Origin of the sequence: Hoylesella pleuritidis (assembly GCF_963541955.1) — a bacterium.
In the GTDB taxonomy this organism is placed as follows: Bacteria; Bacteroidota; Bacteroidia; order Bacteroidales; family Bacteroidaceae; genus Prevotella; species Prevotella pleuritidis.
In genome coordinates this window covers 1-48,936 of sequence record NZ_CAUTUT010000020.1, presented here as the reverse complement: position 1 = coordinate 48,936, position 48,936 = coordinate 1, and the positions used below count along the sequence as shown (strand labels likewise).

Below are 48,936 nucleotides of genomic sequence, written 5' to 3'. Positions count from 1 at the left end.
GCTGTCCTAGGAAAGTGTGTTCCTCCACTTGGGTTTCAAGATAAGCTATCGTGGCTTTCACCTGATCAAGTATAGTTCCTTCAAAAGTTACGTCCTTAATTACATTCATCTCTGCACCCACTCGCTCCTCTGTACCTTTATAGCGGATGAAACGAGTGCGTCCACGAGGAAAGAACTTTTGAGGATATTTACCAAACAACAGAATACAAGCCACACTAACTTGCTCCTCTCCCTTTGCATTGGTAGTTATGAAGCCATTATTCTCATGTAGATATTGCTTTGCCGATTTGGTATAACCAATCAATTCTGTATATCTTTCGACAGCAGCCATATCAATATCATCTACCGTAGCACCATACACAGCCGTATCTTCATAGTAGCGTTCTCCCTTATCGTACATCAACTGTATGCGCTCTTCAAAAGACAGCTTTCTGCTTTTATCCCCAACACGCATATAGGCCTCGTCTGCCTGATTAGCATGTAGTTCAGAACTTGCAGGAATGTGCATCAATAAAATATGATTTTCAATTCTGTCTTTATCCGTACATGGTAACAACTCGCTGGTAATAGGCACAGAAGGATTACAGAAGTCTAAAGGCACACGCAACAATTCATTCAGCTTCTCAGTATGTTGATCTACACCCTCTATCTTCCGATTCTTGTCAGACACGCCAATGGCTATCGTTCCACCATCGGCATTGGCAAATGCCACGATGGTAATAGCTAATGCCTTCGAATCAATTTGAATGCTTTTGCAGTCAAAGGTCTGATCTTCCTTGCGAGATATTATTTCTTGTATTATCATATTTTTTTCGATTATTAAAAACCCTAAGAAATAATCTTAGCATATTGTGTGAAACGGAAAATAAAAATGTAATAAAGCCCTATTATATTTATAGTACTTTCATAAATTATTTATTGTTCAGAATTAGTTAGTTCCATATCTTTAAATTTTTGTAGTTCTTTCTTGTCTTGCATTATATTTAACAAGATAGCATCTCTATTTATCTTTGTTTTTCCACACATATCTTTCCTAATCAGCAGCATAACATCCAAAAAACTATCCAATTGTTTATAGGTACTTGCATCGGTAAGGGAACTTAAATAATTGTTCAATGCGAAAACAACTTCATCTGTCCCATACATGATTAATTCTTTCTTTGCATCAAGAAGCTTATTACGCATATCTTTGTTGTTAACATTCCTGTCATCTTTCGTATTTTTAAACATTTCATAGAAGAAATCATAAAGTTTCGCATAGGCAGAGTATCTTTTTTCAGATAGTTGCCCTTCCATAATTTTTATCCTTTCAGTTTTGCGATGAAGCAAAGCACCTAAGTAAGCGCACATTAAAGTTACTACTATACTTATAAACCCTAATATTACATTCAGATCCATTTCGATACTTTTATTTTACTCCAATTGTTTTCTATATACTGAATCCAAAGTATTTCCATCTTTATCCTTCCAAACAAGCCAGCCATTATTGCTGCTCCCAATACAGAAATCAGCAGCAGTGCTCGGACTATTGAATGTTGTATCCGAGTTCAATTCTAATCTCCCATTAGAAGAGTGTGTATATTCGCTCAACAGCTTCTCACGCTTGCCTTCCCACTTGAAAGACGGAACTGAAGAACTTGTAATCGTGCTGCCTTTTAATACTGTAAATCCTTTGCTATGATAAAATCCTCTCGCATCGCAACCACGACCCCTTGTAAAGAAAATATGCTCCTCTTGAAATTTGACGACATCAAATATACTGCAACCGATGAATGAAGTTAGAAACTTTACATCCTCAAAAAACTCATCCATATCATCCTTTCTATATTCGGGAAGATTTGGAGCTTTAGGTGTTTGCTTATTCTCATTTAAGACAAAAGAATTTGACACCTTTGCTTCTGTTATTGCCTTATGCTCCAAATATTGTACATCAGCTTTGGTCATTGCTGCATCTTTAGAAATAAAAAGCAAGGCTTTTTGCCAAAACGCTTTCTTACTATCATGATCTCTCACTCGGTCTCGAAAGTTTTCCGTCTCACCAATATATGCCTTGGGCTTAGTTGCTTCATCTTCACCTAATAAGATGTAAAATGCGGGGGACTGCAATTCCCGCCGTTCATTCAGAATAGAGAGATTTGAGCGAGGAATCACATACATCTGACAAATCTTATTACTGATAAACACATACTGCGTTCCTTTCGGATCAGCATCTATTAAATATGTTGTTACTGTCTTACCCATAGCTTATATAAGATTGGATTGTAATTCATTTATTGTTATATCTGTAAAGGTTCTCCAAATTTTTAATTCAATGAGTTGATATTCCTTGTATAATTGCTTTACAAATTCTATCTCAAATACTAACCTGAAATCACTAGGGTTGTTATCAGGTTGCCCTTCCTTGCGAGTTCCCACACGAGCTATTTTAATAAGGTATAAGTCGCGTATGCCCTTATGCTTAATATAAGGCATGAAGTAGTAGAGCTTATTCAATGCTACGGTTGAAGGAAACCTCTTACCTGTATAGTATATCTTGGCTGATTGTTTGAGAAATAATTTCTCATTATCAGGCTTAACATTACATATTAGAACGTTCTTTTCAGGTTTAACATTATATCCATAGTGTTCACAATCTGAATTATACTCAACAAAGTCTTCACGCACAACATTATTCTCAACAATATTATCTGGATAACGCTGTAAAACATCGAAAAAATCAAGTTGTTGATAAAGTGTCACTACTCTCTTGGATGGCGCAGCCGGTTCTATGCGTGCTGTTCCCAGAGCATTCGATCCAGCCTTAATCTGCACAGTTTTCTTATCATAATTGTAAAAATCGAAGTTGCCCCCCCCATGCCATCCGACGACTTCAGATATGCCACTACTTTCCCCTCCAATCACCTTATTCATACGATTGACAACTAACTCAGACATTTGGTTGCCAATTTCAATGCCGACATAATGACGGTTCAGTTTGTGAGCAGCAGCTATTGTTGTACCTGAACCGGCAAAGCAATCAAGAACATAATCACCTTCGTTGCTTGCAATCTCTATGATACGCTTCAGTAATTCTTCTGGCTTTGGTGTCTCAAAAATGTTTTCCTTATCAGGAAACAAGATCATCAACTGTTTTTTTGCACTATCAGATGTTCCCACTTCGTCAGCCTGCCAAATTGTTTCTGGTGTAAGACCAATCTTTGCATCACATAAGAATTTCTTAACCCGGGGAGTATTGCTTCCGTTTTTTCCAAACCAAATGTTTCCTTCGGCAATTTCACGCTTCATACGTTCCTCATTGTATATCCAACAACGACCTTTAGGAGGGTCGTGTCTTACACCTGTGGGAGAAACAATTGTATAAAACTGACTTGGAACAGCATGACCCGATTGTACGTTTGCTGTCACAGATTGCCAGGGACCTCGTGGGTCATTGTCTGGATTCTTGTATTTGCTATTGATAAAATCCTTATCAACGGGAAGAAGATTTCTCTTTTTCTTAAACTCTTTTAGATCTTTTGCATAGACCAATATATACTCATGATTACAAGAAAACACTGCACGATTCTCGCGTGATTTCCGTTGTTCCCATATAATAGTACCAGCAAAGTTTTCTCTGCCGAAGATTCTATCGACTTCTACCCTCAAATATGCCATTTCACTGTCGTCAATGGATATCCAGATACTACCATCTTTTGACAAAAGCGGTTTTAAGAGATTTAGCACCCGTCGCATGTCTCTCAGCCAATCTCCTTGAGTGTTATTGTCATCGTAATAATGATAAGTTTCTCCATTGTTATATGGAGGGTCTATGTATATGCACCTGATTCTGTTTGCAAATTCAGGCCACAGTTCAGGCAGGACATCCTTATTATTTCCATGAATCAGGATGTTTTGACTTTCTTCTTTGCCTGTTGAATAGGTGGCATTGAATGTAAATTTTATATTATCTTGTATCTGCATATTATCTATTTGAACAAGCTATCAGTATTTCTGCCTCGTCTGATGATTCCAAGAAATGCTCTATCGAATTGAGCTTGTTATGGGTAAAATGTCCAGCAGAAACCACTTCTACATTGTCGAAATAATCACTTGCCCATGACATCAGTTGGCTAATAGTTACTACTCTTGGATGAGATCCTTTGGTCGCATCGTATGGGGAGTATGACAGCAGCAAATTTCTGTTAGATGCTGATATTACCTTAAACATTTCTTCAAAAGCCTTTGGTGCCTTACTCTTAATACAAAAAGGCGACTGGTGACGGTCTTTGCGATAGATACCATTGCTAACGTGCGTACTTCCGTGCACTTTAACGGTTGAGATTTCTGGTACATCGTCAAGTGCCATAGTCTCAAGCACATGGTAAAAACGACTATAATGATCACGAGTATATGGAGGGTCGGCATAGACGGTTTTAACATTATTTGGTAACATCCTTAAACACTCCATAAAATCGCCTTGAAGGACAATGTTATGGTGATGTCCTTTGGGCAGGGAAATATATTTATTTAACCAATCTTCAAAAAGTACAACAACGTCTATGATTTTATCTTTTATAGCTTTATTATAAACCAGTTTTTTGATGTTTCCTTTCGAGTCTCGGGCTTTTATTGGTTGTGCAAAATGTTTTCCTACTGTACATGCAATATCGCTAGCAGTACTGAGAAGTGCTGCCAAAAGCACATTCTTGTTTATACCATCAGGATGATGCCTAATTGCATCCATAATAACATCTATCTGAACAGCTTGACGATAAGAGAAATACACACCGCCATAGTAACGAGAAATTAGCGATTCTTTACCCCAAAGACCTTTTCCTTTCAACTTTTCGTTGAGTTTACTCTGGACTGTTGATATTATCGATTCTGTTTTTCCCTGATTAAAAACCTCTATAGAACCATGTTCAAAAATGCTTGTCAATAATTCAAGATTTTTATTCCTTATCGCATCCTCCTCCAAATCAATTAAAGGGGTAAAAGCCTCTAATAACAAAGACTTGCCGCCCTTTATTTCTGACATGAAAGTTTCTACTGATTCTTTCGTAAGTGTATTAGGCTGTAACAACGCATCACATATAACTCTTGAATAATGCTGAATATCACATGCGACAACAGGATATAGTCGTGAGAGTTTATATGAAACGCAACCAGAGCCAGCAAACAAATCGCAGACAGCTTCGCCATCCGGATTCACTTTGCGAACATTCTCTTCAATGAAATCAAGGAGCCTCAGTTTGCTGCCAAGGTAGTTAAGCGTCCTAAAATCGTATGCCATATTCACTAAACAATTAATTCTGGGTACAAAGCATGAATTACCTCTACATCAGCAATGTATCGTCTCATCAGATCTTTCCTACCCTTTTGTCCCTTTGTTTCCATATACAGATAGTCCTTTATCTTTTTATAGATATTATCAGAAGGCATTAAAACTTGATACATATAGTTTTGTGTATCTTCTTTTATGAATAGACCAATGGGACGGTCATCCCCAGATGGATATGGCTGATTGGTTTCATCACAACGCAACTCAAATCTGTAATTCTTACTTTTCACCGTAACAGATTGACTTTCCACTACTTCACCCAACGTACCGTCCTTTTTGATGTTGGTAAGTTTAACCTTGTAAGAGTTATCACCTTTCTTGGCTCCAAAGAAATTCTCAAAAACATTCTGACTAAAATTCGCCTGTTTCCATCTACTACCAGCCTTAGGAATTTCAGCAATCAAAACCGCATTGCCAATTTTAACGGATTTCTCAACTTCTTTTGTCGTGTCCATTATGGTTTCAACACGCTTAACTTTTACAAGTCTCTTCGGACGAAATCCTTCAGGGAATTTTTGAATGGTAGTATTTCTGAAAGTAATGGCTTTTCCATTTGTTTTTTTCTTTTTATCAGCTCCATCATCGTATCTTTTGGAACGTAAATCTTCTGAAGTAATAACTTTGTCTCTAAATAAATCGTCAATTAACTTTTGCGTAACAGGGTATAGATGCGTTTCCGTTCCCTCTAACATACCTTTCCAATATCTATAAAAGTCATCATGAATGGAAGAAGGGTCTATGGTGTCTTTTATCAACAGAGAACACTCAATATTTTGTACGAGACCTGGAACTGTGAGATTATTTGAGCCCACAATCAACGTAAAAATATCTCTATTCTCAAATAAATACACTTTAGGATGAAAAATATTATTTGAGTTGGTATGGTATATACGAGCATCTACATTCCATGTCAACACCTCTTCTAATGCTTCTTTAGAAGTGGCTTTCTGGTCAACACCAAGTATTACCTTGATTTTCATTCCTCTTACTTTACCTTCATTAATAAATCTGGTTAGTGCGGAGACACCACCATAGCTTGCAAACGCTACAAGGCATGTAAAGTTGTCATATATTTTTGATTCGAATAGTTTTATCAATTCCTTTCCAACAGAGGAATCCTCTTCGATGTTATAACCTTGTCCAATGATGATAGTTTCCATTATTATTTCTTTTTATTTTCAACTTCTTCCGCTTATTTATTACACAACTATTTACGATTTTATTAAATACTCATTCTGCGCTACCAAATAGCAAGCATAGCGAGTAATTATAACTTCGTCCATTTCACGATGGGTATCGTTTACCAATTTTGTCATTTTATTTAAAAAAGATAGTCCTTTCATTATACTATATTACCATTTGTATCAAAATTAACTTCCAGCAAATCTTTGATATCAACCTGAAGCAGACGAGCGATTTCCACGAATTGAGCCATGGAGGGCTGTATCTTGTTGGTTTTCCAACGTGAGACGGTCATATCGGTGACCCCCATCCGGTCAGCAAGCCACCGATTAGTAATTTGCTTATCAGCTAATACCACTCTGATTCTATTTTGGCAATTTTTCTTTGTCATCTGTTCCATTTGTTTATTGATGGTATGTGCAAAGATAAACATAACTTGTTAAATAGCACCATATTTTGCAACTATAATTTCAATTCTGGAAGACTATTGATTGCATTTTCCTTCAACTTATCCACTGCACGAGTGTATTTCTCGGTATGCTTCAATCCGCTATGCCCTAACAAACTGGCTACCGTTTTAATATTTGCACCATTATTGAGAATGTTTACAGCAAAACTGTGGCGAGCACAATGCCAACTGATATGTTTGTTGATGCCCGCACGTTTTACCCACCGTTTCACAGATTTACAGCAACTCTCATACGAGGGAAGATTAAATATGGAAGAATTCAAATCGTCAGGTGCTTCACCTATCAATGAAAGCAATCCGTTGTTCAGAGGAATAACTACACCACTATTTGCAGAGTGTCCTTTGGTCTTGTTCTGTTCAAATTTTAGGAGGTGATTGGTATAGTCGATGTTTTTATAAGTTAGGTCTTTCACATCGCAGAAGCGCAAACCGCAATACAGACAGAGGATAAATGCTCGTCTGACATTTGGATTTTCATTATCATAATGGCATTGAATTAGTGATTGGATTTCGTCCATTGACAACACATCTTTGCGTAAAATCTGTTCATCCACCTTGCACACAACACCTTTGCAGGGATCTTTCAACATCACTTCATGATCTATGGCATAGCGTACAACCTTCTTGAAACGTTGGTAGATACTCTTTGCCCCTTCACCCACACTTCGTGATTGCAGGTACTCAACAAACCGTTCCATCATGTCCTTGGTTATCAAGTCAGGTTTAATACTAAACTCATAGAGAGGGTATTGCTCTTTCAGAAAATCCTTAAAACGATTCAAGGCTATCTTTATCATTCGCAGGTCTTTCTTCGTATAACTGTCTATGTACGCCTGATAATAGTCTAAGAAGTTGACATTTCTGTCTTTCTTCAGGCGATAACCAAGCATACTCTCCTTAAACTGTTGTTCACGCTCTGCACGAATCTTGGCAGCCAGTTCAAGCGTTTCCTTGTTCTGTTGTCGTTCCGCTGGAGTACGAGGCTTGGCTATCAAATACAATTGCAAATTCTCTTTTCGTCTGTTGTGTTTAATGTGTACTTTGGGCTTGCCCATCATTTTACCTGTTTCATAAAAAACCGGATTGCCGTTTTCGTCCAACACAGGCGTTTCTTCTCTACCAAGATAATACTCAAGATAAAGACTTATCCGACCATCAGAAAGCGTATTTTGCTCTAATTTCGGGTTTTCTTTCGTTTTATTTTCTAATTTTGCCATAGTTGATAGTTATGTACCTAAACGCGTATCAAACCGAGTAAAATCATTAACTCGTTTATTTTCAGATGTTTTCTTATTTTGCAAAGATACTAAAAAGTTTGGAATATCAAAGTGTACTAAAAGTGTACTACCTAACGAAAAATAGGCAAGAAAGGGCAAAATCGACAAATATAAGAAAATCACAAAGTATTGATAATCAATTATATACATCCTCTTTATTTCTCTTGTTATACCCACTTTGTACCGGGTCTGGGTACAGTAAATCGGTTGTTAATCTAACAATTAACAACCGATTTTTATTTGTGGAGACTCGTTTGTATAAGATATTGGATTGATTTTGTGAAATAACGAGAAACGAAGATGAAAAATAGATGCTACAACAATTAGTGATAAAACTTGGAAATAACTTTAAATTTACGTGATTTTACATTTGAAAATTATGTCAATCGACTGATGCGCGAGAAAGATCAATGAACAATTTAAATCCAAATGTAAAGGTGTGAGAACAAAACCGGGGCTGTTTTTCAAGAAGTTAACGAAAAATCAACCTCGATCCATAGCTTAATACTGAAGATTGTAAAGTAAATATAAAATGAAGATATAATATGGTCAGAGATTAAAAACTGACGGATTTATTTGCACTTTTCAAAAAAAATATTGTACATTTGTCGCGATTAGACCAACCTATCGTATCAACTCTATTAACAAGATATTTCATATTTATTAAAAACTGCTATGAAAGTAACTAAAAATCAACGGAATTATCCGCGACAAGTCAGGGTATATGTGGCGGCGACCCTTGCCTTCGGCTTCTTTAGTTTTATGCCTTTCGACAGCATTCTTGCTGCAAATGCCAACGGCGTAATGAGTGTTCAACAACAGCGACAGACTGTAACGGGAACCGTGAAAGATGCCAACGGAGAGCCGATTGTGGGTGCATCGATCACGATCAAAGGCTCGACAACAGGCGCCATTACCAACATCGACGGCCGATTCAGCATCGTTGCAGCTCCGGGAGCAGTGTTGCAAATAAGCTATGTGAGCTATAAGCCGCAGACAATTGCGGTGAGAGACGGCGTAACTCACTACAACATTACGCTGGAAGAAGATCGCCAATCGCTCAACGAGGTGGTGGTGGTGGGCTACGGAACGCAAAAGAAGGTCAATCTTTCGGGTTCTGTGGCGCAGCTCGACGGCAAAACATTAGAAAACCGACCGATAACCAACGTGTCATCCGGTCTTCAAGGTTTGATGCCCGGCATCACGGTGACAGGTGCCGACGGTGCTCCGGGTATGGACGGAGGTACGATTCACGTGCGCGGTGTGGGCACATTGAACACTGCCACGCCGTATATCCTAATCGACGGAGTGGAAACCGGTACACTCAACTCACTCGATCCGGATGATATCGCCAGTGTTTCGGTACTGAAAGATGCTTCTTCTGCCGCCATTTACGGCTCCAAGGCATCTAACGGTGTGATTTTGATTACTACGAAACGGGGCCAAAATGGGGCACCGAAAGTATCTTATTCAGGTTACTTCGGCGTGCAGAACGCTACGGCGCTGATGGACAGAATGAACTCGGCCGATGCCGCTTATTATTATAATCAAGCGTTGGCACGCAGCGGAAAGAAAGCCCGTTTCACAGACGAAGATATTCAGAAATTCCGCGACGGTAGCGATCCCTACGGTCATCCGAATACCGATTGGTATGGGCTGGCTTACAAAACTGGTGTTCAGAATCGGCATAACGTGAGCGTGAACGGCGGTAATGAATACGCGAAATACTTAGCTTCCGTGGGTTATCTGCACCAAACAGGAATTCTTCCCAATGCCGGACGCGAGCAGTTCAATGCCCGTACGAACCTGGATATGAGTATTTCAAAACGTATCACGGCTCATTTGAACCTTGCTTTCATTCAAAACAACTACCGAGATGCCAGCAGTGCTTATTACGGAGGCAGCAGCGACCAGATTATCCGACTGTTGAACCGCATCGCACCGTGGATTCCCAACCGCAACGAAGACGGTTCTTACGGCACCGTTTCAGATGGAAACCCGATGGCTTGGCTTGATTCCGGGATGTCGGTGAAGCGCAACAACCGCAACTTCACGGGGCTTTTGGGCATCGATTATCAGATTATCCGCGACCTGAAACTCACCTTGCAGGGTGCGTACATCGACAATTCACAACACTATCACTACTTCCAGAAGTTCATTCAATACAACCCCAACAAGGCAAGTGAACCCAATTCATTAGATATTCGCAACTATGCATGGCACCGAACAAATTTCGATGCCTACCTGAATTACGACAAATCGTTGGGCCAACATAACCTAAAAGCAATGGCAGGATGGCACACCGAGCGTTATGTATATAGTTATGACAGGCAAACTCGTAAGAATTTCCCCAACAACGAACTGACGGATATGAACTCAGGAGATGCCTCCACGCAGAAAAATGAGGGTCTTACGCGAGAGTTAGCGATGGTTTCGGGTTTCGGACGAATCAACTACGACTATGCCGGTCGTTATCTTTTCGAGGCCAACTTTCGTGCAGATGCTTCATCACGGTTTGCAGAAGGCCATCGCTGGGGCTATTTCCCGTCGTTCTCTGCGGCCTGGCGCATCTCCGAAGAGGCGTTTATGGCCGGTACGAAAGGCTGGTTAGACAACCTGAAAATCCGTGCATCGTGGGGCCGGTTGGGTAATCAGGATGCCTTGAATGACTATTATCCCTGGCTGAATGTTTATAATCTGGATGCCACTTATCCGTTCGACGGCAAGCTGACACCGGGCTATTACCAGAAGACTTTCCATACTTCAGCCATCTCTTGGGAGAAAGCCACGACGTGGGGAATAGGCATCGATTTCACGATTCTGCACGGATTGACCGGCGTTATCGATTATTATAACCGCAAAACGACAGGTATTATTATGGACATTGCAGCTCCGGCAGAGTTTGCTTTGGGGCCGAAAGCTGGCAAAGTGGGCTATAAAGACAACGTCGGAGCAATGCGCAACCAAGGTGTGGAAGTGTCTCTCGCTTACAACAGGCAGTTGAGTAAAGACTGGAGAATCAATCTCGGCGTTAATTTTGCTTATAACGAGAATCGCGTTTTGCGTCTCGGCGAGGGGCAAGAATTTATGAAAAACGGTAACGACCATCGTCACGCAGTGGGCAAACAGTTCAATAGTTTCTATATGTACAAGGCTTCCGGCAAGTTCTTCAACTCCCAGGAAGAGGCCGATGCTTATACAAAGAAGTACGGAAACCCATTCGGTCACGCGTTCAAAGCAGGTGACATCATCTACGAAGACACCAATAACGATGGAAAACTCACAGAGGATGATAAGGTATATTGCCATCATACGGATATCCCTTCTATTACTTACGGATTCAATATCGGCGCTACCTGGAAAGATTTCGACTTCTCGATGCTGTGGCAGGGAGTAGCGGGCGTATCGCATATCTTCAACCGTGAAGTGCTCGGTGAGTTCTCCGGCGACTCCGGTCATCCGTCAACAATGTGGAAAGATTCGTGGACCGAGAGCAACCACAACGCCAAGATGCCACGCATTTTCGAGACAGGCACCAGCGCAAGCGATCCTTCGAAGGTGATGTCTACGGCCTGGCTGTGGAATACTTCTTACCTGCGCTTGAAGACATTGCAGGTGGGTTACAGCCTGCCCAAACATTTCCTGAACACGATCGGATTGACTCGGGTGCGCGTTTACTATGCAGCCGAGAATCTGCTCACGTTCGATCATCTGCCTTTCAAGACCGACCCCGAGGTCAGCAGCGACCGAGGCTCGTCCTTCCCGCTGCTCCGTTCGCACGCCGTCGGTATCAATATCACATTCTAAACACGATAAATCACACGGAATTATGAAAGCATTTAAAATCTATATTATCGCAGGACTGGCCGCCGTGTCACTCTCTTCCTGCAACGAGTTTCTCAATACGCTGCCCAAAGATGCGATGTCTCCGCCCACAAGTTGGAAGACACCGGAAGACGCAGCCAAGTTCGTCATTGGCTGTTATGATGGTTGGGAGGATGGCGCTGCATTGCTTTATTGGGACAGCGGATCTGATTTCGCTTACAACAACTTCCCTTGGGAGGGATTCAGAGCCATCGGAAACGGGTCGTTCTCACCTACGGATCCGGGCTGGTCGTTCTACGATTTCACGATCATTCGCCGCTGCAACGAGTTTCTTCTGAATGTAGATAAGGTGCCGTTCAGCGATAAAGCCGTCAAGAAAGATCTCGTGGCACAGGTCAAAGCGATACGCGCTTATGAGTATTTTACGCTGGGTCGACTTTACGGAGGCGTCCCCATCATCAGCAATTTTAATTCGGCAGCAGAAGCGCAAGTGCCCCGCAACACCATAGAAGAGGTGAAAGCACAAATCTTCAAAGATCTCAACGAGGCCATTGCAGACATCAATGCCAAGCCCGCTGCACGCGGACGAATTGCCAAGGGAGCCGCACTGGCCATCAAGATGCGTGCTTCGCTCTACTGGGGCGACTATAAAACGGCCAAGGAAGCGGCACAAGCCATTATCGACTTGGGGCAATACGGTTTGGACTCGGATTATTCTAATCTCTTCACCGTGGCCGGACAAGGGTCCAAAGAGATTATTCTCGCCGTGCAATACATCATCGGAACGAAAAAACTTGATACCATCGGACAGCTTTATAACAATGGAGACGGCGGTTGGTCGTCGGTAGTTCCCACGCAGAATTGTGTCGACAACTATGAAATGAGCAATGGACTCACCATCGATGAAGCGGGATCCGGTTACGATGCTAAGCATCCGTTCCACAACCGCGACCCACGAATGGCGATGACAATTATTTATCCCGGCGCCGACTGGAATGGTCAGGTGGTCAATACATTGGACAAGAAAGTGAACGGAAAGAGCAATGTAAACGATCCCAATGGTGCCGACAACGCTTCTAAAACAGCCTTGACGTGGCGCAAATACTTAGGTCCGAAGTCGCAATATGCCAACATCTGGGATACGAATTGCTGCCCAATCGTTTTCCGCTATGCCGAAATCTTACTCACGTGGGCCGAAGCCGAGAACGAGCTGAACGGCCCATCGGCCGAAATCTATGCAAAAATCGACTTGATCAGAAAGCGCGCCGGTATGCCCGGTGTCGACCAATCGAAGTACAATACGCAGGAGAAACTCCGCCAATTGATACGCCGTGAGCGCAGTGCAGAGTTCGCCGGAGAAGGGCTCCGACGTGCCGACATCGTACGCTGGACCGAGAATGGCAAGATGATTGCAGAACGCGTGCTCAACGGGGAACTTACACGCATCACAGGAACGATTGATTACAGCGCGACCGATCCTACCCTTCGGGCCGTCGTCAACGGTAAAGAGAAGATCGAAGACCGCGTTTTCAAGCCGTATAACAAGCTCTTCCCGATCCCGCAGAGTTGGACTTCGACAAACCCGAAACTAACGCAAAACCCGGGATATGGCAATTGATCATTTGTTGATTGATATTCAAACAGAAAGATAACCCATTCTTTTTGCAGAAGTGGATCGGCGTATCCGCCCGCAATAAAAAATCAAACAGAAGAACAAAAGCACTCACAAAAAGAACGAATTACTGATTGGCTATTATCAATCGGTAATTCGTTCTTTTCATATATTCTTTTATTCCTTTACCTGAAAGGATTCACATTCAAAGCAAATCGATTTCGGCAACGGTCACGACAGGACTTCCTGCGGCAGCTTCCCGAGTCTCGATACGAACGAAACGGGCTTTAAACGGATGTTTGAAGTAATGCGTTCGGCGCGTGGGGTCATTGATCAGATTGCCGAACTCGATACTTTCAGCCTTTTTCCAAACCTTTCCGTCAAGACTGTAATACAGTTCTGAGCGTGCCATCAAGCCATCAGACGTATTCGTAGGAGGTGTATATCTCAGGGCACGGACCTGCTGAACGCCGCCCATATCGATTGTAATACTGCGCTTACCGTCGGCTTCGCTGCGCCAATAAGTATGCTGATCGGTATCCAAAACCCGATTGGCCTCATTGCCCTTTACCTCGCTGCTCACAGCCGTTACTATCCAACAAGCTTTCGTCAGACCCACCGGTTCGATGGCAATGGGCCCCATTTGTCCGTTGAGAACGGCTATCGCTTTCACCGTTCCGCGGTCTAACTCGAATGGAGCCGTATAAAGTTGGCTGTGGACAGTAGGTTCCGAGCCATCGACCGTATAGTAAATCTTGCAGCCGAGACTCAATCTTGCGGCCGCATCGGCATCTCCTTTCCACGCGAAACCTTGTGGTTTGGGTACAATCGTTACCTTACCGGCGCGGTCTTTGCGTATCGAAAGCTGCGGCGGACGCGATGAGTAATGGTAAGCTCCGACGCTGCTGATAGCCGGTGTGAGCCGCGATTGCAAAATACGCAACCGCAAGCGAGACGTTGTAACGTCTTGGAAGCGGAGTATTCGCTTATAACCGATGTTGGTGGCACGGGCTATTTCCTGCCACATCCCATTGATCCAAGCATCCACGGCGTGCTCTTCCACACGCTCGCTACGCTTTGCCACAGCCTCTTGCAGCATCAACCGATTGAGCGTGATGGGCTTAGGAAGCGTGAAAACAATAGGTTCCGTGTATTCGATAAACGTCTCGTCATCATTATCAAGCAGGGCTTTCGGTGCGTCGATGGCCGCATCGAGCAGATTGGTTGAATAAGTCTCGCGGATACGCTTACCCACTTCGCGCAGCACATCGACGTCTTTCTGTGAGAACTTTCCGTCTCGATTGGGCGGAATGTTAAGTAAAAACGTGGAGTTGCCGCCCACAGATCGCTCGTAAATATCAAACACATCGTCGGCTGTTCGCACGCCTTGGCGGTCGTCATCACGATAAAACCAGCCTTCGCGAATCGACGTGTTGGTTTCCGCTTGTTGGTAATGCAAGAAGCGGGCTTTATACAGTTGATCCCGACTTCCGAGGTCTTTCTCTATCAAATCGCCGAAAGACGTCATCCGATCAGGATCTTCTTGGTAGGGGATAACGTTCCATTCCGTGTCGCGGGTACCGCCTCCCTCGTTGCCGCACCAGCGTACATCCTCTCTGCCGAATATCACTGCGCGGGGCGCAAGGGTGTGAATGAGCTCCTTCCAAGCCATATAATGATAGGTCTGTCCACCCTTATTGCGAGGATGGGCGCCATCGAACCACACCTCATCAATGTCTCCGTATTCGGTAAGAAGCTCGAAAAGCTGATTGAGAAAGTATTCGTTGTAATCGTCGACGACGAACCGAAAGCGGGTTTTATTTACAAAAGGACGCTCCGGGACATCGCGAGGGATAGTGCGAAGCGTAGCTTTGCTTCGGTTGCCGTAGAGCCCATCACCCTCCATTTGGTACAGATCGGCGGGCGAAAGATAGATTCCTAAGCGGATGCCGAACTTGCGGCAAGAAGCCGAAAGATCGCGAAGGATATCGCCCTTTCCGCCTTCAAAGCCTGTCGACATCAGTCCATGACGTGTGTAGCGACTGTTCCAGATCACGAAACCGTCGTGGTGTTTCACCGTGAGCAGCACCATCCGGATGCCCGCTTCTTTTAAAGAACGGCACCATTGGTCGGTGTCTAAGGTCTTCAAATCGAATATTCGGGGGTCTTCTTTGCCCGTTCCCCACTCGCGACGGGTGAACGTGTTCGGACCGAAATGCACGAAAGCGATGAACTCTTTGCGCAGAGCAGCCAACTGGTTAGGAGTCGGAACCACGTGCGCAGCCTTCTCGATAATGCGTGCTTGACTGTCATCGGCCGCTATGGCTATGGTGTTAGCGTATCTGATCGAGTCGCTCGTGCCGACCGCCAAAGCATCAATGCCTGTGCCGGCCGCCGTTAACAACAGTGCCGCAGCTAACAAGCGGCAGTGCCGAGAAATGTTTTTTTCCTTCATTATAAGATTGCGATAGGTTTATTTTTGCTTGAAACGGTTGTCGTTCTTTCTGCAAAAATAAGACAATTTACCCGATTATCGCACATCAATAGCCATAAATCGTATTTTCATCCGGTACATTTCTGCTGCTGTGTGCGGTCCAGCAGTCTACCAAACGCAACAGTCTCGCAAGGTCATTCCTATACTGCACAGGGTAATACAGCGTGCAAACATACCACACGCCACGTCCTCTGACGTATTTCCGACGGTAAGAATAACCCTCGACAGCCTGTTCGCCGTCGTACATCTTACCATCGATCACAAAATCATTACGCCCTGTTTTCACTTTCGAGGCACGCAGTCGGGTCGCAATAATGCGTGCCGTCTGTGCCGTGGTGAGTTCTTTTCGGTCTTTTGAGACGTGACATTCCATCGTTATTTTCACCCAGTTACCCCAATAGCTGAACCGTGCACCTCCGATGAAATGGTCGTTTTTTGCATCTTCGCGACTCATAAACGTCGGGTAAGGCATCGTGAACCCGAAGGCTGTGTCACGATATTCCGCCAGCGGATGCGTGTTTACCACTTCGCGCAAAACATCTCCGAACGACCGTTTCGGTCGTGTCTCGCAAACCCATTCGAGTATGCCCGCCACAAGTAAAAGAACAGAAAAGAGGACAAGTAATTTCCGCATAATCTTGATTTCGGGAGTTTTTGCAAAAGTAACACATCTCATTGGATTCCTCGCTCACAACTGCCTGACATTTACCTGACAATCATTCCCACAGCCGTTAGTGTAAGTCTTCCTCCCCTGGCCCCTCAGTTAAAGGGCTGGGGAATATGAACGGAGACTCATTTCAACTTAGACACAAGTACAAAAGGACAGAAATAAAGAATAACGAAACATTCTACACCCTTTTGTAAGGGACGACCGGCATATCGGCTCGCAAAAGAATGCAACGGGCTTGCATTTCAAACAGCAGAACAATAGAACGAGAATTTAATGAGGCTTATATTTCTCTGAGAATCAGATAGATATGAGCTACTTTGTAAGTAACGGTTAATCACACTGCGAAAAGCCATTAAATACACACCAGTTAATGACTAAACGGCGTGCATTTAACCGTTAGCCAAAATACAACTAATCATTAATTGAAAATAGAATTGTATATACCTGATAATCAAATAGATATAAAGCTAATTTTACTTATATCCTTTTGTTCTTCTGTCCGAAATAAAACCAACCTCTGTTTACAACCTTCTATCCCCATAACTTAGGAAACTAAAAGGAGGAAATACACAGAACTGTCGCTATAAAAAAACAAAACCCCGTGGGCGATTTGGGTCCGCGGGATCTTTAAATAGTAAGGGAGTGTAATCAGTTATACCAATACTCTCCGCCTAAAAGAATACTACGCTCATTGTTTTTGTCTTCCTTCACAGGTACGTTTACGCTATAAAAGTCGTGTTTTCCTGTGATCTTTAAGTTATCCGTCTTCATATTGGTTAATGTGTAATGTGGTTAATGAGATATCTCATCTCGATTACAAAGATAGACATTTATCGTGAACCCCGCAATACCTAATTGTTAGTATTTTGTTTGTTTTTGTGTTAAATATCTTTTAGATATAGTTAATTATAGAGTATTTAACAGAAAAAGAATAGCTTTGCAAGTAGGAATCAAGATAAGATAAATGCAAAAGCGGAAAGCCACTACGTACTTTCCGCTTTTGCATTTATAGGAAATAAGCCTTTATTTCTTGGCTTCCTGCACGAGCTTCATCGTGTCTCGGGCAATCACCGATTCCTCATCAGTGGGGATAACGCATACCGTTACCTTCGAGTCGGGCGTAGAAATGATGGCTTCTTTGCCACGAACCTTGTTGGCTTCAGGGTCGATCTTGATGCCAAGGAATTCCAAGTCGCTGCACGCATCAATACGGGTGCCAGTCTGATTCTCGCCTACTCCGGCCGTCCAGACGATGATATCGACGCCGCCCATTGCTGCCGCGTAAGCTCCGATATACTTTTTAATGCGATAATTATACATATTCAAAGCCAGCTGAGCACGCTCGTTGCCTTCTGCTGCGGCACTTTCGATCTCGCGCATATCCGATGATATGCCGGTGATTCCCATCACACCGCTCTCTTTGTTGAGATAATCGGCCATCTCTTGGGGCTGTTTTCCGAGCTTCTCCATCAGATAAGTGACGGCCGAAGGATCGATGTCGCCCGAGCGAGACCCCATCATCAAGCCGGCCAATGGCGTGAGTCCCATTGATGTGTCAACACATTTGCCGAACTTGACAGCTGATATACTCGCACCGTTTCCAATGTGGCAGGTGATGATTCGCTGCGTTTTGATGTCGCGCCCGAGATACTCGCACACGCGCTGAGATACATATCGGTGGCTGGTTCCGTGAAAACCGTAACGGCGAACGTGGTATTTCGTATACAGGTCATAGGGAATGGCATAGAGATAAGCATAGTCGGGCATCGTGCTATGGAATGCGTTGTCGAACACGCAGACCTGAGGCGTCTCAGGCATCAGTGCATCCACGGCCCTGAGTCCGCGCAAATGACCGGCGTTGTGAACAGGAGCAAGGTCGCAAAGTTCCTCTATTCCCGCCTCTACTTGCTTATCGACGATAATGCTGTCGCAGTATTTATCGCCTCCTTGCACGATTCGATGGCCTACGGCATCTATCTCGTCAAGGCTCTTGATTGCGCCGATTTCAGGATCGAGAAGACACTTGAACACAAAGTTTACACCCTCTTTATGATCCGGCATATCGTGCATTATCTTCTTTTTCTCACCGTCGGGCAACGTGACTTTGATGAAAGCTTCGTCTAAACCGATGCGTTCTACACCGCCGGCAGCCAATACGGACATATCATTCATATCGTAAAGCTTGTACTTAATGGATGAACTCCCGCAGTTTAAAACTAATATCTTCATATAAGTTGATGAGTTTTTGAGTTTGTAAGTTAATGAGTGAGTTTTCGAGTTGATGAGTCTTTAAGTTCGTAAATTAATGAGTGAGCTTGGCATCCTGCGCTTGGCAAGCTGTAATAGCTATCATATAATAGACGTCGTCGATACTACAGCCGCGGCTTAAATCATTCACCGGACGTGCGATTCCTTGCAGAATCGGCCCGATGGCGATTGCATCGCCGAGACGTTGAACCAGCTTATAGCCGATATTTCCAACCTCCAAGTTAGGCACTATGAGCACGTTGGCATTGCCGGCAATGGCACTTCCCGGTGCTTTCTTCTGTCCGACGGCGGGCACAAGGGCTGCATCGGCTTGCAGTTCGCCATCTATTTTGAGCTCAGGAGCACGCTGTTTGGTGAGCCGAGTGGCTTCTACTACCTTGTCGACAACCTCGTGCGAGGCGCTGCCTTTTGTCGAGAAGCTCAGCATTGCCACACGAGGCTCGGCAAAACCGGCCACACATTGTGCCGTCTGTGCTGTGCAAATAGCGATCTGCGAGAGCTGATCTGCGTCGGGCATAGGCGTTACTGCCACGTCGCCCATTACCACAATACCGTCTTCGCCATATTGTTTCGCCTTGGTGATGAGTAGCATCGCACCGCTCACACACGTCACTCCGGGTGCGCACTTAATGATTTGCAGGGCCGGTCTGAGCGTCTCCCCAGTTGTACTCAACGCGCCGCTGATCTGCCCGTCGGCACCTTCGGTCTTGATAATCATACATCCTAAGTAGAGCGGATTCTTTACAAGCTCACGTGCTTGAGCAAGAGTCATCCCCTTCTTTTTGCGGAGTTCGGCCAGCAAAGCGGCGTATTCTTCGGCTTTCGGGTTGTTAAGTGGGTCTACGATCGTGGCTTTCCCGATGTTGTCCAGTCCCCAAGCCTCGGCCAATTTGTGTATTTCCGTGGGATTGCCGACAAGGATAATGTCTGCGATTTCATCCCTTAAAGCCCGGTCGGCGGCCCTTAATGTGCGCTCCTCCGTAGCTTCGGGGAGCACGATGCGCTGTCTGTTACTTCTCGCGCGGTCAACAATCTGTTGTAATAAGTCCATTCGTTTGTATACAATGATTCAAAAGTTACTTGTTAAGTAGAATGACCTCTAATTGTCATTCTCACTTTGCAAAAATACAATAAATAATCGGAATAGTAACCGTTAATCAAAGATTATTTCATAAATTTGCGTCAAATACAAGTGTATCTATCCTTTTATGATTAAATTCAAAGACTTGTCCACATCCGATCGGGCACTCATTCAGCGTTTCACTTTGTACGGAGAGCGACAGAATTGCGACCTTTCCTTCTCGAACCTGATCAGCTGGCGATTCTTGTATAACACACAGTTTGCCGTTATCGACGACTATCTCGTATTTCGTTTTCACACCGGACGCCATCTCGCCTATATGATGCCGATTCCCAAACCACAAGTAATGGAAGATGGTTCTTATCGAGTGAAACCCTGCGATGAATGTTCCGTGAAGGTGATTCGCACCATCCGCGACGACTCCATAGCGATGGGCCATCCCTTTCTGATGCTCGGTGTGTGCAATTATATGGTCGACTTGATCGAACAGTCGTTCCCGGACACATTCACGATAGAGCCTAACCGCAATTTTGCCGACTACATCTACACTCGCGATAAACTGATAAACCTCTCCGGAAAGAAGTTGCAGAGCAAGCGAAATCATATCAACAAGTTCAAGAGTCTTTATCCCCAATATACGTATCGGCCGCTGACCGAAGACCTGATACCCCAATGTCTCGAATTGGAAAAGCAATGGCGGAAGGTCTCAAAAGATGACACCGACGAGCAAGATTTGGATGAGAGCCTATCGATCGAGCTGCGTTCGATGACAAGAGCATTCCATCGGTGGGATCGTTTGGGCTTGACGGGCGGCACGATATGGGTCGACGATAAGCTCGTTGCATTTACTTTCGGTTGTCCGATCAACCAAACCACCTTCGATGTATGCGTCGAAAAGGCCGATGTCAACTATGAAGGAGCTTTCTCCATCATCAACCAAGAGTTTGTCAAGCATCTGCCCGAACAGTATTGTTATATCAACCGCGAAGAGGATATGGGCAACGAGGGACTCCGCAGGGCTAAACTCTCTTACCATCCCGACATCCTTTTAGAGAAGAATACGGTAATGGAGAAGCACCCTTTGCGCGAATTCGAGGATCAAGACCGCATCTTGCAGGAGACACGCGACCTCTGGAAACTCGTCTTCAACGACTCGGACAAGTTTATGGACCTCTATTTCAGTCGTGTCTATAAGCCCAAATATAATGTTACTTGCCAGTTGAATCACCACGTTGTAGCGGCTTTGCAGACGCTGCCTTATGCCTTATTATATCACGGTCAAGAACTCCCCGCCGTCTATATCAGCGGAGTAAGCACGCACCCCGATTACCGTCATCAGGAGATCGGCAACAACCTGATGCGTCAGGCACACTTCAACCTTTTCTATAAAAACGTAGTTTACGCAGCGTTAATCCCTGCCGAAGACTGGCTTTACGAGTGGTACGCCAAGTGCGGATATACTCCCCGCATCACGTGTCTGCCCCAGTCGTCGGGTGTTTTATCGATGACCTTTGAAGCTTTCGATCGTTGGCAGCGTGAGAAAACGTGCATCCTGCTCCACAAACAAGCCGACTTTGACGTGGCCAAAGAGGATATTCTCCTCGCTGGAGCGGATTATCAGCCGGCTCGTGAACCCATTCAAGGGATGATTCGCGTGATAAATGCACTGAAAGCACTGCGCAGTTATGCTGCACAAAACCCGTCTTTGAACTGCACATTACGCATAGAAGATGATCACGACATCCCGATGAACAACGCCTATTACATACTATTCGAAGGCCAAGTGAAACAAACTGATGAGCCCGATGCCGCTGCCCGCCGAATGTCTATCAATGAATTGGCTGACTGGATATTCCAAAACGAGCACGCCGAAATGAACTTAATGCTCAACTGATAATAAAAATGAAAAGGTGAAAGAGTGAAAGAGAGCTTAGGATCGAGTCTCTTTTATTCACCGTTACCCCTGTAAACCTGCTCGATTTCTTGATGGAATGGTTTTGTGGCTTTATCTTTTATACTTACTTTTGCAGCCGGTAAGCAATGAGAAGAGATGTATAACTCCAAAGAGAACATTACGGCAGAGGAACTGTTCGGGCGTGTCGGAGAAATAATCGAAGCGCAGGCGACGTCACCGGAGTGCGTGAACAGGATGATGCACGAGGCTTTGGTGCTGACGTGCCGAGAGGGACTAAGCGATAGTCGACAGGCTTTCGGCAATCTGTTTGCACAAGTCGACTTTCTGTGTAAGCGCTGCCGAATCAGCTCGCACGATGCGATGGCGATTCAAAAGATGCGCCGCGACTCCAATCGCAGTGCGTTGCTGCTGTCCGAAGAAGTGGCGTATGACTGTCGGGCGCTGTGCATTCTCATTTCGGCCGTGTTCCAAACAGATATTCCCTCAACGTTGGTGGGGCGAATTCCGGCTGTGGGCAAATTGCCGACCAATGTCCGACACATTGATTATCGGTATCTCCGCTGCATTGTGCAAGCTGTGAGCAAGGGCGTGATGGAGGTGGAAGCAGACACCAATGCGGCGCAAACCACCCTGCGTGTGGATATCAGCGACGAGCGATGGAACTACCTCCGCAGCATTATCTGCATCGGAACACAACTCAATCTGCTGGACAGCACCCGCTCAGAAAATGGCGTTCTGCTGCCGCGACGCATTATCTTCGAACCCGATTTCTTAATAGATATCAGCAGCATAGCCCGTTGTTTCACCGACTATGGGCATCATCCACTGGCTTACACAGTCAATCGAATGGCACCGGCAGCTAACTCACAGGCCATCCTTTTGGGTCATTTCGCCGGCAGTTCACTCGATGATGTCATCCATCAAGGTACAGCTTACAACTGGACAACCACTTTCCGCAACAGTTTTAAGGAGAAAGCGCTGGCGTACAGCACGTGTCCCGACCTCAACAGAAAGGCCGACTTCCGAACGGCAGCTGTCAGTCAGGCACGCAATATACAGGAAATCGTGACCTATCTCTTTACCGACAGCAACGGGCCTAACCGTGAGCGAACCGTGCTCGAACCGTCGTTCGTGTGCGAAGAACTGGGCATCCAGGGGCGCGTCGACCTGATGACGACCGACTTCCGACTATTGGTTGAACAAAAATCAGGCTCTAATTACAATATCCAACGCGGTTTCCCGAATGCTTACGGCAGCTTCCAGAAAGAGGATCATTATGTTCAGCTGCTGCTCTATTACGGCGTTTTGCAGCATAACTTCCGCCTCGGTCGCAACCGGGCAGATACGTATCTGCTTTATTCCAAATATCCCTTGCCGGGCGGCTTGGTGTCAGTAAATTATTACGACAGGCTTTTCAATGAGGCCATTCAGCTTCGAAATCTCCTCGTAGCGTATGAGTTCGCCTTTGCACGAACGGGCTTTGAAAGCGTTATTGACCATCTTTCACCCGAGACGCTGAATGAACGACACTGTCAAACCAAGCTTTTCCAACAGTTTCAGCTGCCCCAAATCGAAGCGATTACAGCTCCCCTGCATCGTCTCTCGCTGTTAGAGCGTGCCTATTTTTGCCGTATGATGACTTTCGTTTATCGCGAACAGGCGGCCGCTAAACTCGGTGTGCAAGAGGGCATAGGCAACAGCAGTGCCGACCTTTGGACAATGCCGCTGGCCGAAAAACGCGAAACGGGCAATATATATACCGATTTGTGCATCGTTAAAAAGGAGCGAAGCAATGCTTATAACGGCTTCGATACAATTACGTTGGCCGTTCCGAATCAGGGCGAAGACTTTCTCCCCAACTTCCGTCAAGGCGACATGGTTTATCTATATGCCTACGATGGCGAGCCCGATGTTCGTAAAGCGTTGTTATATAAAGGTGTAATGGCCCGCATCGAACCCCACACGATAACGGTGCATCTCAACGACGGGCAGCAAAACGAGCACATCTTCGATCTCGAAACACCATCGATGCGCTATGCCATCGAGCACAGTAGCAGTGACATCAGTACTAACAGCGCCATCCGCAGCCTGCATTCGTTCATCACGACAACGCCCGATCGCAAAGCGCTGCTGCTCGGGCAGCGCGGTCCGCAGCGCGATCCGCAGGCGCGACTCACGCGGAGTTACCATCCTGATTACGACGAAATTCTACTCAAAACCAAGCAAGCCCGCGATTATTTTCTGCTCGTCGGTCCGCCGGGGACGGGCAAAACAAGTATGGCCCTACGCTTTATTGTAGAAGAAGAGTTAAACTCGTCCGATGGGTGCGCTGTCCTTTTAATGGCCTATACCAATCGAGCCATTGACGAAATTTGTGCAATGCTGTGTACAGCCGGGCTGTCTTTCGTGCGCATCGGCAATGAATTTTCGTGCGACGAACGCTTTCGACCTTATCTTATCGACCGTGTAATCGATGATTGTCCGAAGTTGGAAACAGCCCGACAACGTATTCACGAGACGACGATTTTTGTCGGAACAACTTCGGCTATGCTGTCGCACACCAACATTTTTCAATTAAAACACTTCTCGTTGGCTGTTATTGACGAAGCCAGTCAGATCTTAGAGCCGGCCATTATAGGCTTACTCGCTGCGCATTCAGGACCTGATGAAAACACAACAACCCTTATCGACCGGTTCATTCTTATCGGCGACCACAAGCAATTGCCTGCGGTGGTGCAGCAAGATGCGGCAGTATCGAAAGTCGACGACCCGCTGCTGCAAGCCATCGGCATAGATAACTGCCGGCAATCGCTGTTCGAACGCCTCATCAAATGGGAGCGAGCGCAGGATCGGGAAGCCTTCGTCGGCGTTCTGTGCAAGCAAGGCCGAATGCATCCCGACGTGGCCGACTTCCCCAACCGAATGTTTTACCACCGCGAACAGCTGCAGCCCGTGCCCTGTCCGCATCAAACGGAGACGTTGATCGGCTATGCCCTGCCGTCGCTCGACGCATTGGATGATGCCCTGAAAACCCATCGCGTGCTGTTCATTCCCTCACAATCGTGTCGCCAAACGGCCCTTTCCGACAAGGTAAACACCGCCGAAGCCCGTATCACTACCCTGCTTCTGCAACGCATTCATCGGTTTTACGGACCACGATTCGACACGCAGCGCACCGTGGGCATTATTGTTCCCTACCGCAACCAGATAGCGATGATTCGTAAAGAGATCGGGAAACTCAGCATCAAAGAGCTCCTTTCAGTCAGCATCGACACCGTAGAACGCTACCAAGGATCGCAACGTGACGTCATCATTTACTCCTTCACGATTCAGAACCGCTACCAACTCGACTTCCTCACGGCCAATTGTTTCGAGGAAGACGACCACCTAATCGACCGCAAACTCAATGTAGCCCTCACACGGGCCCGCCTCCAAATGCTGATGACGGGCCACGTACCGACCCTTGCTCACAACCGAATTTTCAAGCAACTCATCGACGATGTGAAAAGTAAAGGAGGCTATCTACCCCTTTGAAAAAACTTCGTTACTGATTCATAAAATCTCGCCCGTTCGCAAACGAGCTGTAAGACGTCTCGCAATTAACAGTTAATCGCACCGTGAAAAGCCGTTAAACGCACTGCGTTTAACCGTTTATTGCACGGCGATTGAGCATTAATCGCAGGCGGTATTGTATCTGCCTGAAAATCAATCAGGTAAGAATCTGCATCTATGTCGTATCTTGAAAGCGGACGGGAAGAACTTGCCGCTTACTCGAGTAATAAACGGACAATAACTGTTACATTGCAGAAATGAGCTCCTTCACTTACACGGGATTTCTATTTACAATAAAGGCAAAGAATGAGTACGGCTGAAAAAGGAAGTCCGTTTTTACTTATTTCTTTCTATCCGGTATACGATGATTTGTGAAAAAGATTGTATCTTTGCATACATAAATCAACACCTTCACAGGAAAGACGTCTGAGCGGACTGTGAAAACATCATCCTGAATGAATCGAAATGCAACGATATAATCTGTAAAATTTACCAATAATGAAACAAAAGAAATTATTTCTGAGCCTGTCGGCAGCCGTTTTAATGCTCTTGCCACAGTCGGTGAAGGCACAGTTCAATTGGCCTTACAAAGTAAACAACGGTACGGCTGTGACCGAAGTACCTGCACGCCCCGCCGGACAACAAAACGCCGTCAACCTGACAACACCTAAACTGAAAGTCGTTCGCGTAGCTTTCGTCGGTTTGGGAATGCGCGGTCCTGGCGCCGTAGAGCGTTGGACGCATATCCCCGGTATACAAGTCGTGGCACTGTGCGACTACGAACGCGAGCGTGCCGAGGTCTGCCAAAAGATTCTTCGCAATGCAAGTATGCCCGCAGCAGCTGTTTATTCGGGCGAAGACGGGTATAAAGAACTATGCAAACGTAAGGATATCGATATCGTTTACATCGCTACTGACTGGAAGCATCACTTCCTCGTGGCCCGCGAAGCGATGCTCAGCGGCAAACACGCAGCCATTGAAGTGCCCTCGGCAATGAATCTTCACGAGATATGGGAACTCATTAACCTCTCTGAAAAGACGCGTCTTCACTGTATAATGCTTGAAAACTGCTGCTATGATTTCTTTGAGCTCAACTCGCTTCATATGGCACAGCACGGCGTTTTCGGCGAAGTTCTCTACGTGCAAGGTGCTTATCGTCACGATCTTTCGCCTTATTGGGACGCTTATTGGAAGCAAGGTGCAGACGATAAGTTGGGTTGGCGCTTGGAGTATAACAAAGATTTCCGCGGCGATGTCTATGCAACACACGGCTTAGGTCCTATTGCACAGGTACTCAATATCCATCGCGGAGACCGTATGCGCACGTTGGTGGCAATGGATACGAAGTCGGTTAACGGTCGGAAACTTGTCGAACAGCGTACAGGCAAGCCCTGCACAGACTTCAAAAACGGAGATCAGACCACTACACTCATTCGTACCGAAGACGGAAAAGTCATTGAAATTCATCACAATGTAATGACTCCGCAACCTTATAATCGTATGTATCAACTCACGGGAACGACCGGTTTCGCCAATAAATACCCCATCGAAGGCTATGCTCTGTCATCGAAGAATATGTCGAAAGTAGGTGTTCGTCCTTCGGCCGATAATCTTTCGGGACACGAATATCTGTCACGGACCGATGCCGAGGCATTAGTCAAAACATATACAAGCCCGCTTGTGAAAAAATACGGCGACGAAGCAAAAGAAGTCGGAGGCCACGGCGGAATGGATTTCATAATGGACAGTCGTTTGGTTTACTGTTTGCAAAACGGTCTTCCGCTTGATATGGACGTCTATGATTTAGCTGAATGGTGTTGCTTAGCAGAGCTCGGCGCCATCTCGATGGATAATGGCAACATCCCGGTAGAGGTTCCCGATTTCACGCGCGGTCACTGGACAGATGTCAAAGGCTTCTCACACGCTTACGCATCGCCCGCAAACGAGGCGAAAACTGCTGCCGAAGCACAGGCTTTCACCACGCAATTGAAAGTATTGGGTAAGAAATATTGGGAGAAGTTCGACAAGAAAAATAAGAAGAATCGGAAGTAAATCACACGAAGAATCATAAAAAACCGATAAACATAATGAGACATCTGAAACTCTTGCTTGCAGCCGTACTGCTGCTCATTGCAGGTCAAACGATGGCCGGCAAACTCATGAAACACTCGTTTGCCATTGCAAACGGCAACTTTCTTTACGACGGGAAACCTATCCAAATTCATTCAGGCGAAATGCACTATGCCCGCGTTCCGGCACCGTATTGGCGTCACCGACTGCGGATGATGAAGGCAATGGGCCTCAATGCCGTAGCGACTTACGTTTTCTGGAACCATCACGAGGTGGCTCCGGGCGTGTGGGACTGGAAGTCGGGGAACCGTAATCTACGTACGTTTGTCAAGACAGCGGGCGAAGAAGGGATGATGGTTATCCTGCGTCCGGGCCCGTATTGCTGTGCAGAATGGGATTTCGGCGGCTATCCCTGGTGGCTGCAAAACACAAAAGGATTGGTGATTCGCACCGATAATAAGCCCTTTCTCGACTCTTGTCGCGTGTATATCAACCAGCTGGCAGACCAGTTGCGTGACCAGCAAATAACAAAGGGCGGTCCGATTATTATGGTTCAGGCCGAGAACGAGTTCGGTTCTTACGTGGCGCAACGTAAAGATATCCCTCTCGAAACGCACAAGGCATACAGCGCTAAGATTCGACAGACACTCTTGGATGCAGGTTTCGATGTTCCGATGTTTACTTCCGACGGCAGCTGGCTGTTTGAAGGCGGTACCATAGAAGGTGCTCTTCCCACGGCAAACGGTGAAGCCAACGTAGACAAACTCAAACAAGTAGTCAACGAATATCACAACAATCAAGGCCCGTATATGGTTGCCGAGTTCTATCCTGGATGGTTAGATCACTGGGCAGAACCGTTTCCCAAGGTCTCAACTGAAAGTGTAGTGAAGCAAACCCGGAAGTATCTCGACGGCGGGGTGAGCTTCAATTATTATATGGTTCACGGCGGAACGAATTTCGGTTTCACCGCAGGTGCCAATTATAATAGTGCTACCAATATCCTGCCTGATATGACCAGCTACGACTATGATGCACCGATCAGCGAAGCCGGATGGGCTACCGAGAAGTATAATGCTATCCGTGAACTTCTCATCAAGCGTGTTTCATATAAAGTTCCGCCTGTTCCTGCGCGTATTCCGGTTGTCAAACTCGAGCCGATTCAGCTCAACAAAACGGCGGATGTATTTCAGATGCTCGGCAAGATGAAACCCGTTGAGAACGAAACGCCGCTTACTTTCGAGGCATTGAACCAAGGACAAGGTTACGTTCTCTATCGACGCCACTTCAACCAGCCCATCAGCGGACTGATGAAAGTATCGGGATTGGCCGATTATGCACTCGTTTACATCAACGGGAAAAAGCTGGGCGAACTCAATCGGGTGATCGATCGGGACAGTATTGAGGTCGACGTGCCTTTCAACGGCATACTCGATATTCTCGTGGAGAATATGGGACGCATCAACTACGGTGCCCGAATTACCAAGAATCACAAAGGTATTACAGGTCCGGTAACTATCGACGGCAACGAGATCACGAGTGGTTGGCAGATGTATCAGTTGCCAATGATGACGGTACCTGATGTCGACACACTCCCCAGAGGTTACAATCCGGGATTGCCCGTGCTGTATAGCGGAACCTTTGAAGTGGCTGCTCCGGGCGATACTTTCCTCGACATGGAACACTGGGGCAAAGGAATCGTCTTCGTAAACGGCATCAATCTGGGACGGTATTGGCGTGTCGGCCCGCAGCAAACGTTGTATTTGCCGGGCTGTTTCTTGAAGAAAGGCAAGAATGAAATCGTCATTTTCGAACAGCAAAATGATGAAAAGAAAACGCAAGTGACCACTGTTACGACTCCTGTTCTCGAAAAATTGGTGAAAGAATGAAACGTATTCTTTATACAATCTGTGGGCTGCTGGTATCAGTTTTACAGGTATCAGCAGCTGTCGTTACGGCCGACGACTCTGTGAAAGATATCCGGCAGATCAACGCTTCGGCCGTAGAGGTGCTTTATCGAGACGGTCATCGTCTCACGATCGACTTTTATTCGGATAATATTTTCCGTCTGTTTCAGGACAATCACGGCGGAATCGTCCGCGATCCGGCAGCCGATCCGCCTGCAAAAATTCTCGTAGACCGACCTCGAAAGCCTGTGGGTACTCTGTCGTTGACACGCAATGAGCGCTCGCTCACGGTAAGTTCGCCGTGTGTTTGCATCGACTTCGATCGGAAGTCGGCACTGTTCCGCATCACAGATCTGCGCAACGGGCGCACGGTTGTAAGCCAGGCATCGCCCGTCCAATTCAAACACAACCGTTACACAATGGCTTTCTGCGAACAGAAAGACGAGTATTTCTATGGCGGCGGCGTACAAAACGGGCGCTTTTCGCATAAAGGCCAACAGGTCGAAATCGTCAATACGAACAGCTGGACAGACGGAGGCGTGGCTTCGCCCGCACCGTTTTACTGGTCGACAGGCGGCTATGCATTGATGGGTTACACTTTTGCGCCCGGCCGTTATGACTTCGGTGCAACGCAGAAAGGTGTTGTCGGCATTTCGCACGACTCTTCTTACTTAGACATCTTTATCTTCGTCGACAACGATCCGGCGTCGTTGCTCGCCGATTATTACCAACTCACAGGGCGTCCCGTACTTCTTCCCAAATTTGCTTTCTACGAAGGGCACCTCAATGCTTATAATCGCGACTTCTGGAAAACGTCGGATAACCCTGCAAAGGGCATTCTGATGGAAGACGGAAAGCGGTATGTCGAAAGCCAGAAAGATAACGGAGGCATTCGTGAGAGCCTCAATGGCGAGCGCGATAATTATCAGTTCTCGGCGCGGGCTGTCATCGATCGTTATCACAAACACGATATGCCCTTGGGCTGGTTGTTGCCTAATGACGGCTACGGAGCCGGTTACGGGCAGACGGAAACACTCGACGGGAACATCGAAAACCTAAAAAATCTCGGTCGATATGCCCGTAAGCACGGGGTGGAAATCGGTCTTTGGACCCAATCGAAGCTGCATCCCGTAGACGGGGTAAACGCTCTTCTCCAGCGCGACATCGTCAAAGAAGTACGCGATGCAGGTGTTCGCGTACTCAAAACAGACGTTGCCTGGGTAGGCGACGGCTATTCGTTCGGACTCAACGGCATTGCCGACGTGGCACAGATAATGCCTTATTACGGTAGCAATGCACGCCCGTTTATCATCACTTTGGACGGATGGGCAGGCACGCAACGCTATGCCGGTGTGTGGACAGGCGACCAAACAGGCGGCAAATGGGAGTATATCCGCTTCCATATACCCACATACGTAGGTGCAGGACTGTCCGGTTTGAGCAACGTTACATCCGATATGGACGGCATTTTCGGCGGAAACGACATCGCAGTCAATATTCGTGATTTCCAATGGAAGACCTTTACGCCGATGCAACTCAATATGGACGGCTGGGGAGCGACTCCGAAATATCCGCACATTTTGGGTGAACCGGCTGCATCTATCAATCGGAGCTATCTCAAATTCAAGTCGATGCTCCTACCATACACCTATTCCGTAGCGCGCGAAGCGTGTTTCGGGAAGCCGCTGATGCGTGCGATGTTCCTCGAATTTCCCAATGATTACACCCACGGCAGCGACACCCGATACCAGTATATGTATGGGCCGAGCTTTTTGGTAGCGCCGATTTATCAGTCCACTCGCCCCGATTCGCTCGGCAACGACATCCGAAACGGCATTTATCTGCCGCAAGGGCGATGGATAGATTATTTCAACGGCGATGTATTCGAGGGCGGCCAACTTATCAACAACTACGATGCGCCGCTCTGGAAGCTACCTCTTTTCGTTCGTCCCGGAGCCATTCTGCCGATGGCGAAACCATCGAACAATCCTTCGCAAATTGATTATCGCACGCGTATCTACGAGCTTTATCCCAACGGGAAGAGCTCTTTCACAGAGTATGACGACGACGGAACCACTGATGCTTACCTGAACGGAGCTTTCTCAGAAACACTCATCGAATCGTCATCTACCTCCGACGGTCGCTGCGACATCACCGTTCATCCTACGACAGGTCATTTCCGAGAAATGGCGAAGAACAAATCGACACTCTTCGTGGTCAATCTCACGGCTCGTCCCCAAGCCATTCGCGCTTTCATCGGCGGCAAGCGTAACCGCATTTCGTTGCAAGCGGTTTCCTCACGCGAGGCTTTGCTCCGCACGGACAACGCCTGGTTTTATGACGCCGAACCGCAACTCAACCGTTTTGCCACGCCCGGAAGCGATTTTGCCAAGGTCAAGATCACCAAGAATCCGCAGTTGCTCGTACACCTGCAAGCAACCGACATTACCCGCAACGGCGTGTCATTACACATCGACGGCTATCGGTTTGCCGTGGCAGACAAGCTGAAACGGCAGACAGGCAGCTTGATTCCGCCCCGTGAAGCAGGCGTAAAACCTGCCGACACCACACCTTATGCACTCACACCGACGTGGAAACGTGTGCCAGGTGCAGACTACTATGAAATCGAATTCAATGGAATGACTTATTCGACGATTCGTGATACCTCCCTGCTTTTCACAGATTTGAAGCCCGAGACTACCTATATATACAAGGTACGGGCCGTCAACAAGAGCGGTGTTTCAGCTTGGTCGCCGTTCGAGGCACGCACACTGGCCGACCCGTTGGCCAATGCACTCCACGGCATTACAGGAAAATCGAGCGTTTCCGATGCCGAAGACCACGAAATTTCACGGCTATTCGATTTCTCGGATAAGGGAGATATCTGGTTCGCAACAATGGACAAGAGCGGCAAACCGTTTGAGCTGACAATCGATTTGCACGCCGTCTGCCAGCTCGACAAACTGCAATACCTGCCCCGCGAAGGCGGAGGCGCCGGCACATTCCTTACCGGAAGCATTGCCGTCAGCGCCGACGGCCGACAGTGGAGTACACCCGTTCCATTCTCGTGGACTGCCGATGACGCTGTCAAAGAGACAATCTTCGAGAATCATCCGACGGCACGCTATATCCGTCTCACCGTGACCGATGCCGTACGCAAATATCTCTCAGGCCGCGAAATCTATGTATTCAAAGTGCCGGGAACACGCCCGCTCATCCCGGGTGACATCAACCAAGACGGAAAAATAGACCAAGCCGATCTCACATCGTATATGAATTATACCGGATTGCGCCGCGGAGATCCCGATTTCGATGGTTATATCAGCAAGGGAGACATTAATGGCAACGGCCTAATCGATGCTGCCGACATCTCCGAAGTGGCCGTGAAGTTAGACGGCGGCGTGTCTCCCGATGGCCGAAAGCCTGCCGGAAGCATTGTGATTGAGACCGACAAAGCTCGGTATGAGCCGGGCGATGATATCCGTCTTAGCGTTCGCGGTCAGGCATTGAAAGCTGTCAACGCCCTCAATCTCATTCTTCCGTACAGCGAAAAAGAGATGACATTCACGCGAATCGAACCTTTGGCGGTGAAGGATATGCAGAATATGACCAACGACCGACTGCACAAAGACGGTTCGAAAGTGCTCTATCCTACCTTTGTCAACATCGGTGATCAGCCCATTCTCAATGGCGACACGCCCCTGTTCGTCATTCATTTCAAGGCCCTTCGCCGCGTGAAGCTTCCACAAGTGAAATTCGATGCGCTGTTGGTCAGCAAAAGTTTGGAAACGATTGAGCAGTAAAAAGAGGAAGCCCTACCTTCAATCCCTCTCCGAAAGGAGAGGGGAACGGGCTTCGTCGGACAATAATTATTCGCCTGATAATAATTCTTTGTCAGGAGGAATTATAAAGATGAGGAGTGAAAAAATAAAAAGGTAAAAATCTGATTATAATCTCTTGTCAAGGCGAACGGTCGCAGTCGTTTACAGATGAGTGGCAACCCGCTTCGTAACCGATGCTTAAACGCCCTGTGAAAAGCCGTTAAACGGCGTGCGATTAACCGTTCGTTGCACGACGATTAACAGCTAATCGCAACGGGATTCGTATTCATCTGATATACAAGCAAATACACAGCTCGTGTTGATTCTATGAAGTTCGTTTTCCGGGTAACACCGAACGATAAAAAAAGCAGCAAATTCCCGTAAGAGAATTTGCTGCTATACTTTCATTTACTTGCTTGTAATGTGTGTGCGGAAAGATTTATTTTCCGTGATGTTCGTCAGAAACAGTGAGCTTCTTCCGGCCGCAAGCACGACGCGACGCCAATACACGGCGACCGTTCTTCGTTGCCATTCTCTCGCGGAAGCCGTGCTTGTTCACTCTTCTTCTGTTGTGAGGCTGAAATGTTCTTTTCATCTTTGCTATTATATTTTTATTGTTATTATTTCAGGCTTTGGGCTGCAAAATTACGCAATTCTTTTGTAATCACCAAAAAAAAAGGATTTTTAGTGGCCGAACTACGGCTTTTTTGTATTTTATTCGTAACTTTGCAACGCTCCAATGAGCAGTCGATTGACATTTATTATCACTCATTCAAGATAAAACAAAATGATTAATTCACAGGAGATTAAGATCGGAACGTGTATCCGTCTTGACAATCAGATCTTCACTTGCATCGATTTCCAGCACGTGAAACCGGGTAAGGGAAACACCGTTATGCGTACGAAGTTGAAGAACGTGACCACAGGTCGTGTGTTAGATCGCACCTTCCAGGTGGGTTTCAAACTTGAAGACGTGCGGATAGAACGCCGTCCTTATCAGTATCTTTACCAAGACGGAGAAGATTATATCTTTATGAATCAGGAGACATTCGAGCAAGCTCCCATCGCCAAAGAGGCTGTTACGGGCATCAATTTTATGAAAGAGGGCGATGTCGTAGAGGTAGTTACCGATACGACCGACGGCACTGTGCTCTTTGCCGAGATGCCGGTAAAAACCGTATTGCGCGTTACGCACTCGGAGCCTGGCCTTAAAGGAGACACCGCGACGAATGCAACTAAGCCTGCAACGTTGGAGACCGGCGTAGAGATTCGTGTTCCGTTGTTCATCAACGAGGGCGAACTAGTGCAGGTAGACACACGCGACGGCTCTTACTTGCAGCGTGTAAAGGAGTAGGTGTTTAAGTTTTTGAGTTCGTAAGTTTTTAAGTTGGTTGGTGAGCTTTTTAGTTTATGAGTTTTTAAGTTTATAAGTTTTCGAGGCCCTTTTACAACTCTTGGAAAACTTTAAAACTCATAAACTTAAAGCCTTAAAAACTTATGAACTCATCAACCAACTTAAAAATTTACGAACTTATAAACTAAAAAACGAACAAACTAACCCAAAACTAACGTTGAAATACTCATTCATTATTCCTGTTTACAATCGTCCCGATGAAGTGGAGGAGCTATTGGAGAGTCTGGCGACACAAACTTTCAGGTCGTTTGAGGTGCTCATTGTCGAAGACGGGTCGTCGGTGCCATGCCGAAATGTATGCGAGCGCTATGCCGAAAAGTTGGATTTGAAGTATTTCGAAAAGCCGAATTCTGGTCCGGGGCAGACTCGCAACTACGGCGCTGAGCGCGCTTCGGGCGATTATCTCATCGTGTTGGACAGCGATGTGGTACTTCCCGTAGGATATTTGCAGGCCGTTGACAATGAGCTAAACCGTGAACCGGCCGATGCTTTCGGCGGTCCCGACAGTGCGCACGCCTCGTTTACCGATACGCAGAAAGCCATTTCGTATTCGATGACGGCCTTTTTTACTACGGGTGGAATACGCGGCGGCAAGAAAAAACTCGACAAATTCTATCCCCGTTCGTTCAATATGGGCATTCGTCGCGATGTTTATGCACGGCTCGGAGGGTTCTCCAAGATGCGCTTCGGAGAAGATATCGACTTCTCGATTCGTATTTTCAAAGCCGGTTGCAGCTGTCGACTGTTTCCCGAGGCGTGGGTTTGGCATAAGCGACGGACAGATTTCCGCAAGTTCTTTCGACAGGTTTACAACAGCGGAATAGCTCGAATCAATCTCTATAAAAAATATCCCGAGTCGCTCAAAGCAGTCCATCTGTTACCGATGTTATTCACGGTGGGTGTGCTTTCGTTGGTTTTGTTGTCGGCCATTCTGTGCTCGTTGTGGCCCCTCTCGTTGGTTTTGCTTTACGCCGTGATGATCTTCGGCGATGCATTGCGCGTTTCACGGCGGCTCAAAGTGGCTGCATTGGCAGTCGTGGCAGCCTTTACCCAACTGATGGGATATGGTTTCGGTTTCCTCAATGCGTGGTGGAAACGCTGCGTGTTAGACCGCGACGCGTTCAGTGCTTTTGATAAAACGTTTTATAAATGATGGATGGGTTGCCCATTTCTCAATGGTCTTTGGAAGACCGGCCACGTGAAAAATTAGAACGATTGGGGGCTTCTGCCCTGTCGAATGCAGAATTGTTGGGCATCCTCATCGGATCGGGATCGGCCCGAGAAAGTGCCGTCGATCTGATGAAACGACTGTTGCACGACTGCAACAACAACCTGAATACACTGGGGAAACATACCATTCGCGAGCTCACTGCCTATAAAGGAATCGGCGAAGCAAAAGCAATCACGATCCTTGCAGCTTGCGAATTGGGTAAGCGTCGGGCTCGGGAGAAGGCCGAAGAACGTGCTGATTTAGGATCGGCAACGGCCATATATAACCTGATGCACCCTCGAATGCAAGACCTGAGCATTGAAGAGGCTTATGTTTTGCTGTTGAATCGTAACTACAAATTGATCAAAGACGTGCTCATCAGTCGCGGAGGCCTCAGCGAAACAGCCATAGACGTACGCCTGATCATTCGAGAAGCACTGTTGAACAACGCTACCGTTGTTGCGCTTTGTCATAATCATCCCAGTAACAACAACTCGCCCAGCCCCGAAGACGATCGTATCACGCAGCTTGTTAAGAAATCTTGTGATCTGATGCGCATATATTTCCTCGATCATGTCATCGTCACCGACGGTCGATATTACAGTTACCACGAAAATGGAAGACTGTGATTAATAGCGTATAAAAATATTAAAAAGAGAAAAAATCACCGTATTTCGTTAAAAAAGCCATATATTTGTACCACTATTCTTTAAATTAGGTATGGATTATCTGAAATTGCCATTGGACTTATCTTCCGCTTTGGAGGGGCGAATGGAGAGATGCTCCAATGAGGAGTCCATCGCTCAGCATATTATGATGTTGATTGTTTCTCATTATGGGGAGGTCGAAAGTAAGAATGATTACGGATCTATCATTTGGAATTTAGAATACAATCAGGTTGTCATCAACAATGATTGGGAAGAAAATGTAAAGAAGTCGTTGGAAAAAACCATTACCAAATACGAGCGCCGTTTAAAAGATATTCGTGTTCAAGTAGACCTTACGGAGGTGGAAGAAGAAATCAGGAATAAATATCCGAATGCTCGACGTCGTGTGAAGATTTGGGTATTTGGTCTGTTAGTTGCAAACGACAGGCCTTTCCATTTCAGTACCCACCTTTACATAAGCCCAATCTCTCAATGAAGTCAGGTAAAAACATTTTATTATGATAGACAAACGACAACGCGAGATTAAAGATCGCATTTCACGATATGCAATGGATTTATGGGGCATTTCCGACCCAAGTCGGATGGATCCCATCGTTGATTTGTTGTTAGACGTATTTGCATATAACAGCAGCAGGCTGTACCAAGATATTGATGCTGCTGATGCAAGCATACTCCATCGGTTGGCCCGTTTGCTCGTACCCCACAAATGGTCTCTTCCTTTTCCTTCTCACGCTTTGATGACAGTCTGTCCTGCATCGGACAATATCCGCACTCTTTCTATAAAAGACCATTTTTATGCAGACAGAATGATTTTCAGCAAAGGAGCGGTGCGCCTTTTCTTCACCCCCTTGGCAAACTATCCGCTGATTCAGGCACAAGTGAAATGCATTGCTTTTGGGCATAAGATTCTCACTTATATGAACGACGGACGGTATGTAGAATCGTTTTCGGACAGAGATGGAAAGGATGATGAAAATTCCGTTTGGGTAGGAATCGAGATTTCCGAACAAACATTACTGAATACGGAAAGCCTGACTTTGTGTATTTTACCCGAAGACAATCGTCTTACTCCATTTATCAAAGATATTCAGGCTTATGATACAGATGGTAATCCTTTATGTGTTCATAATCCGAGCTTTTCACTGCCCGATAAGGAAAAATATCATTATTTCGATGATATCAGCGATTATTATGCAGATCATTTCATCACGATAGACCTTACAGAGCAGTCCTGTCAGGAGAAGTTGTGCTGCACCTCATTCCCTCGGATTTGGAATAATGATACCGTGGAGAAGAATGCAGGCAATCTTTATTGGGTCAAGTTACAATTTCCCAAACTGCTCTCGTATATGAATTTTGAAGGAATGAGAATCCTGATGAATACTTTCCCTGTCGTTAACAGAAGAGCAGAATTCAAAAGACATAGCTTTGCAAGAGAAGGAACCATCATATCTCTTCCTTGTGATGACGGTATGCATCTCTTAAATGTAGATAGTTTGCAAGACAATACGGGGAAAGATTATACGGATATGCAGAGTCATTACGAAGAACGTCACAGCGGAGCTTTCAGTCTTTATTTCGGAAATCTTGAAAGATTTGACTCGGATAATGCCAGTACATTGATCATCAGGCTGATGCAATTGATACGGGAAGATGGAAGTGCTTTCTTTTCTACGAATACGGACCTATTGGATGCCCAACTCAATGAGCTTTACACTAAAATAGACGAGATCGGTAAAAACGTATACGATACGATTCAACGAGGAAGCAAACAGAGAGCATTCCTACTTACTCTACCTCAAAAGAATGCAGAAGATGCAGAGGTGAGATACTGGGTTACGGATGGAGATACTGCAAATGGCCTTGACTCGAGATCGCTGTTATATCAACACGGTATAGATAAGTTCCTCGTTACAGGCATCCGCTTCCAAACAGTCACTAAACAAGGGACCGTACACAAAGATGAACAAGATCTTATCAATAGTCTGCGCTATGGATTGTTAAGTAGAGACCGCATCGTTACACAGGAGGATGTGCGCAGTTACATTTTCCACAAAATGGGTGCTCTGGTAAAGTCTGTCGACATACGAGACGGAATAGATATTTCTCCCGATGTGCGCAAAGGTATTGTACGGACAACAGAAGTCAGAATAACAGTCAGACAAATGTCGGACAATGAAACAGTGGATCTTCCTGCCACGGCACATTTTCTTGAAAAGGAACTGACCAAACGTTCTATCAGTAAGATTCCATATAAAATATTTTTCGAATGAACGAGCAGAATTACAGCACAAGCCTGTTGGCAGCCATCAAGTTGGCAAAAGCAATGGCACGACAGGATAAACATCAATCCTATGGAGTTGCCCATCTTGCCACGGCAATGATAACGGAACAAACCGGGTTGAGGGAAATCCTGTCGTCTATGCAGAAAGACGTAGCCTATATTATAGATTGGTTTGATACCCATAAAGAAATGTATATCTCATCAAGCAATGATTCTTCCGACATCATTGCAGACGGAGAAGTCAAGCTCGTATTGGATGAAGCAGAACGCTCTAAAATCAAATTGGGAACCGATTCTGTGGATGCCTTGTGTGTCTTTACTGCCATTGTAAGAGACGGTATTGTCTATTCACACCAGCAAATAGAAACCATCGGTATCTCCGAAGAAGAAATTTTAGACTATTTCAATGCAGGTTTCTCACCGTTTGCACAAGGCTCAGAACAGGAGATACCATCTTCTATTCAATATGCTTCGGATTTTAAAAGGCCAGATGTATTGGAAGAAGGAAAGACAATTATAGGACGCAGCAAAGAGGTAAGACTCATTCTTGAAAATCTGGAACGTTCGGAGAACAAAGGTGTGCTCCTTGTCGGTGCCCCCGGAATCGGAAAGACCGGCATCGTTAAGGCTTTGGCATATGAGATCTCCATTAATAAAGATGAATTGATCAACCAAACCTCACTCATCAGTCTGAATACCTCAAAAGTATTGGCACAGGCATCTTCGGAAACAGAACTCGGACAAAAAATAACAACATTGTTGCAGAAACTGAATCAATCTAAATCAAAGACTGTACTGATAATAGATGATCTGCAAATGCTTTTGGAAAACGGAAACACTTCCAATGCCACTTCCCTCATAAATATTCTGGATGCCCAGATTAGTGAAGGCTCAACATCGTTGTTGATGATACTATCGACAGATGCTTACAGAAAACATATAGAAAAACATCCGATTGCCAACCGACTGAACGTAATCGATGTAGAAGAATTGGATCCTTATATTCTGAAAAGTGCACTCTTGGAACATAAGGCTCTGCTGCAAGCACATTACAGTTTGACAGTTACGGAAGATGCTATAGACAGCGCTTGTAATCTGGCGAATAGATATTACAAGGAAAAGAGTCAGCCGGCTTCGACGCTGGATTTGATTGATAGTACGGCTGCCTCGGTACGACTGAGTAATAAAAATGCTCCAGAAACGATCTCCCTTCTCACTGATACCTATAATAAATATCGAAAACTACCGATTGAAAAGGTAAAGGATCGTGATTTACACTTGCTTTATCACACGATATTCAGTAAGATAAGTGTTGTACTTACCTCTAAGATTGCGGACAACTTCACCCTTACAGATGAAGATACAGTTGCAGAGAAACTAGACAAGATCGGCTTAATATTAAAAGAGCTCGGAGAAGTTTCAGCTAAAGGTGTTCAGGCTGTCTCTCCGCTTGAAATAGAAGCAGTCGTCGCAGGAGATACGGGAATACCTATCGGAAAGATTCAAGCACAGGAAAAAGATCGATTGTTAGGTATAGAGAATAAACTACGGGAAAGAGTGAAAGGACAGGACAAAGCCATAACGACTCTTTCTGATGCTATTATCGAATCACGGAGTGGACTTAGTGATCCTAAAAAACCGATCGGTTCTTTTTTCTTCCTCGGTCCGACAGGAACAGGTAAGACCGAGCTTACCAAGTCACTCGCAGAATTACTTTTTGACGATGATTCTGCAATGATCCGTTTTGACATGTCTGAGTTTAAGGAAGAACACTCTGCGGCTCTCCTTTATGGAGCTCCTCCGGGATATGTCGGTTATGAGGAGGGAGGACTTCTTGTCACGAAAATCCGCCAAAAGCCTTACTCTGTCGTGCTGTTTGACGAGATAGAAAAAGCTCATAGCAGTGTTTATGACGTTTTTCTCCAAATGATGGATGAAGGAAAAATTCACGACAAGTTAGGGCGTGAAGGAGACTTTTCTAATTCTATTATTATCTTTACGTCGAACATCGGCAGTCAGTGGATTGCACAACAGATACAAGAAGGGCACCAACCGAAATCCAATGAACTGATAGAAGTGATGTCAAAATATTTTAGACCGGAGTTTCTCGGACGTCTTACAGAAATCGTTCCTTTCTCTCCGATTACAGAGTCTGTTGCGCAAGAGATATTCATACTTCATTTCTCACGACTTCAAAAACAGCTGCTTGAACAAAAGAATATCCAAGTAGATCTGACACCAGAAACGGTTTCCTATTTAACGGCAAAGGGTTTTTCTCCACAATACGGAGCTCGCCCGATTGCAGGGGTCATCAGAACCTACTTGAAGAAGACGATTTCAAAACTGATCGTTTCGGAAGCCATTAAACCAGGAGACAAAGTTATTGTCAGTAACAAAGACGGGAATTTACAATGGGATCGAGCTTGAGTACAAGACACGAGTATACGGAAAATTTTTGCAACAGTGAGGCTGGCAAACTGATTGCGGAAGTTTTTTTCAGAGAGCTCCAATTCATATCAGGAGAGTCTTTGGCTAATAAAGTCGTAGTTCGCAACCACGGAATGAACAGTCGTGTCAAGTCGCAGGATGTCCTTGGAGTTCAGACAGAAAATTTGTCCGAGAGCTTCAATGATCGGATTGTCCTACACCTCGCACGTAACGGCCTCTATCATCAACTTCCGGAGTTTCTTTTCCATCCGATTTCTCTGAGTTCCCCGGATATGAGCAACAATGAGATTGTGGCGGCAATACGGGCTAACAGAAAGAAAGAAGAGAAGACGATTCGGTTTTTCTCTCCTTTTGATACGGAGATTTTCAAAGATGGAGTTCGGATTTTCGGACGCAGCCTGAACCTTTTCAATAATCCGTATACGGATAATATTTTGCAGAAGGTTTCTTCACTTTTCTATACTGGATCGGTTCCACTGACACAAGAAGAGAAGTATAGGCTCTTTCTGTTCCTTTACCGATCTGATCGGTTCAAGGAAGATCTGCCGACATTAGAAAAAGTCATCTATGTCATCTTACATATCCATATCGCTTTAAAATATAAATATCATCGTACGAAAGATTTACCTTATGGGGCTTTGGGTGAGTGTTGGTTAGGAAGAGACGCAGGACTGTCAGGAACTATCATCAGCGAATTGGATGATGTAGAGGCGAAACTCTGCTTTGAAAAAAATATAGAGAATGAGACTTTCCTCAAAGAGAAAATAACAGCCGTAAGGTTCATTCTCTCCTTTTTCATCCTGTCATCCAGGCATATCGATGTAATTTATACGGTCAGCTCGAATACAGAATTCATCTTGAACCGAAACTATCTGGGATATGATACCAATTTATAATAAGAAATCAGAATAATGAAACCATTAATTATATTTTTCCTGAAATTTCTGTTGGCACCTCTACTTGCGATGCTGCTACTCTTCATTACGAGTGCCTTAAAATCGATCAGGCAGAAACTCAGTATGAAGAAAGTCATCATCTTTTCATTGCTGGCCGGACTTTGTCTGGGTTTACCCTCTTTGTTCGGATTGCTGAGAAATGAATTTGTCTGGGGAGGACTGATTCTGACAGTCATATCCTATCTATTACTGGGAATCTTTTTCCTCTTTGCTCTGAAATCCTTTATGGGAGATGGAACGAAAGATCCGGATGAGACTATCAGCGTTCTGCTTATTCTGATATCAGGTATTGTCGGCATGTGGATTTATTATATTGTTTTCGATTTATTAAGTGGGGAATTACCTTATACGGTTTGGGCAATGACGACCGTCCTATGGTTTGCAATACCTTTCTCTGTATATTGCTGTTTTAAGCTGTTTTGTGAGATTCAACCACCTATCTATGCACTATGGATGTCCAATCATAGTGCTTTTAATCGCAATTATTGGGACACATTCGATAATTTCAAATCAAAAACAGTCAGGGTAAGAATCAAGAGAAAAACAAGCGACCAGAACTATACGATGTTGTCTGTTCGATTATCTGATGGTATTTCTCTTGGCGATTGGTTCGACTGGATGGTCGAAGATCAGAACAAACGGTTCCCGCAGGCAAAAATAGATACGAGAATGGACGATCCGGAGAGTGGTTGGATCTTTTATACAAGTAAATGGTTCAAGTATCCTCTTTTTATTAGAATGTTGGATCCGAAGCTCACGGGGATAGAAAATGGAATTAAAAAGGACCAAATTATATATATAAAAAGAGTTTTAAGTGTAAATCATATACAATATGAAGAAGATTGATCATCTGCCTGTCAATTGGGTTAACGGACTCAAGTTGAACAACAGCCATTTTTTCGAGACCTATTATAATATGGTGGCTACTGTAAGATTGGACTGCGAGGAAAGACTTACAGGATATAACTACGGTTTTGGAGAAGGACTTACAGGAACTGCCGTTCCTGTCGAAATAGAAACGAAAGGGGACACTGTCGACACTTTCAGCGTTCTATTGAAATCTTGCAATGCAGTTACTCGTAACGGTTTTCATATTATCTACGATCGTTCTTTATACGGTGATTATATTCCAGCTGCAAAATTAAGAGATGTAGAAGTCGACTTTTCTAAAAGGCAGGAACTGTTTATTATCCTTTTTGTTAATCCGTATAAATTGCTCCCCGTAGGTATTCCCGATCCGGAGATAACGCCTTTGCACCATCCTTATGTTCTTCCGGAAATAAATATACAGTTAGTGCCTGAAGCGCAGGTAAACAAGACTTTTCTGGAACGAAACTGCATTATTGCGGGAAGAGGTGTTGCCGAAGGAAACCTATTCACCGTAGACACACAATATATCCCCCCTGTACAGAAAACTTGTTATGCACAGACACTTCTGTCTTTTCTCGATTTCTTCACGAAACACGTTAAAGCAGTCTACGACTACTCTCAGCTCGTTTACCGTAAGAATATCACGGATTCACGCCGAGATACGCTTGTAGAAAATACTTTCTCTCTCTGTAATGTCATACAGACTTTTTACAGTAAGAATATTTTTGATTTAGAGAATCTTGCAGCAGAACAACCTCCGATACATATGGTACATTTGGCCAATAGGCTGGCCAATATGCTATTGACTGTTCTGCGCACAATGCCAGAAAAAGAGTTTGAAGTTCTTCTTCAATATTATAATGAGTGGATAAATGTCAAACCCGCAGATTTTATGCATACCATAGGAGATGTGGCAAGTGTAGTTTACAAGCATACGGACATCGCTCCTATTCTGTCTAAAATAGGTGATTTTATCGATATGTTGAACAAGCTCTTCAAAAAGATGAGCGAACTGGAATACGTCGGTTTGATGAGAGAGAATATTGTCATCAGCGAAGATAGTGAAAGGAATGTTTCCGAAAGTGAGAGGAAGTCTTGGAAAGTTTGGGAATAAAGCAGGAATATGGCAATGAATGAAAAAAATAAGAAAGAACGCAAACAGGCAAGAATCGCATTCTTGATACAGTTTTCTTTTACCTTACTGCTATTCCTGCTCTTTGGCGTATGCACGTTAACAACGGCCCGAAAAGGTATCAGTATGCTGGAAGAAAAGAAAGCTCTGTATGACGAAATTTTCCGAAAACAGGCGGGATACAACTTTCGCTTAGACGAGATTTTCCGGAATATGAACAGCTTAACTACCAAGGAAAGAAGCGGTAATGAGCATAAACAACTTCAATTGATCATTACCCAGGAACGAGAGAAAATGCTGGATGAAATCAGCTTATCGGATGCAGACAGCACAAATTATGCACTCTATAAAGTATTATTAGGGCAGATTCGTGCAACTCAGGAAACGATAGACCAGTACGATCGTGAAAGTCGCCGACGTGAATATAACCTTGGGCAGTTGCAAAAAGGGCGGAGTATGTTCAGGTAATAAAACGTATTTAACAAGAAACAGATATGACAAGAGATGAGAGAATATGGACGAGCGTGAAGTTCACTCTATTGCTGCTTTTTTCAGTGACATTGATGTATATCCTTCTTTGCAAGTATGTCATACAGATTCCAATGTTTGAAACTGATCTGCTCATCAAGAACATAGACGGGTCAGAGGAAATCCTCACAGACCAGAAGAAAATGGCAGAAGAGGTAAAGGCATTGAAAGCAGACATCGACTCTTTGAATTTTGAGATACAACAGGTGCAGCACACCGGTGAGATCAAAACAAGGATTTTACAAATGCAGAGTGTTTATAAGAAAAATGACTATAACCCGAGATACTTATATAGCATACAGGCGTATAAGACTTTGCAGGGATATTTTGATATTCGAGAAAATCTCAGTTATACCATCAGTGACAACAAACTCATTGAACAAGACTTAGAGAAAATAAAGGCAAATATATAAATAGTATTATTATGAATGAAAGACGAAAAATTCTATTGGCAATCGTTTCTTTTTTAGCGATTGTCGGTTTAGTATTAATTTTGTTCCTTCCATCAAGAACATCGCCTCGGAATCTGGACTTCTATATTCAGGATGCGAACGGGAACAGCCAGTTAGAAGTCAATGAGATGATAAAGTTCATTGTCAATGACTCAGTTGAATTGGCAGGAAGAACAGTTATATGGAAAATGGGCAATGGTGACAGCCTTGTGGGACATCCTAATTTTCAATACAGATATAGGGAAGCAGGAAAATATCTTGTCACACTTCACGTTGATGGCAAATATATCGCCGGTAAATCAATCGTAGTCATCGCCATAAAGGAAAAGATTGCAGTAGACTCGATTCCCAAGATCAATGGCGTTTCGCGAGGATATGAAGGAGAAGAACTGGTATTCTCTGCCGAAGGCCACGGTATGGACACCTGGTATTGGGAGTTCGGCGAGAGTGGTACAGTCGATGCCTTTGAGCGGCAAGTCGTACATAAGTATGATAAACCGGGGAAATATATCATAAAGCTGAAGACCAATACCACACAGTACCCCGTAGAGCACGAAATAACGATTCTGCCCAAAGTCGAGGATATTATGGAGAAGCCTCAGGCTATTGATACCGTAGCAATTGTACAAAATGATATCAAACGGCATTTGCAGGCTATTGCCAATGCCAAAGCCTCGGATAAAGCTTCTTACTATGCCAATATGAACTATATTAAGAAGACTTATTTCTGCTATGATGCAGCCCAAGTCGTTGTAGAGGTGAATGGAGAGCGCTATAATGTCTTTCCCGATTACTGCCAAGGACTGCATTTCCTTGAAAGTAACCGTAATAAACGAATTCTCATAGAAGATGTTAAGATAGACGACATAAACCGAATTACAAAAATACAAGTAACTCAAAGATACATAGGAAAATGAAAAAATCAGCATATCGAATATCTACGAAGTGGATATACAGTATCATTGCTTTATTCTTTGCAATATTACCTTTAACTCACGCTTACGGCCAAATAAAAAAATACGAAAAGCTACATTGTATTGGCCGAAATACATTCAATTTCATACCGAATGCGAAAGAACGGCCCTCCGTACATAAGAATAAAGATTTACTTATCGTATATTCGGACAGAGACGGTAATAAAGTTTATGCCAACCGATTTGCCCAAAGAGTATTGAGTGAACAAAAGATGGGCAGCCCATATTATGTTATCAACGAGAAAAACGGCTTTTGTAAAGTTGTTGCCGCATCACAAGATATTATAGGCAAACCCAAGGGTATGTTGGGCGTTTTCCACGGCAGCAAGAGACATCTTAAAGATGCAAGAACAGCACCTTTCGTCGGCTGGATTCCCAAAGAGCGTCTGCTGACTTTCGGACACGCCTTTGTATCGACCTCAAATAATGCACCCATCAGATACCGTATTGGAGCAGCATCTGCCGAACAGTTGTTTAATTTACATCCTTATTGCCAAGCAGACACCGTATCTGTTTTCAGAGACCCCTTCTTTTATGATAAAAATGGACAAAGCGTAATATGGGGACAGATTGTCTACGCATATAAATATGACAAGAGTAAACAAGCTGTTCTCATTTCCGACAGACCGACATTGAATGATCCTTCAAGAAAGGTTCTTGGCTGGATTCCGGGTAATCTGATTGCTGAGGTAGGTCAGAATCATTCTTTTTTGCTGAATCAAGAAAAGACAAACAGCGGTATTCCCTTGCAGTCTGATCTGTTATTCGCATTGAACGGAAACCGAGAAAACGGAGCAAACCGGATCAATCTGCCAATATCCGTTTGGGATATGGACAAGAGTAAAATCATTAATATCAAGGGCGGAAGCTTTCCTGTCTCAGAAATCAAGCGAATGTACAACGGAAGTAAACAGTTGAACGTACACCTACTGTTTTTTGAAAAAGATATTGCGGATGTCAAGGCATTGGCAAGTACTTTGCAAAGTATTGCGCTGAAAATTCCACAGACTGTTCATACGAGATTTTCTATAACATCCGTATCCGACAACGGTAACAGACACCTGAAATGTACTGCGGATTATTCGCAGTGGCTTGCTTTTCTTGAAAAGATAACCTCTGATCGGATGGGGATTCCCGTATCCGGAGCTGGTTTCCATTCCGCTTTCGATACGATATTTGAAGAGTCTCCTTACATGAAATTCGGTAACAACGTCTTCATTATTCTGGGAACGGACGAGTTCCCCACTTTCACATTGGCAATCAAATCCAAGTTGGCAGTAAGATCTTCCAGTCTTCTGTTTGCACAGATGTCAAGCCAAGAGAGTCTGGCTTATCAGAATTTCGTTCTCCAAGCCAAAGAATTACTCGATGACAATATTTCTGGTTATATGAATTTCATAACCGGATATATCGCCGACCCCCAATGGGACAAGCCCAGTTTGTTTAAAGATATGAGTACCGATGATGAAAACGCGTATCTGTTGGATGTCCCGCAGAACAGCGTAGCCTCAGGCGGTCTTGTTTACCCGAAAACCAACGGAAAATTGTCCAACCCTGGTTTTTCTAAGATATTGGACAGCTTATTCGTACAGATCGAGACAAAAGATAAAGAATTGATTGCCTCACTGACGGAATATAAGAATAAATTAGGTGTACAGCGTGCCGTTCCTACGGATTACATAACTGAACGATGCGAAGTCTCAGACCTCTCTGTTGCAGAGCTTGACAGAAGCTGCATCAATGAGGCACTGTATGCCGACACATTACTGAATGATTCTGCCCTATCCGGAACTGCCGACGGCTATCTTTTCGATGCCGATGAAATGAAAAATTTGCTTGGCGGATATCGAGACCTGATGCTCTATTTCACGTCTGATATGGGTAAAAAAGAGATTCGGACACTGCGAAAGGCTTATCGCCGGCAATCCAAAGAGCTCAACGACTTGTATCACAGGAAGGTCCTTTTCAGGAAATCATCCGTTTCTGATCTATTCTATTACAAGACAGGTATTCCCTCTTCTGAGAGTCTGAACAACGTAGTGAGGATAAAAGACTTGAGTCGGAGAAAATGCAATGTCACACGTTGGGATGATTGCTATCTGAGAATGTATGGGAAATTAGTACGACTGGAAGAACGCTTCAAGTCTCAAAAAATCCGGACAATCGAAATTGCAGGAACAACTTACTATTTCGTTCCCAAGCAAGAAGTACTTTAAAACAGTCAGGCCAATGGCATCCTATTTAAATCGGAATAGGATGCCATTGACTTTTTATACCTCGACAAATCACTCTCGCTGCATTGATATAACGGGAATGCAATACTCCCGCCATTCAACTCATTTGAGGAATGATAAAAAATACCGGAAATTCTTTTTCACTCACTTCCTCGTTTCCCTTCTCACTTACCTCCCCATTCGCTTTGCCAACTCAATCTGCGAATCTACATCTGAACGCTATTTCGAGCAGTATACGCCCAGTGGGGCAACAGTCGTATAGGAGTGGTCGAGAAGTATACGACCTCTCATCGTGCTTCTTAGATG

General features: G+C 44.9%; 34 protein-coding genes. 20 read left to right on the top strand and 14 right to left on the bottom strand.

What is annotated here, in order from left to right:
* The 8 genes from RWY97_RS08745 to RWY97_RS08710 all read right to left on the bottom strand — a co-directional run.
* Nucleotides 1–805: AlbA family DNA-binding domain-containing protein (locus RWY97_RS08745; protein ID WP_315566705.1), on the bottom strand; the 805-nt coding region annotated here is incomplete at its 3' end.
* 110 nt (nt 806–915) lie between these two features.
* Entirely contained in the window at nt 916–1,398 is a 483-nt protein-coding gene (locus RWY97_RS08740) for a hypothetical protein (RefSeq protein ID WP_315566704.1), read from the bottom strand.
* Between the two features lie 15 nt (nt 1,399–1,413).
* Nucleotides 1,414–2,241: a GIY-YIG nuclease family protein gene (locus tag RWY97_RS08735; RefSeq protein ID WP_315566702.1), complete on the bottom strand. Its 828-nt coding sequence runs from the start codon at nt 2,239–2,241 to the stop codon at nt 1,414–1,416.
* 3 nt (nt 2,242–2,244) lie between these two features.
* Nucleotides 2,245–3,960, bottom strand: a complete 1,716-nt coding sequence (locus RWY97_RS08730; RefSeq protein WP_315566700.1) for a site-specific DNA-methyltransferase — start codon at nt 3,958–3,960, stop codon at nt 2,245–2,247.
* A 1-nt stretch (nt 3,961) separates the two neighbouring features.
* The gene (locus RWY97_RS08725) at nt 3,962–5,272 is read right to left on the bottom strand and encodes a DNA adenine methylase (RefSeq protein ID WP_315566699.1); all 1,311 of its coding nucleotides are present in this window, start codon (nt 5,270–5,272) and stop codon (nt 3,962–3,964) included.
* A 5-nt stretch (nt 5,273–5,277) separates the two neighbouring features.
* Nucleotides 5,278–6,480 (bottom strand): phospholipase D-like domain-containing protein, encoded by a 1,203-nt coding sequence (locus RWY97_RS08720; RefSeq protein WP_315566698.1) that lies wholly within the window; start codon nt 6,478–6,480, stop codon nt 5,278–5,280.
* 182 nt (nt 6,481–6,662) lie between these two features.
* Nucleotides 6,663–6,893 carry a helix-turn-helix transcriptional regulator gene (locus RWY97_RS08715; protein ID WP_278588561.1) on the bottom strand — a complete coding sequence of 77 codons (231 nt, stop codon included), beginning with the start codon at nt 6,891–6,893 and terminating at the stop codon, nt 6,663–6,665.
* A 71-nt stretch (nt 6,894–6,964) separates the two neighbouring features.
* Nucleotides 6,965–8,188, bottom strand: coding sequence for a tyrosine-type recombinase/integrase (locus RWY97_RS08710; RefSeq protein ID WP_315566696.1), 1,224 nt, complete (start codon nt 8,186–8,188; stop codon nt 6,965–6,967).
* An 822-nt stretch (nt 8,189–9,010) separates the two neighbouring features.
* On the opposite strand from RWY97_RS08710, the gene RWY97_RS08705 reads away from it, so the two are divergent.
* Both RWY97_RS08705 and RWY97_RS08700 read left to right on the top strand, forming a co-directional pair.
* Nucleotides 9,011–12,055 carry a SusC/RagA family TonB-linked outer membrane protein gene (locus RWY97_RS08705; protein WP_390883290.1) on the top strand — a complete coding sequence of 1,015 codons (3,045 nt, stop codon included), beginning with the start codon at nt 9,011–9,013 and terminating at the stop codon, nt 12,053–12,055.
* 22 nt (nt 12,056–12,077) lie between these two features.
* Nucleotides 12,078–13,691, top strand: coding sequence for a RagB/SusD family nutrient uptake outer membrane protein (locus RWY97_RS08700; protein ID WP_315566695.1), 1,614 nt, complete (start codon nt 12,078–12,080; stop codon nt 13,689–13,691).
* A 199-nt stretch (nt 13,692–13,890) separates the two neighbouring features.
* Here RWY97_RS08700 and RWY97_RS08695 read toward each other — a convergent pair whose 3' ends face one another.
* From RWY97_RS08695 to pta, 5 genes are all read right to left on the bottom strand, one after another.
* A complete protein-coding gene (locus RWY97_RS08695; RefSeq protein WP_315566693.1) occupies nt 13,891–16,140 on the bottom strand; it encodes an alpha-L-fucosidase in 2,250 nt (749 codons plus the stop codon).
* A gap of 85 nt (nt 16,141–16,225) precedes the next feature.
* Complete coding sequence (locus RWY97_RS08690) at nt 16,226–16,813, bottom strand: hypothetical protein (protein ID WP_315566691.1); 588 nt, start codon at nt 16,811–16,813, stop codon at nt 16,226–16,228.
* 684 nt (nt 16,814–17,497) lie between these two features.
* Nucleotides 17,498–17,620, bottom strand: coding sequence for a hypothetical protein (locus tag RWY97_RS08685; RefSeq protein WP_262502481.1), 123 nt, complete (start codon nt 17,618–17,620; stop codon nt 17,498–17,500).
* A gap of 252 nt (nt 17,621–17,872) precedes the next feature.
* The gene (locus RWY97_RS08680; protein WP_021582788.1) at nt 17,873–19,078 is read right to left on the bottom strand and encodes an acetate/propionate family kinase; all 1,206 of its coding nucleotides are present in this window, start codon (nt 19,076–19,078) and stop codon (nt 17,873–17,875) included.
* Nucleotides 19,079–19,151: 73 nt separating this feature from the next.
* Nucleotides 19,152–20,168, bottom strand: coding sequence for a phosphate acetyltransferase (gene pta / locus RWY97_RS08675; RefSeq protein ID WP_021582770.1), 1,017 nt, complete (start codon nt 20,166–20,168; stop codon nt 19,152–19,154).
* A gap of 157 nt (nt 20,169–20,325) precedes the next feature.
* Between pta and RWY97_RS08670 the strand changes: the two genes are divergently transcribed.
* The 5 genes from RWY97_RS08670 to RWY97_RS08650 all read left to right on the top strand — a co-directional run bounded on the left by RWY97_RS08670 (nt 20,326) and on the right by RWY97_RS08650 (nt 33,442).
* On the top strand, nt 20,326–22,092 hold the full coding sequence (locus RWY97_RS08670; protein WP_315566688.1) for a GNAT family N-acetyltransferase: 1,767 nt from the start codon (nt 20,326–20,328) through the stop codon (nt 22,090–22,092).
* Between the two features lie 156 nt (nt 22,093–22,248).
* Nucleotides 22,249–25,647, top strand: a complete 3,399-nt coding sequence (locus tag RWY97_RS08665) for a DEAD/DEAH box helicase (RefSeq protein ID WP_315566687.1) — start codon at nt 22,249–22,251, stop codon at nt 25,645–25,647.
* A 516-nt stretch (nt 25,648–26,163) separates the two neighbouring features.
* Nucleotides 26,164–27,717 carry a Gfo/Idh/MocA family protein gene (locus RWY97_RS08660; RefSeq protein ID WP_315566685.1) on the top strand — a complete coding sequence of 518 codons (1,554 nt, stop codon included), beginning with the start codon at nt 26,164–26,166 and terminating at the stop codon, nt 27,715–27,717.
* Between the two features lie 35 nt (nt 27,718–27,752).
* A complete protein-coding gene (locus tag RWY97_RS08655; protein WP_315566683.1) occupies nt 27,753–29,621 on the top strand; it encodes a beta-galactosidase in 1,869 nt (622 codons plus the stop codon).
* Nucleotides 29,618–33,442, top strand: coding sequence for a TIM-barrel domain-containing protein (locus RWY97_RS08650; RefSeq protein ID WP_315566682.1), 3,825 nt, complete (start codon nt 29,618–29,620; stop codon nt 33,440–33,442). The genes RWY97_RS08655 and RWY97_RS08650 overlap by 4 nt, the downstream gene beginning before the upstream one ends.
* Nucleotides 33,443–33,899: 457 nt before the next feature.
* Here the strand turns inward: RWY97_RS08650 and rpmH are convergent, their stop codons facing one another.
* Nucleotides 33,900–34,055 carry a 50S ribosomal protein L34 gene (gene rpmH / locus RWY97_RS08645; protein WP_021582776.1) on the bottom strand — a complete coding sequence of 52 codons (156 nt, stop codon included), beginning with the start codon at nt 34,053–34,055 and terminating at the stop codon, nt 33,900–33,902.
* A gap of 192 nt (nt 34,056–34,247) precedes the next feature.
* Here rpmH and efp point away from each other — a divergent pair, with 192 nt between their 5' ends.
* The 13 genes from efp (at nt 34,248) to tssR (ending at nt 48,612) form a co-directional block, all read left to right on the top strand.
* Nucleotides 34,248–34,814 carry an elongation factor P gene (gene efp / locus RWY97_RS08640; RefSeq protein WP_021582768.1) on the top strand — a complete coding sequence of 189 codons (567 nt, stop codon included), beginning with the start codon at nt 34,248–34,250 and terminating at the stop codon, nt 34,812–34,814.
* Between the two features lie 217 nt (nt 34,815–35,031).
* Complete coding sequence (locus RWY97_RS08635) at nt 35,032–36,027, top strand: glycosyltransferase family 2 protein (protein WP_024992479.1); 996 nt, start codon at nt 35,032–35,034, stop codon at nt 36,025–36,027.
* Entirely contained in the window at nt 36,027–36,713 is a 687-nt protein-coding gene (radC, locus tag RWY97_RS08630) for a RadC family protein (RefSeq protein ID WP_039875346.1), read from the top strand. The genes RWY97_RS08635 and radC overlap by 1 nt, the downstream gene beginning before the upstream one ends.
* A 91-nt stretch (nt 36,714–36,804) precedes the next feature.
* Nucleotides 36,805–37,227, top strand: coding sequence for a GPW/gp25 family protein (locus tag RWY97_RS08625; protein WP_021582782.1), 423 nt, complete (start codon nt 36,805–36,807; stop codon nt 37,225–37,227).
* A 22-nt stretch (nt 37,228–37,249) separates the two neighbouring features.
* Nucleotides 37,250–39,025 (top strand): type VI secretion system baseplate subunit TssF, encoded by a 1,776-nt coding sequence (locus RWY97_RS08620; protein WP_315566679.1) that lies wholly within the window; start codon nt 37,250–37,252, stop codon nt 39,023–39,025.
* Entirely contained in the window at nt 39,022–41,463 is a 2,442-nt protein-coding gene (locus RWY97_RS08615; protein WP_315566678.1) for an AAA family ATPase, read from the top strand. Before RWY97_RS08620 ends, RWY97_RS08615 begins: the two co-directional genes overlap by 4 nt.
* Nucleotides 41,448–42,380, top strand: a complete 933-nt coding sequence (locus tag RWY97_RS08610) for a hypothetical protein (protein WP_315566676.1) — start codon at nt 41,448–41,450, stop codon at nt 42,378–42,380. The genes RWY97_RS08615 and RWY97_RS08610 overlap by 16 nt, the downstream gene beginning before the upstream one ends.
* 15 nt (nt 42,381–42,395) lie before the next feature.
* Nucleotides 42,396–43,286 carry a TssN family type VI secretion system protein gene (locus RWY97_RS08605; protein ID WP_273176379.1) on the top strand — a complete coding sequence of 297 codons (891 nt, stop codon included), beginning with the start codon at nt 42,396–42,398 and terminating at the stop codon, nt 43,284–43,286.
* On the top strand, nt 43,273–44,424 hold the full coding sequence (locus RWY97_RS08600; RefSeq protein WP_314079267.1) for a hypothetical protein: 1,152 nt from the start codon (nt 43,273–43,275) through the stop codon (nt 44,422–44,424). The genes RWY97_RS08605 and RWY97_RS08600 overlap by 14 nt, the downstream gene beginning before the upstream one ends.
* 15 nt (nt 44,425–44,439) lie before the next feature.
* The gene (locus tag RWY97_RS08595; protein ID WP_039875352.1) at nt 44,440–44,910 is read left to right on the top strand and encodes a hypothetical protein; all 471 of its coding nucleotides are present in this window, start codon (nt 44,440–44,442) and stop codon (nt 44,908–44,910) included.
* A 26-nt stretch (nt 44,911–44,936) separates the two neighbouring features.
* Nucleotides 44,937–45,383, top strand: coding sequence for a type VI secretion system transmembrane protein TssO (locus RWY97_RS08590; RefSeq protein ID WP_021582786.1), 447 nt, complete (start codon nt 44,937–44,939; stop codon nt 45,381–45,383).
* A gap of 11 nt (nt 45,384–45,394) precedes the next feature.
* Nucleotides 45,395–46,339 carry a PKD domain-containing protein gene (locus RWY97_RS08585; RefSeq protein ID WP_315566671.1) on the top strand — a complete coding sequence of 315 codons (945 nt, stop codon included), beginning with the start codon at nt 45,395–45,397 and terminating at the stop codon, nt 46,337–46,339.
* Nucleotides 46,336–48,612: a type VI secretion system protein TssR domain-containing protein gene (tssR, locus tag RWY97_RS08580; protein WP_315566669.1), complete on the top strand. Its 2,277-nt coding sequence runs from the start codon at nt 46,336–46,338 to the stop codon at nt 48,610–48,612. The genes RWY97_RS08585 and tssR overlap by 4 nt, the downstream gene beginning before the upstream one ends.
* Nucleotides 48,613–48,936: the final 324 nt, after the last annotated feature.

Bases quoted from the DNA above. Each gene is read 5' to 3' on its own strand.
- RWY97_RS08700 (WP_315566695.1), top strand. From the start codon at position 12,078: ATGAAAGCATTTAAAATCTATATTATCGCAGGACTGGCCGCCGTGTCA.
- RWY97_RS08665 (WP_315566687.1), top strand. From the start codon at position 22,249: ATGTATAACTCCAAAGAGAACATTACGGCAGAGGAACTGTTCGGGCGT.
- RWY97_RS08710 (WP_315566696.1), bottom strand. From the start codon at position 8,188: ATGGCAAAATTAGAAAATAAAACGAAAGAAAACCCGAAATTAGAGCAA.
- RWY97_RS08625 (WP_021582782.1), top strand. From the start codon at position 36,805: ATGGATTATCTGAAATTGCCATTGGACTTATCTTCCGCTTTGGAGGGG.
- RWY97_RS08705 (WP_390883290.1), top strand. From the start codon at position 9,011: ATGCCTTTCGACAGCATTCTTGCTGCAAATGCCAACGGCGTAATGAGT.
- RWY97_RS08655 (WP_315566683.1), top strand. From the start codon at position 27,753: ATGAGACATCTGAAACTCTTGCTTGCAGCCGTACTGCTGCTCATTGCA.
- RWY97_RS08720 (WP_315566698.1), bottom strand. From the start codon at position 6,480: ATGGAAACTATCATCATTGGACAAGGTTATAACATCGAAGAGGATTCC.
- radC (WP_039875346.1), top strand. From the start codon at position 36,027: ATGGATGGGTTGCCCATTTCTCAATGGTCTTTGGAAGACCGGCCACGT.
- RWY97_RS08600 (WP_314079267.1), top strand. From the start codon at position 43,273: ATGAAGAAGATTGATCATCTGCCTGTCAATTGGGTTAACGGACTCAAG.
- RWY97_RS08650 (WP_315566682.1), top strand. From the start codon at position 29,618: ATGAAACGTATTCTTTATACAATCTGTGGGCTGCTGGTATCAGTTTTA.
- RWY97_RS08685 (WP_262502481.1), bottom strand. From the start codon at position 17,620: ATGAAGACGGATAACTTAAAGATCACAGGAAAACACGACTTTTATAGC.
- RWY97_RS08590 (WP_021582786.1), top strand. From the start codon at position 44,937: ATGACAAGAGATGAGAGAATATGGACGAGCGTGAAGTTCACTCTATTG.
- RWY97_RS08610 (WP_315566676.1), top strand. From the start codon at position 41,448: ATGGGATCGAGCTTGAGTACAAGACACGAGTATACGGAAAATTTTTGC.
- RWY97_RS08595 (WP_039875352.1), top strand. From the start codon at position 44,440: ATGAATGAAAAAAATAAGAAAGAACGCAAACAGGCAAGAATCGCATTC.
- rpmH (WP_021582776.1), bottom strand. From the start codon at position 34,055: ATGAAAAGAACATTTCAGCCTCACAACAGAAGAAGAGTGAACAAGCAC.
- RWY97_RS08695 (WP_315566693.1), bottom strand. From the start codon at position 16,140: ATGAAGGAAAAAAACATTTCTCGGCACTGCCGCTTGTTAGCTGCGGCA.
- RWY97_RS08670 (WP_315566688.1), top strand. From the start codon at position 20,326: ATGATTAAATTCAAAGACTTGTCCACATCCGATCGGGCACTCATTCAG.
- RWY97_RS08730 (WP_315566700.1), bottom strand. From the start codon at position 3,960: ATGCAGATACAAGATAATATAAAATTTACATTCAATGCCACCTATTCA.
- RWY97_RS08715 (WP_278588561.1), bottom strand. From the start codon at position 6,893: ATGACAAAGAAAAATTGCCAAAATAGAATCAGAGTGGTATTAGCTGAT.
- efp (WP_021582768.1), top strand. From the start codon at position 34,248: ATGATTAATTCACAGGAGATTAAGATCGGAACGTGTATCCGTCTTGAC.
- tssR (WP_315566669.1), top strand. From the start codon at position 46,336: ATGAAAAAATCAGCATATCGAATATCTACGAAGTGGATATACAGTATC.
- RWY97_RS08660 (WP_315566685.1), top strand. From the start codon at position 26,164: ATGAAACAAAAGAAATTATTTCTGAGCCTGTCGGCAGCCGTTTTAATG.
- RWY97_RS08605 (WP_273176379.1), top strand. From the start codon at position 42,396: ATGAAACCATTAATTATATTTTTCCTGAAATTTCTGTTGGCACCTCTA.
- pta (WP_021582770.1), bottom strand. From the start codon at position 20,168: ATGGACTTATTACAACAGATTGTTGACCGCGCGAGAAGTAACAGACAG.
- RWY97_RS08735 (WP_315566702.1), bottom strand. From the start codon at position 2,241: ATGGGTAAGACAGTAACAACATATTTAATAGATGCTGATCCGAAAGGA.
- RWY97_RS08690 (WP_315566691.1), bottom strand. From the start codon at position 16,813: ATGCGGAAATTACTTGTCCTCTTTTCTGTTCTTTTACTTGTGGCGGGC.
- RWY97_RS08620 (WP_315566679.1), top strand. From the start codon at position 37,250: ATGATAGACAAACGACAACGCGAGATTAAAGATCGCATTTCACGATAT.
- RWY97_RS08740 (WP_315566704.1), bottom strand. From the start codon at position 1,398: ATGGATCTGAATGTAATATTAGGGTTTATAAGTATAGTAGTAACTTTA.
- RWY97_RS08725 (WP_315566699.1), bottom strand. From the start codon at position 5,272: ATGGCATACGATTTTAGGACGCTTAACTACCTTGGCAGCAAACTGAGG.
- RWY97_RS08585 (WP_315566671.1), top strand. From the start codon at position 45,395: ATGAATGAAAGACGAAAAATTCTATTGGCAATCGTTTCTTTTTTAGCG.
- RWY97_RS08615 (WP_315566678.1), top strand. From the start codon at position 39,022: ATGAACGAGCAGAATTACAGCACAAGCCTGTTGGCAGCCATCAAGTTG.
- RWY97_RS08680 (WP_021582788.1), bottom strand. From the start codon at position 19,078: ATGAAGATATTAGTTTTAAACTGCGGGAGTTCATCCATTAAGTACAAG.